The sequence below is a fragment of the Streptomyces sp. HUAS TT11 genome (assembly GCF_051553595.1).
Taxonomy (GTDB): Bacteria; Actinomycetota; Actinomycetes; order Streptomycetales; family Streptomycetaceae; genus Streptomyces.
Map to the genome: position 1 here is coordinate 8258891 of NZ_CP196184.1, position 56749 is coordinate 8315639.

Below are 56749 nucleotides of genomic sequence, written 5' to 3' on the forward strand. Positions count from 1 at the left end.
CGAATTGCAGCAGGGGGACGCGCGCCGTGACCTCCCAGCCGTCCGGTGGCTGCACGGCGGGGCCGCTCAGCACGACCCGCGCGCCGGGGCCGGTGAGTGCGGCCATGTCCGTCCAGTCGGCTTCATCCGGGCGGTCCGGCAGCGCCGTGAACGGTGACATGTCGACCGGGTAGCGCAGTGCGTTGCCGCGCCGCTGCGCGAAGTGGGCGTGCGGCCCGCTCAGCGCCGAGTGGATCGAATTGTCCAACGGATGCGAAGGCACTGCGGTGTCCTCACTTGTGGGATCAGGTACGGATCGCGCCCCGGCGGTCGTCCGTGCGTGCAGCCGACGGGACTGTGTGCCGACCGCCCTCAGCGACCGGCATCGGTGCCGCCGCCATGTTCGTCGGCCTGGCGCGTACTCGGGATCGCGATCGGTTCGAGAAGCCGTCGCGGCCCGCTGAGCATGGCGGACACGGGATCGAGCGTGGAGTTGCCCGCCTGGAACCCGGGTCCCGGTTCGATGCGGATCTCCGGGACCGGCGCGACCGCTCCGCATTCCTGGCAGCGTCCCTCGTGGTCGAGCAGGCCTTCGTCCCGGTCGTGGCGCAGGTCGCGCTTCGCCCCGGCCGGGGAGTAGAAGGCGTCCCCCCAGGCCATCATGGCGCGCACGATCGGCCACAGTGCGGTGCCCTTGTCGGTCAGCCGGTACTCGACGGTTCCCGCTCCGTCGTCGTCCCGGGTGAGTACGCCCTCCCGGACGAGGAGCTTCAGCCGGTTGGTCAGGACGGCGCGAGGGATCCCGAGCTGGGTGGCGAGGTCCCCGAACCGGCGGACCCCGTAGAACGCGTCACGGACGATGAGGAGTGTCCACCTCTCTCCGACGACCTCCAGTGTCCGCGCCAGCGAGCAGTTGCGGTCCGGATAGGTGCTGGGGAGGGTCATGCCCCGAGTCTACCTCTCGCGGTTCACTCACTGAACTCGCGGTGTTAGGCTGGAGCAGTTCACTGACTGAACTGTCTCGGCGACCGCGGGATCCACACGGACGCCGAGGCGTTCGGCACACACGCCAAACGGCTCCTGCCTCGCTGTGTTTCTCGCTGAATCACCGGCCGCACCCCGGGATCCGACGGGCTCGACATGCGGCTTCGACGTCCGTCGCGGAGCCGGGCACACAAGCACCGAATCGATCGACGAGGAGAACTCCCATGTCGTCCGTGCTCATCACCGGCGCGTCCAAAGGAATCGGCCGGGCCGTCGCCGTCGAACTGGCACATCGTGGCCATCGGGTGATCGCCACCGCTCGCAGGCCGGAAACCCTGGCCGACCTCCCCGTGGACCGGCGTCTGCGCCTCGACGTCACCGATCAGGGCAGTGTCGACCAGGCCATCAGGGACGCCGGCGAGATCGACGTGCTGATCAGCAACGCCGGTGCGACGGTGCGCGCACCGCTGGAGAGCGTTCCGCTCGCGGAGGTCGAACGGCTCTACCAGCTCAACACCTTGGGTGCGCTGCGCGTCGTGCAGAGGGTACTGCCGGCGATGCGGGAACGAGGATCCGGCCGCCTCGTTTTCGTCTCCAGCATCCAGGGACGGCTGGTGCTGCCGATGATCGGCCCGTACGGCGCCAGCAAGTGGGCGCTGGAGGCGATCGCCGAGACACTCGCCATCGAGACGGGCCACTTCGGCATCAAGGTGAGCATCGTGCAGCCGGGCGCGGTGTCCACGAACGGTGCCGCGCAGGCCGGGACGTTCGTCGAGGAGGACAGCCCCTACGCCCCGCTGTACCGGCAACTCGCCGCTCTGCGCGGCGAGGTCATCACCGCCGAGGAGGTGGCCGCGGTCGTGGCCGACACGATCGAACGGCCCGAGCCTCCCCTGCGTGTGCCCGCCGGTGTGCCTGCCGAGCGAGTCCTGAAGGCGCGCAAGGAGGCACCCGAAAGCGAGCCGTTCGTGTGGGCCGAGCTCGATTGGTAGCGGCCGGTCCGGGCCGGGTGCCTCCGGTTCGGGGGGACGTCTCACCGGGGGCCCGGCCGCACACCGGCACCGCCGCGGCCCTCGACGGGGGATCCGCGGTGGCGGGTACGGGACGACGTGGGAGGGGTTGTCCGCACGTGCGGTGCTCGCTAGAAGAGCCGCTTCCACGTGTTGCCGCGCGGTCATCGCCCGCCGGGCCGGCTCGGGGCGAGTGGACCGTCGGCTCACTCGAGCGGTGTGGCGCGGGCCGGTGTGCCGCTACCCGCGCTGCGGTGGTCGGTGTCCCATGCGGACAGCACCGTCAGGGCCTCGTCGGAGGGTGAGCCGGGGTCGGCGAGGAACGTGAGCAGGGTCAGGTCCGGGTCGCCGGGGAAGGCCAGTGTTTCGGTGCGGAGGGTGAGACGGCCCACCACCGGGTGGTGGAGGTGCTTGGTGTGATGGCTGAACTGCATCACCTTCTGTGCGGCCCACCAGCGGCGGAAGCGATCGCTCTTCATGGACAGCTCGCCCACCAACTCGGCGGTGCGGGTGTCGTCGGGATGGCGGGCCGCATCCATGCGCAGCGTCCCCACGAACTCGGAGGCGACCCGCTCCCAGTCGTCGGCGAAGAGTGATCGCGCCGCCTCGTCGAGGACCATCCAGCGTGCCGCGTTGCGGTTCCGGGCGGGCATCGCGTCGAAGTCGTGGAGCAGGGCACGGGCCATCCGGTTGGTCACCAGGATGTCGGTACGACGTCCCAGCACGAGGGCCGGGGTGCCCTCCAGCCGGGCCAGCAGCGCGTGGACCCCGGGGCGTACCTTCTGCACGGCACGGTGACCGCGGTGGCGCCCACCGGAACGAGGGCGCGCCACCGCGCTCAGATAACTGCGCTCCGCCGGGTCGAGTCGCAGGGCGTTCGCCAGGGCGTCGAGGACGGAGTCCGAGGGGGTGATGGGCCGGCCCTGCTCGAGGCGCGTGTAGTAGTCCACGCTGACGCCCGCCAGCGCGGCGAGTTCCTCCCGGCGCAGCCCGGGGACACGTCGCGGCGCAGCATCGTGCAGGCCGAGCTCCTCCGGATCCATCGCCGCGCGCCGAGCGCGCAGGAATTCGCCGAGCCCCTCGTTCCGCTCCATGTCCCCATGGTCCCTCCCGCCGAAGCACATGTGGTGGCGAAGGTGGCCCTCCGGATCCCAGGAAGGGGCGGGCCGGTTCCCTGGCCGACATGGGAGTCCCCCGGCGGTTTGCTGGGATGCGGGACGCACACCTCGTGCTCCCGCATTCCGCTTCGCCGTGCGCACCGCACGGCCTTCCACAGGGAGATCCCCACATGACTTCGACCTGGCTCATCACCGGTGCGACCTCGGGCTTCGGTCGCCTGGTCGCCGAGCGTGCGCTCGCCGCCGGAGCACACGTGATCGCCGTCGGCCGCCGCCGCGACCGGCTCGCCGAGTTGGCGGACCGTGCCTCCAAGGGGCACGTCACCGAGTTGCCGCTGGACATCACCGCGCCCGACGCGGAACAGGTCCTGGCCGACGCGGTGCGGGCAGCGGACGGGCTGGACGTCCTGGTGAACAACGCCGGCTACGGGTTGTTCGGCCCGGTCGAACAGATCGACGCGGACAGGGCGCGCGCGATCTTCGAGACCAACGTGCTGGCCAACCTCGCCGTCCTGCGCGCCACGCTCCCGGCGCTGCGCGCATCCCGCGGCCGGATCGTGCAGATCTCCTCGCTCAACGGCCAGTTCGCATGGGCCTCGTCAGGTCTGTACTCGGCGTCCAAGGCCGCCGTGGAACTCGCCGGCGAAGCACTCGCGCACGAACTCGCCCCCACGGGTGCGAAGGTGACCATCGTCGAACCCGGCGTCTTCGCCACCGAGTTTGCCACCCGCGTCGATGTCGTCGCCCCGCACGACGTGTACGCACCGACCGTGGGGAAGTTCCTCGCGGACTTCTCCGCGCTGCCCCCCTCGGCGTTCGGCAACGCCGAGACCGTGGCGGACGCGATCATGGGGGTCGTGGCGATGGAGGAGCCGCCTCTGCGGCTGGCCCTCGGCGCGGACGCCGTCGAGGGCATCCGGGAGTCGCTGCGCTCCCGCCTCGCCGAGCTGGACCGTTGGGAGTCCTTCCAGCCGGCCCCGCTCGGTCAGGCCGTCTGACTGCGGCCGACGCCGGGGTGCGGAGAAGTACGGCTCTCGACGCGGTGGGGGTGGGAGGTAGTCGCCGCTCGTGTTCCTTGTCGCGGTACCCGGGCGGCGGTGACCCGTGGCTGTAAACTGGTCGGTTTCCGATCGGGCGGTAGGGAGTTAGCCTCGGCGTATGACCACGGACCTGAAGCAGGGCTCCCGGGAGCGACTGCTGGAAGCGGCGGCCACGCTCGCCTATCTGCAGGGTGTCGGCGTCGGTGTCGAGGCCCTGTGCAAGGCGGCGGGCGTGTCCAAGCGCTCGATGTACCAGCTGTTCGAGAGCAAGGACGAGTTGCTGGCGGCGAGCCTGCGGGAGGGCGCTCCCGCCGTCATGGCGCCGCTCCTGCCCGGCGCCGACGACGAGCGTTCACCGGGCGAGCGGATCCGGTATGTCTTCGAGCGGGTGGAGGCGCAGGCCGCCCTGCCGGACTATCGCGGCTGCCCGTATCTGGCGGTCCAGGTCGAGCTCAAGGACCCGGACCATCCTGCCAGCCGCGTCGCGAGCCGGATCAAGCAGGAGCTGGCGGAGTTCTTCCGTGCCGAGGCCGAACAGGGTGGGGCCGCCGATCCCGAGCTGCTGGCCCGCCAGCTGGTGCTGGTGTTCGACGGGGCGAGCGCCCGTGCGGGGATCGGTGCCGACTCCCTGGCCGGTCTCGTCGGCCCGACGGTGGACACCCTCCTCGGCGCCGCGGGCGTGCGCTGAACCGTCGGCGGGCGGGTGCGGGGGCTGTGAGCGGGACCGGTGCGCCGCCGCCGCAGACCTTGGGTTGGAAAATCAAACTAAAAAGCAGGGCCGCATCTTGCCTGCGGGAAACCGATCGGTTTACGGTGACGTGAAACCGATCGGTTTCCTGTCTTGGAGGTAAGAAATGACTGCTCTCAAGGACGCGACCGTCCTCGTCACCGGCGGCAACAGGGGCATCGGCAAGTCCCTGGTCGAGGAGCTGTACGCGCGCGGCGCGGGCAAGGTCTACGCCACGGCGCGCGACCCCCGTACGGTGACGCATCCCGACGCCGTGCCGTTGGCGCTGGAGGTCACCGACCCTGCCTCCGTGGCGGCCGTGGCCGCACAGGCCGGGGACGTCACCGTCCTGATCAACAACGCCGGCGCCTCGAGTCACGCCTCGTACCTCGACTCGCCGCTCGATGACGTACGCCGCGACATGGAGATCAACTTCTATGGTCCGCTGCTGGTCACACGCGCCTTCGTGCCGATCATCGAGGGCAACGGCGGCGGTCACATCCTCAACTTCCACTCGGCCCTGTCCTGGCTGGCCGACGGCACGCCCTACAGCGCCTCCAAGTCCGCACTGTGGTCGCAGACCAACTCCCTGCGCCTGCACCTGAAGCCGCGGGGCATCACGGTCACCGGCCTGCACGTGGCGTATGTCGACACCGACATGGCGGCGCACGTCGACGCCCCCAAGTCCAGCCCCCGCGACGTCGCCGTGGCCGCGCTGGACGGCATCGAGGCGGGAGTCCACGAGGTGCTGGCCGACGATGCCACGCGCGGTCTCAAGTCGGCACTGGCCGGGGACCTGGAGTCGCTGTACGAGCAGCTCCGGTAGCCCTGGGGCGCGGCCTCAGGAAGGGCGCGGCCAGGTCATGGCGGGGCTGCGGCTCCGGTGAACAGACGGACGACCGGTTCCAGGTAGTCCACGTGCGGGCCGGCCAGCCGCGCCAGGCCGGCGGGGGACCGGACCAGGGCGAACCGGTCCAGTTCCGGTTCGCGGCCCAGCGACTCCTCCGAGGAGACGAGAGCCCGGAAGCGGTCGTGCAGCAGCGCCACAGGCCGGCGGGGTGCGGTGAAGAGGGCGCCGACGTTGCCGCCGGCGCCGAGGGTGACACGCCACAGGGTCAGCTCCTCGGCGGCTGTCTCGACCCCGGTCTCCTCCACCAGTTCCCGTGCCGCGTGTCCGCGGAGCGCGGCCAGATCGAGCGGTCTGTCGCCTTCCGGAGGCTCGAGGGAGCCACCCGGCAACTGCCAGCGGCCGGGTGCGGCCGTGGCCGATGACATCCTTCCCACCATCAGACGCCCGTCCTCCGTCGGCTGGAGCACGCTCACGAAGAGGGCCGGCAGACGGCGGGCGGTTCCCTTCACCCGCCGCAGGGCGTAGTGCCGGTACGTCGTCCGCGCCCAGGTGATGACCAGGCCGTGCGGATCCTCGCGCTCCAGTCCGGCGCAGGCCGCCACGGGGCCGTCGAAGAGGTTCGGGTTGGCCCGGACCGCGTCCTCCCAGACGCGGTCCAGGGCCGACCGCTCCTCCGAGGACAGCCACGGAGCGGCGGTCTCGACGAATCGGATGCTGCGCACGTCCAGGAGGTCGACACCGGAGGATCCCGGCGGCTGCTCGATCACTGCCTCATGCTGTCACACCGGGCCTGAGGCCGATCGTCGGTCAGCGTGCCGGGAGACGGCCGTCCGCGCGCGACCGTCCCGCGGCTCCCGGAGCCGGTTCCTCAGCCCGCCCTCCCGTACACCTCGTTCGTGTTCGGCCGCGGCGCGGGCCGGTGGCGGGCGGCGGGGCCCTCCGCGAAGGCGTGCAGAAGGTTCTCCGTCGTGCGGGTCACGAAGGCCCGGGTGCGGGCGTCCATGCCGTGGTCGCGACCGCCGTCGGGGGTGCCCGCCATGAGCGCCTCCACCCAGCGCATGGTGCCCGTGGCGAAGACGCCGGCACCGCCCGGGACCGTGTAGTAGGCGGAGTCGCTGTGGCTGCGCACGCCGTTGCACACCAGGGGCGAGTGGGCCGTTATCTCCAGCGGTTCGGGCACGGAGGCGCCGGGCGTCACCCGGTCGTACTCGACACCGACCAGGTGGTCGAAGCCGTCGCCGGGACGCACCCCGGTTCCCTCGTACAGCCAGTGGTCCGCGGCGTGAACCACGTACGGCGCGTCCGTCGGGTAGCCCTCGTAGAGCACGCCCGTGAGTGAGGACTCGGGGTCGGCCGCCGGGGCCCGGCGGAAGTCGGTGGTCGCGAGGGCGGGACGGGTCGCGTAGCAGGGGTCGGCCCGGACGGAGGACTTGTAGCAGACCACGGTGCGGTCCGGCAGCGTCTCGCCCTGTTCGATGCGGACCCGGCGGAAGCAGGTGTTGGCGCCGAGGAAGGCGACGTTGGTGCCGGCGTCGCGGGCCCGGGTGACGTACCGGCGCTGCTCCGGGGTCCAGTACTCGTCGTGGCCCAGGCCGATCACGGCCGCCGCGCCGTGCAGCACCTCCGGGTCGCGGTGCACGTCGGTGCCCGTGGTGTACGCCAGAGGTATGCCGAGCCGTTCGGCCAGCACCACCACCGCCCGTTCGTACACGAGGAACTTCTCCGCGCCGTCGGCGTCGTAGGGCCGGTCGAAGGTGACGGCGAGGGAGCGGGTGGCGTAACCGCCGGAGGCGCCGTCGTAGAGGCTGTAGCCGCCCCACCGGTTGTAGGCCTGCCAGGTGGCAGGGGCGTGCATGAGCACCGTCCGCCCCGCACCCCGGGTGGAACGCACGATCAGCGGGACATGGCGCTGATGGCCGTTGTCCGCGTCCAGACGCAGCAGATACGCGCCCTCGGGCCAGCCGGTCGTGCTGAACGTCAGCGTGCGCGGCCAGTCGGCGCGGACGGTGCGGGTCCCCGGCAGCAGCCGCGGCTCGGGCTGGACGCGGCCGGGTATGCGGGGCGAGCGCCAGACGAGACGGGCCCCGGCGCCGCCGTACCAGCCGACGCGGAAGGCCGAGACACGGAAGGAGGGCGCGGTGGTCGAGACGTACAGGCCGCACTCCTCGCCCGGCACCACGCTCACCCGGTCGGCGTAGCCGGCCACGGCCGTCGCCGGGCCCTCGCTGCTGATACGCCAGTCGGGTGATCCTCGAAGGTCCCGTTCCACCTCGGGGAGGTGGGAGGCGTCCGCCTTCGGGTGACCCCGCGCGGGCGGTGCGGGATCGCATGAGGCGGCCGTCGCCGAGGCGATCCCGACGGCGGCGCACGCACCGACGAAGCGCCTGCGTCCCAGTGGCCGTGGTCCGTCGCCCTCCGGCGTGCCTCGTTCCTCCGGGTCCACATCGCCTCCCGTGCCGTCGGCCGACGCGTCACCACCCCGAGGTCAGCGTGGCACGGCGCCGTGGGCCGCGCGCTCCGGGCCGCCGGACGCTACGAGGGCGCGGAGCGCAGCGCCTGTATCACCGCCCAGGCGACCGAGACGAACGGGACGGCCACGACGGCGCCGATCACGCCCGCCACGATGCCGCCCGCGATGACGGACACCGCGACGACGAGCGGGTGCAGGCGGACGGCCCAGCTCATCACCAGGGGATGCAGCAGATGCCCCTCGATCTGGCCGATGACCACGATCAGCAGCAGAACGGCCGCGGCCGTGAGAGGACCGCGTCCGGCGAGCGCTACGACGGTGGCCACACCGAGAGCGATGGGCGAACCGACCAGCGGCACGAACGCGGCGAAGAACTCCAGCAGGGTGAGGGGCAGCGCGAGCGGCACCCGGAGCGCGAACAGGGCGATCCCCACGAGTACGGCGTTGGTGGCGGCCACGATGATGATGCCCCGGGTGTACCCGGCGAACGTCCGCCAGGCCGCGTGTCCCGCCCGGTCCCACGTCGGGCGCGCGCCGACGGGCAGGAACGTGTCGCGTGCCCAGGACCACAGGCGTTCGCCCGAGTGGATGAAGAACACGGAGGAGAACAGCGCGAGGGCGGCCCCGGTGATCAGTTCGACGACCCTGCCCAGGCCGCTGACGGCTCTGCTGAGCAGGTCGGCGCGGTGGGTGGCGAGGTAGGAGGAGATCTGGTCCTGGAGGCCGGAGAGGGTGTCGCGGTTGACCCGGAACGGCGGCCGTTCGAGCCAGCGTTCGATCTGACGGATGCCGCCGCGGAACTCCCCGGTCAGCCCCGACCATTCGCCCGCCACCGCCTCGCCCACCAGGGCGAGCAGCGCCAGGACCAGGATCAGGCTGCCGACCAGGGAGATCGCCACGCACAGGGGCCGCGGAAGCCGGCGGTTCAGCCGGTCGGCGACGGGATGCAGGACCGAGGTGACGACCAGGGCGAGGAACAGGGACACGGCGACGAGGTGGAAGCGCCCCAGCACGATGAAGACGCCGTAGACGGCGACCCCGACCAGGACGAGGCGCCATGCGTAGGCGGCCGCGACACGCAGCCAGGGGACCGTGTGTTCGGCCGGGACGACTCGCGGGGCGGCCGAGGTGCGGCGGGCGGGACGAGCGGAGCGGGGCGGCCGGCTGCCGAGCACCACGGCGCCCTTCCTGCGTCCCCGCCCCGGGTCGCCCGCATCCGCCACCGCGTCTCCCGCGTCCTGACTGTCGGTCATCTCCACAGCACAGTAGGGGCAAAGCGGACACGGGGCCGCGCGCAACGCGCATGCGCACGTCGGGGGAGGTCCGGCGGGGGAGAGCTCCCGCAGGCGGGGCGGCCCGGCGGCCGGTCACTCAAGGTGAGCGATGGCCCTCGCTCCGGCCCGTCAGCCAGTATCGTAAGGGCCTGGAAGTTGCCGGTGATCCGCACCTTGTCTGAGTGATTCGGTCGGAGGAGAGCGATGAGCGCGGAAGGACGTGGCCCGGCCGAGCAGTATCTGCCCAAGCTGCGGCTGGACGAGCTGCTGGACGAGCTGCAGGCCCGCATCGATGCGGCGCGCGGCACGCAGGACCGGGTGCACCGCCTCCTGGAGGCCGTGCTGTCGGTCGGGCGGGAACTCGATCTGCCGCAGGCGCTGAGGAGCATCGTCGAGGCGGCGGTCGTGCTCGTCGACGCCGAGTACGGCGCCCTGGGCGTCATCGGTGAGGACCGCATGCTGTCCGAATTCCTCACCATCGGCGTCGGCGACGAGGAACGGGAGAAGATCGGGGCGCTGCCCAGCGGGCACGGCATCCTCGGTGAGCTGATCCGGCACCCGGAGCCGCTGCGCCTGGCGGAGCTCTCGGACCACCCGGCGTCCTACGGCTTCCCCGACCATCATCCGCCGATGCACTCCTTCCTCGGTGTGCCCATCCGGGTGCGCGACAAGGTCTTCGGAAACCTCTACCTCACGGAGAAGCGGGCCGCCGCCGAGTTCGACGCCGAGGACGAGGCCGTGCTCTCCACCCTGGCGGTGGCGGCCGGTGTCGCCATCGAGAACGCCCGGCTCTACGAGGAGACGCGGCTGCGTGAGCGCCTGCTGCGGGCGAGCTCCCAGGTCACCAGCGCGCTGCTGTCCGGCGCCCCCAGTGCGGACGTGCTGGAACTGATCGTGGAGCAGGCGCGGGGCATCGTCTCCGCCGATGTGGGGATGATCGCCGAGCGGGTCGCCGGGGAGGAGGTGCTGCGGCCGCTGTTCGCCGTCGGCGCCGAGGCGGAGCGGCGCAGGGGCCTCGTGATGTCGGGGCAGGACGGTTTCGTGGAAGCCGCGTTCAGTACGGCGGAGCCGGTGATCAGCCCCGATATCCAGCAGGACCCCCGGATCGACCAGGGTTCCGTCCTGTGGGCCGGGCTCGGGTCCGTGGTCGGCGTCCCGCTCGTGGCGAGCGGCAAGTCCATCGGGGTGCTGGTGCTGGGGCGCACCGCGGGGCGAACGCCGTTCACCGACACCGACGCGGGCCCCCTCCTCGGCTTCGCGGGGCAGGCCGCACTGGCGCTGGAACTGGCCGAGCGGCGCCGGGACGCCGAGCAGATCGCGCTGCTGCAGGACCGCGACCGGATCGCCCGCGATCTGCACGACCTGGCGATCCAGCGGCTGTTCGCGGCCGGGATGACCCTGCAGAGCACCCAGCGTTTCGTGGACCACCCGGAAGCCGCCGAGCGGCTGTCGCGGACCGTCGACGACCTGGACGAGACCATCAAGATCATCCGTTCGACGATCTTCGGGCTGCGCGCGCACGGCGGCGGCCCGGAGAAGGCCGGTCTGCGCAGACGTGTGTCGGAGGCGGTGCAGGCGTCGGCCGGCACGCTCGGTTTCACTCCCGCGCTGCGCATCGAGGGACTGGTGGACACCGATGTCCCCGGCGACGTGGCCGACCATGCGCTCGCCGTCCTCGGCGAGGCCCTGAGCAACGCGGCACGGCACTCCGGTGCGCATTGCGTGGACGTCCACCTGCGGTTCGCCGGCGGCGAGTTGACCCTGACGGTGGCCGACGACGGCTGTGGGGTACCGCAGGGCGTGGCACGCAGCGGGCTGCGGAACCTGGAGGAACGGGCCAACGCGCTGGGCGGCACTCTCACCGTGGGCGAACGTGCCGACGGTGGCGGAACGCGCCTGGTGTGGCGGGTTCCGGTGCGCTGAGCCCGGGGCACGGTCGCGCGGTGCCCCACGTGCCGCAGCCAGCGGTGAGGACCCCGTGGCCCCGGCCGGCCCGGGTCAGTGGGGGGAGCGGTCCCCGGGTACGGGCCCCTCCAGCTGCGAGGCGAGGACTGCGGCCTGGACCCGGCGCTGTACGCCGAGTTTGGCGAGCAGCCGCGAGATGTGGTTCTTGACGGTCTTCTCCGACAGATACAGCTTTTTGCCGATCTCCCGGTTCGTCAGACCGTCCCCGATGAGCGCGAGGATGTCCCGCTCGCGGGGCGACAGGCCCGCCAGCTCGGGCGCCACGGCAGGCTGCTCGGCCGGGTCGGCGCGGAGCGAGTGCATCAGCCGGGCGGTGGTCGCCGGGTCGAGCATGGACTGGCCGGAGGCGACGGTGCGGACCGCCGAGACCAGGTCGGCCCCCTTGATCTGCTTGAGCACGTAACCCGAGGCCCCCGCCATGATCGCGTCGAGCAGTGCGTCCTCGTCGTCGAACGAGGTCAGCATGAGGCAGGCCAGCTCCGGCATCCGGCTGCGCAGCTCGCGGCACACGCTGATGCCGTCGCCGTCCGGTAGGCGCACGTCCAGGACGGCCACGTGCGGCCGCACCGCCGGGCCGCGGGCGAGCGCGTGCTCGACCGTGTCGGCGTCACCGACGACGCAGATGTCGGGTTCCGTGTCCAGCAGATCGGCGAGGCCGCGTCGTACGACCTCGTGGTCGTCCAGCAGGAAGACCCGGATCGGGTGCTGCTCGCTGAAGGTGCGTGCCTCGGCCATGGGTACCTCACGTTTCCCGGTGGAGGGCGGACCGCGGACTGCCCGTGCCGACGATCGTCGTCGGGCGGACACGGTGAGCACTAGGGCCGACCGGCCCCAGGTACCACCATGCTCCCTCACCGGCCCCTCGAACCGGACCGCCGACTCATGCCGGTCGCGTCGCACGGCCGGTGCCCCGCGGGGCGCGCGCGACGGCCGACGTTCGCGCGGCGACCGCATCAGGCTGACGCCGGCGCGCCGGATGCCGTGCCGCGCCGCCTACGTCGGAGCGGTCCGAGATTCCGCGAGGTGGAACTGGACGTCCACGACGCCCTCGACGGCCCGGGCCAGACGCGCCGCCACCGGCACCAAAGAGGTGTCCCGGATCCGACCGCCGAGCTTCACCACCCCGTCCTCGACCTCGACCCGCACGGACGAGGCCGGGGGCCGGAAGAGATACGCCACCACCTCGCGCCGGATCTCCTCGGCGATCTCCTCGTCGTCCCGCAGGAAGACCTTCAGCAGGTCCGCGCGGCTGACGATGCCCTGGAGGTCGCCCAGCTCGTCGACGACGGGAAGCCGTTTCACCTTGTGGCGCGCCATGGTCCGCGCGGCCTGCGCGAGCGTCGCGTCGGCACGGGTGGTCAGCGCCGGCGCGGTCATGAGCTGCTCGGCCGTCACCGCGTCCGCCTTGGGCGGGTCCGCGGGCCCGTGCAACCGGGTGAACGGGGAACCTCCGGGCGGGCGGTGCGCCGAGGAGCCGTCGTCGCGGAACTCCTCCTTCGGCAGGAGGTCGGCCTCCGACACCACGCCGACGACGCGGCTCTTGCCCTCCAGGACGGGCAGGGCGCTGACCCTCCAGTCGTGCATCATCTGCACGATCTCCTTGAAGGGGGCGCGGCGGCCTATCGCGGCGACCGTCTGGGTCATCACATCGCTGACGATGTGGGGGGTGCCGTACATGGCGTCTCCTCCGGTCGGGGACGGCGGTCGCCGCAGGCTGCCCCGGAGAGCCGGGGGTGCTCCCGGGGTCGTGTTCCCGGCGGGAAGCGCACCCCGCGGGTCGTGCGGATCAGGCGCTCGCGGTGCCCGGTGGGCGGCCCGCGGAGCATGCTGGTTGTCGGAGGGTCGTTCACGACGGCCTCCAGCTGCGGGGACCGGACGACTCCAGCGTCTCTCCGGATCCGGGTGCGGGCCATGGGCCGCCCGGCCCCAGGCCCGGCTTTTCGGTACTGCAGAGGGACCTCGCCGCCGCGGATGACGGGCACGGTCCCGGTGTCCCGGATCAGACGCGGGACATCGCGCCCCGGGCACGGGCCGGACCCGCAGGAGGCTCGAGGGCAAGAGCGGAACATCTTGGACGCAGGAGGTGCGGACCATGGTTCGGCACGTCACCGCGGGAGTCGACGAGACCGACGAGAGCCTCGCGGCGGCCCACTGGGCGGCCCGGGAAGCGCTACGTCGAGGTGCCGCGCTCCGCCTCGTGCACGCCGGTGAGCGGCCGGCGTCTGCTGCGCCGTCAGCGGCCGTGGAATCCGGTCCGCGGGACCGGGCGGAGCAGACCCTGGAGCGGGCCGTCCGCAGTGTCCGTGCCGCGCATCCGGGACTGCCGGTGGCGTCCCTGCTGGTGCCCGACTCCCCGGTCACGGTACTGCTCGGGGAGGCCGAGGGCGCGGAGTTGCTCGTCCTGGGCTCCCGTGGCCTCGGCCGAGCCGCGGGCTTCGTGATGGGGTCGGTGTCCCAGCGCGTCGTCGCCAGGTCCCCGGGCCCGGTCGTGCTCGTCAGAGCCCTCGAGGCGTGCACCGACGAGCATCTGCCGGCCCTGGACGGTGTCTCTCCCGAGGAGATACCCGAGACCCCGTACCGCGACGTCGTCCTCGGGATGGACACCCGGCACCCCTGCGACGAACTGATCGCGTTCGCCTTCGACGCCGCCCGGCGCCGTGGGGCGTCGCTGCGTGTGGTCCACGCCCTCGGTGCGGCGCTGGACAACGCCGCCGAAGGACGCTCCGGCGCGGGGCACGACACGGAGCTGCTCTCCGACGAGGAGGACCTGATGGCCGCGATGCTGCACCCCTGGGTGGAGAAGTGCCCGGGCGTCACGTTGTCCGAGACCGTCACCGCGGGCCGGCCCGCAGCGGAGCTGGTGCGGGAGTCCGCCCATGCCTCCCTCGTGGTCGTGGGGCGCCGCACGCGGGACACCCGGCTCTGCACGCAGCTCGGTTCCGTGACCCACGCCCTGCTCCACCACGCCCGCTGTCCGGTCGCCGTCGTCCCGCACGCCTGAACTGCGCCCGATCCGCACGGACCGTGCGGTCGCCGGCCCCCGGCCCGTACGACCCGGCCACACACCGATCGTCCGGGTCCGCCGGCGCTGCCGGCAGCACCACCGTCGTACGTCCCTCCTTGCTCGGGGTGGCGCTTCATGGGCCGATCGGCCCCGGTTCGGGACCTGCGGCCCCTGCCCCGCCTTCCCCCGGTGCCATGACGCTGGAGTCGGACACCGGGACCGGGAACCACGACCAGGAGGTGGACGCCATGCCCCGCCCCGTCGTCGGCCTCGACGGAACGGCCGAGATCCGGGCCGCCGCCGTGGAGGCACCTCCCACGCCCCCGGGGCACCGGGGCCACCGCGGAGGTGCAGCTCGCGCCGGGCACCGGAACCGCCGCCCGGACGCGGTACCCATGCATCGGGCCGAGGCGGCCGAACCACTGGTCCTTGACACCCGGGCGACGAGCGGCGTCGAGGGCTTCCCGGCCGGCCGGCTCGCACACGCCGCCCTCGCGTACGCCGACGGTCCGGTGGCACCGGTACACGCCGCGAGGCAGGCGCCCGACGAGCACGAGCCGGACCCCCCGGGCCCTGCCGATGCCGCGGCGGCCCGCTCCCGGCGACCGGGCCCGGGCTCCACGGCCGCGGACCGGTCGCCGAGCATGTCCGCCGCAGAGGCGGCCCGGGTGGGCGCCACAAGCCTGCGCGTCGTGCGCTCCCGGCACCGGCCCCTCGTCCATGCGCACCGCCGTTCGGCGGACCACGATCCGTACGCGGGGCCCGGCGGCTCCCGGCCGGACCCGACGGTCGGCCGGGGTGTCCGCCGCACGCTCCCGGGCACCCGTACCCGTCCCGCCACCCATCTGCACCACACCGCCTGCCCGGTCGCCGTCGTTCCCCCAGGAGCGTGACCGGCGGTGTCCGCAACCATCCGCACCACCGCCCCGACGACCACCGTCGACGACCCGTGGAGTCCCCCATGCCCGAGGCCGCACAGCACCACGGCACCGCACCGACCGACGAGGAACTGCGCGCGCTGGACGCCCACTGGCGGGCCGCCAACTACCTCGCCGCGGGACAGATCTACCTCATGTCCAACCCGTTGCTGACCGAGCCCCTCGAGCCCGGGCACATCAAACCGCGGCTGCTCGGCCACTGGGGCACCTCGCCCGGGCTCAACCTCGTCCACACCCACCTCAACCGGGTCATCAAGGCGCGCGGCCTCGACGCGTTGTGCGTATGGGGGCCAGGACACGGCGGGCCCTCGGTACTCGCCAACTCCTGGCTGGAGGGCAGCTACAGCGAGACCTACCCGGACGTGACACGGGACGCCCAGGGCATGGAGAGGCTGTTCCGGCAGTTCTCGTTCCCGGGCGGAGTACCCAGTCACGTCGCACCGGAGGTACCCGGTTCGATCCACGAGGGCGGGGAACTCGGCTACTCCCTCGCGCATGCCTACGGCGCCGCCTTCGACCATCCGAACCTGCTGGTCGCCTGCGTGATCGGCGACGGCGAGGCGGAGACCGGGCCGCTGGCGGCGTCCTGGCACTCCAACAAGTTCCTCGACCCGGTGCACGACGGCGCGGTCCTGCCGATCCTTCATCTCAACGGCTACAAGATCGCGAACCCGACCGTGCTCTCCCGGCTCCCGGAGCCCGAACTCGACGAGCTGCTGCGGGGATACGGGCACGAGCCGATCACCGTCGCCGGTGACGACCCCGTCCAGGTCCATCGTGCTCTGGCGCAGGCCTTCGACGAGGCGCTCGACCGCATCGCCCTGCTGCAGCGCACGGCGCGCGAGGAGGACGTCACACAGCGCCCCCGCTGGCCGATGATCGTGCTGCGCACCCCGAAGGGATGGACCGGGCCGGCCGAGGTGGACGGCGTGCCGGTCGAAGGCACCTGGCGGGCGCACCAGGTCCCGCTGGCGGGCGTCCGCGAGAACCCCGAGCATCTGCGGCAGTTGGAGGCCTGGCTGCGGTCGTACCGGCCCGAGGAACTCTTCGACACCGACGGTCGGCCGTGTGCCGAGGTGCTCGCCTGCGTGCCCGACGGAGCGCGGCGGCTGGGCGCCACCCCGTACGCCAACGGCGGGCTGCTCGTGCGCGAACTCCCGATCGCCTCCCTGGACGACTTCGCGGTGCCCGTCGACAAGCCCGGCGCGACCCTGCACGAACCCACCCGCGTCCTGGGCGGCCTGCTCGAACAGATCATGAAGGACACCACGGCGCGCCGCGACTTCCGCCTGGTCGGGCCCGACGAGACGGCCTCCAACCGGCTGGAGGCCGTCTTCGGTGCCACCGGCAAGGCGTGGCAGGCCGAGGTGCTCCCGGTGGACGAGCACCTGGACCGGCACGGCCGGGTGATGGAGATCCTCTCCGAGCACCTGTGCCAGGGCTGGCTGGAGGGGTATCTGCTCACCGGACGGCACGGCCTGTTCTCCTGCTACGAGGCGTTCGTGCACATCGTCGACTCGATGGTGAACCAGCACATCAAGTGGCTGAAGACAGCGCGCGAGCTGAACTGGCGCGCGCCCGTCGCCTCCCTCAACTACCTGCTGACGTCCCATGTGTGGCGCCAGGACCACAACGGCTTCTCCCACCAGGATCCCGGGTTCGTCGACCACGTCCTCAACAAGAGCCCGCAGGTCGTCCGCGTCTACCTCCCGCCGGACGCCAACACCCTTCTGTCGGTGGCCGACCACGTGCTGCGCAGCCGCGACTACGTCAATGTCATCGTGGCGGGCAAGCAGCCGTGCTTCGACTGGCTCTCGATGGACCAGGCCCGTGTCCACTGCGCACGCGGCGCCGGCATCTGGGAGTGGGCGGGCACCGAGAACGGCTCCGAGCCGGACGTCGTCCTCGCCTGCGCGGGCGACGTACCGACCCAGGAGGTGCTGGCCGCGGCACAGTTGCTTCGCCGCCACCTGCCCCAGCTGGCCGTGCGCGTCGTCAACGTGGTCGACATGACCCGGCTGCTGCCGCAGGAGGAACACCCGCACGGCATGCCGGACTTCGAGTACAACGGCCTCTTCACCACCGACAAGCCCGTCATCTTCGCGTACCACGGCTATCCCTGGCTGGTCCACCGGCTCGCCTACCGCCGGCACGGACACGGCAACCTGCATGTGCGCGGGTACCGGGAGTCGGGGACCACGACCACGCCGTTCGACATGGTGGTCCGCAACGACCTGGACCGCTACCGACTGGTCATGGACGTCATCGACCGCGTACCAGGACTGGCCGTGCGGGCCGCAGGCGTACGGCAGCAGATGGCCGACGCCCGCGCCCGCCACCACGCATGGATCCGCGAACACGGAACGGACCTGCCGGAGGTCGCCGACTGGACCTGGGCGTCCTGACTCCCGTTGCGCGCCGGGGAGTTCGAGTTCGTTCCGACGACCGCACGCCCCGGCCCGGACGGACCGGGTCCCCGGGCGGGAACTTCCGGGTCCTCAAGAGTTCGAGACCGAACCACGTCGTTCTGCCCTCGTCCGTGGGACGCACGCCCCAGTCGGGGGCGAGGGCACGTACGAGCAGCGGTCCGCGGCCGTACTCGTCGTCGGCCGGGTGGCGCGGTCGGGGCAGGTTGCGGGCGGCGGTCGCTGGTCTCGACGGTGGGACCGGTGTCCGTGCGGCACACATGCACGCCGATCGGACCCTGCGCGGGCCGCACGACGCGGGTCCGGCGGGCAGGTCGGTCGAGGCCGTGGCCGGTGGCCCGCGGTGAGACCGGTCATCTCAATGCAACCTGCGCGGCTTCGCGGCGGTATGTCGCTCAGTGACCCCACAAGGCTCGAACGTGTCCGCGAGCGGCGGCCGGCGTGATCGCTCCCGGTCCGCGTCCGCCCGTTCGCAGCATGCCCGGACGGGCATCCCGCACATCGCGGAATCGCCGCAGCCACCGGAAGCCACTGCCCCGACGCCCGCGGCCCGAGCCGGCGAGCGCCCCGCCCGGAACGGTCCCGTCCGGCGCCTGATGAGGGCCGACCGGCCCAAGCGGATCCCCGAGGGGCCGGAACAAGCTGGATCTGCTGGGCGACACCGGCGCCGTGCCGGTCGCCCGCGCCGTTTCGGCTTCCGGACAGTCCCCGGGACAGCGACCCGGGGAGAGGAAGGAAGGATCGACATGAAGGGCTTCGTCTTCCACAGCCCGGGACGCTCCGCCTGGGAGGAGGTGCCGGACCCCGACATCAAGGAGTCGACCGATGCCATTGTCCGCGTCGACACCGCCACCGTCTGCGGCACGGACCTGCACATCCTCAGGGGCGACGTGCCCGAGGTGCGCCCCGGCACGGTCCTGGGCCACGAGGCGGTCGGCGAGATCGTCGAAACGGGCCGCGACGTGCACACCGTGCAGCCCGGGGACCGCGTCCTGGTCTCCTGCATCACCGCCTGCGGCCGGTGCGGCTACTGCTGGGAGAGGACGTACGGCCAGTGCCGCGGCGGCGGAGGCTGGATCCTCGGCCATGTGATCGACGGTACGCAGGCCGAATACGTGCGCGTCCCCTACGCCGACCTGTCGGTGCACGCGCTGCCCGGCACGGTGGACAGCAAGGACGCCGTACTGCTCGCGGACATCTTCCCCACCGCCTACGAGGTGGGTGTCCTGAACGGGCATGTACGGCCGGGCGCCACCGTCGCCGTCGTGGGGGCCGGTCCCGTCGGGCTCGCCGCGATCGCCACGGCCCGGCTGTTCGCACCCGAACGTGTGATCGCCGTGGACATCGCCGGCACCCGGCTGGAAGCGGCCAAGAGCCTGGGTGCCGACGCCGTGGCGGACCCCGGGGAGGCGCCCGAGCAACTGGTCGCCGACCTCACCGACGGTCTGGGCGCAGACGTGGCCATCGAAGCGGTCGGCGCACCGGAGAGCTTCGAGTTGTGCACCCGCATGGTGCGGCCCGGCGGACGCGTGGCCAACGTCGGTGTGCACGGCAAGCCCGTCACGTTGCACCTCGAGGATCTGTGGATCAAGAACGTGACGATCACCATGGGGGTGGTCGACACCTACTCCACGGCCACGCTGCTGAAGATGGCGGCCGCCGGCCGGCTGCCCACCTCGTCCCTGGTCACGCACACCTTCCCGCTGGACCGGATGGAGGAGGCGTACGACGTATTCGGCCGGGGCGCCGACACCGGTGCCCTCAAGGTCGTACTGGGCGGTCAGCAGCACGAGGTGGTCGCCGTCCGGGCGGCCCGAGAGAGGATGTGACGGGCCATGGCCGCACGGGGACCGTCGGGCGCGGTGGCGGGCCATCCCGCGGGGAACCTCGGACGCCGGATCGCTCTGCGACGCGAAGAACTCGGACTGTCCCTGGAGGAGACCGCCAACCGGGCGGGCATGGCACCCAGCTACCTCCAGTACCTGGAGTCGCAGCCGACCGCCGCGCCGGGGATGAGCAGCCTGCTCAGCCTGGCCGGCGCGCTCGAGACCACGGTGCTCGAGCTGACCGGCGGCGACGTCGATCTGCCGCCCGGTCTCGGGCAGGCGGGACGGCACCCGCAGTTCACCGAGCTGACCCCGGAGGAATGTCGTGACCTGCTCTCCACCCACGGTGTGGGGCGACTCGCGATCGACACGGCCACGGGTCCGGAGATCCTCCCCGTGAACTACGGGGTCGACGCAGGAGGCATCGTCTTCAGAACCGCCCCCGAACACGCCACGTCACGGGTGGCGGGCGCCCGGGTGGCCTTCGAGGTCGACCGGATCGACGCCGCGTTCAGCCAGGGCTGGAGCGTCCTGGTGCGCGGCCACGCCGACACCGTGACCGATCCCGAAGAGGTACGGCGCCTGGACGAGCAGGCGTACAGCGCCCCATGGGTGGGCGGAGAGCGTGACCTGTGGATCCGTATCGACCCCGACACCATCACCGGGCGGCGCATCACCGTGACCTGATGCCTCCGAGCAGCGCCGAGGACGAAGTCTCACGATCGCGCCGCCGCCCCAGGCGAAAGACGGACTGACTCATGTATCCGAACGACGGCTTCCGTGAACTGGACCGCCAGGAGTGCCTGCGTCTGCTGGCGATGGTCCCGGTCGGCCGTATCGTCCACACACGCCAGGCGCTGCCCGCGGTCCTTCCGCTCAACTTCAGCCTCGACGGCGACGGCGCGGTGCTGCTGCGCACATCGGCGGCCTCGGAGCTGGTCCGCGCGATCGACGGGTCGGTGGTCGCCTTCGAGGCCGACGAGGTCGACGCGGTCGCGCACTCGGGCTGGAGTGTCGTCGTGACCGGGCCGGCCGCGGTGGTCACCGATCCCGCGGAACGCGAGCGACTGACCCGGACGGGACCGCGCTCCTGGGTGACGTCGCCGGAGGAGGTCTTCGTACGCATCGAGCCCGAGCTGGTGACGGGTCGGGCACTGGTGGGCAGCCGCACTCTGCGCGGGCTCGACCCGTCCCGCTGAGCGGACGCGGCGGCCCTGCGGGTACGGATCCCGGGGCGCCCGGGCCACGGCGGACAGTGACGGAAGCGACGGGCCCGCGGGCCCGTCGCGACAGCAGTGGCGGGGCGGTGCGGTCGCGGACCCGCGAGATTTGTCGGCAGAGACGTGCGAACGACCCGTATGACCCCGCTGACCAGGTGTTTCGGGGCACGATACGCCGATCGAGAGCCGGTCGGGACAGGGTGCAGGGCCACTCGGCCCATGCAGAGAAGCGGCCGATGATCCACCCTGAAGGTGTCGTAACCCTGTCCCCGCCCAGCAAGACCGGAGGACACCATGCACGGCACTCCCCACCTCGTGAGCGATGTGATGACCCAGCGGGTCGTCGCGCTCGGCCGAACGGCCACCTTCAAGGACATCGTCAAGGCCATACGGCAGTGGAACGTCAGCGCGCTGCCGGTCGTGGGGGAGGAGAACCGGGTCGTGGGCGTCGTCTCGGAAGCCGATCTGCTGCGCAAGGAGGAGTTCCGCGGCGGCGATCCGGACCGCTACGACCGCCTCGACCGCCTGTCCGACCTGGTGAAGGCCGGCGCCGTGACCGCGGAGGAGCTGATGACCACGCCGGCCGTCACCGTCCGCGCCAACGAGACCCTCGGCCAGGCCGCCCGCACCATGGCCCGGGCCAAGGTCAAGCGGCTGCCCGTGGTGAGCGACGAGGGCACGCTGCTGGGCATCGTCAGCCGCTCCGATCTGCTCAAGGTGTTCCTTCGGGACGACGAGGACATCGCCGAGGAGATCCGGGACGAGGTCGTCGCCCATCTCTTCCCCGCTCCGCTGGAGCCGGTCCGGGTCGAGGTGCACGACGGCGTCGTACGGCTCACCGGCCGCGTCCGGGACACCACGCTCGTGCCCGTCGTGTCGCGGCTCATCCTGGGCATCGAGGGCGTGGTGGACGTGGACTGCGCGCTCGCGGGACCGCCTCGCGTACCGGACCTGGACCCCGACCTCCCCGAGGGCGACACCGCCCGATGGCCCTGGAGAGCCGGAAGCATCACGTGAACCGACGCGCACCGCAGGGGCGTCCCCCGCATCCGGGCGGGAGACGTCACGGTCCGCAGCCGCGGAAGAAGGTGACGACCCATGGCGAGGACACGTCGCAGTTGGAGGGTGAGGGCGAGGGCAAAGGCGAAGGACAAGGCAAGGGCGTGGACATGGCGGTGGCGGCGCAATCCGCTCCGCCGTCGCAGCGACCGCCTGGAAGCGTGGATCGTGCTCGCGACCTGGGTGTTCGTCCTGCTGGCCGGAGTGGTGGCGGGTCGGACGGCGGCCGGAGCGGCGGATCACGCGGTGGCCGTCCGCAACGCCCATGCGCACCCGGTGCAGGCCGTCCTCACCGAGGACGCGGCCAGGGCACCGCAGGGGGTCCCCGAGTACAGCGACGGCAGTGTGTGGGCCAAGGTGAGCTGGACCTCCGCCGGGGTCACGCGCACGGGTCTGACGAGGGTCGAGCCGGGGCAGCGTGCGGGCACCGCGGTCACCGTGTGGACGAGCCGTGGAGGCGAGCTGGTAGCCAAGCCGGTCGGTGACGATCAGGCCCGTGTGCAGGCCCGGCTCGTGGGCACGCTCGTCGGGGCCTGTGCCGCAGGCGGGATGCTGGTGTGCGGACTGTTCGCGCGCGGACGGCTGGATCGCCGGAGGATGGAGGAATGGGACCGGGAGTGGGAGTCCGTCGGCCCCAGGTGGCGCAGGACGATCGGCTGACCGGGCCGGTGCTCGGCGCCGGGACGGACCGGGCGCCCGTCCCGGCGCAGGTCATCCCGCCCCGGCCCCGGACAGATGGCAGTCCACGTCGACGACTCCCTCGACGGCGCGTGCCAGGCGGACGGCCACCGGGATCAGGGTGGCATCCGTGATCTTCCCGGTCAGGGTGACGACACCGTCGGTGACCATGACGTGGACGGGCTCGGCCGGAGCCGGGAAGAGGATGTCGACGACGTCGCGGCGGACCTCGTCGGCGATGTCGTTGTCGGGCCGCAGGAACACCTTCAGCAGATCCGCGCGACTGACGACGCCCTCGAGCATGCCCTCGCCGTCGACCACCGGGAGACGCTTGACCCCGAACCGGGCCATGATGCGGGCCGCCTGGGCCAGCGTGCTCCCCGGGCGCACCGTGACGGCCGGCGCGCTCATCAGCTCCTCGGCGGTCATCGCTCCGGCCTTGGCCAGGTCGGACAGGCGGCGCCGCTGCGTGTACCGGTCCGGATCGCTGTCCCGGAACTCCTCCTTGGGCAGCAGGTCCGCCTCGGAGACGACACCCACCACGCGGCCCTCGCCCTCCAGCACGGGCAGGGCACTGACCTGCCACTGCTCCATGAGCCGCACGATGTCCTTGAACGGGGCGGCACGGCCGACGGCGACGACGGAATGGGTCATCACATCGTCCACGAGGTGCGGGCTGCCGGTCACGGTCTCCTCCTCCGTACGTCGGGTGAGGTCGGGCGGCATCGGTCCTCAGCGGGTTCCGCTGCCGTAGGGGGCGTACAGATCGAGCAGCCTGGTACGGGCCGCATGCAGCCGGTGGGCGAGTACCCGGCCGACCCACACCGCGATGGCGCGGCCGAACTCGGCGTCCTCGTCGCACAACGTCCGGACGGTCGCCGCGTCGAACTCGTAGGCGCGCACCGGAGTCATCGCCTCGGCGCCCATCTGCCACACATGGGGGGTGAAGTGCCAGGACCACCCGACCAGTTCACCGCGGGCCAGCGACTCGATGACGGCGGATCGGCGGCCGGGCACATGCAGGTCGAGCGCCACGGTGCCGGTTCGGACGATCCAGAACCGGTCGGCGTGCCGCCCCTCCTCGAACAGCCGCGTCCCCTCCTCGAAGGAGACCTCGCGGGCGATCCGCATCAGCCGTTCCCGGTAGTGGGCCGGGAGGGCCGCGGTCATGGTGGTGGCAGAGGTCATCGCTCCGTGTCCTTTCGTTCCAGGCGCCGCAGCCGGTCGCCGGGGCCCTGCAGCGGACCGCCGTCGGGGCATCGCACGGCGGTCCTGCGCGGCCACGGGCTCCGGGCCGTCGGGCCCGGTCCGGTCCGGGACGGCGCTCGCAGGACGGCTCGCCATCGTGCCCTTCCGGAATGCCGTGGACTTCCTGTCTCCAGCGTGGGCGTCCCACGGCGTACGGCAACACGGGCCGCCCGGTCCCGATGGGGGGTCTTTCGGCCCCTCCTTCGGACAGCGTGCCGAACAGCCCGGCGGGGCGGGACGGACGGGCCCACCGGGCGGCTCGGAAGGTGGCGCGGGGCACCCGTCCACGGGGCACGGCCGAGCGTTGTACTGCCGTGTGCGGTCGAGGCCGCCGGTACCGCGACCGGAAGGGCCGGCGGTGCGGGCCGCGGCCGGGAACGGCGTCCCTGCCGAAGGGGCGTACCCGGGTGCTCGAAGATGCGGCGCCGGGGCGAGGCGGGAAGGACCCCATCCGGTTCTCCCGGATCCAGATTGCGCGGTGCGCGGCCGTCAGCCGCTTCTCCGCGCCGGTCGCCGGGTCCTTCCCGTCGTCTACAGGACACCACGTGTGCCAGGGAACCGCCAGGGCCGACCGGCCCCCGTGGCGCAGCGGGCGGCCCTGACGCCGTGCCCGCCGCCTCCCGACGGCCGCCGGGGCCGAACGTCCCCGCCCAGGGCCGAACCGCCCCTGCTGTTCATGGGGGCCGGATGGGACCGTGAAGAGGGAGGAGCCCTGTGCCCGTCTCGGCGGCCCGGCGAAAGGCGGTGGAGAGGATGGAGCTGCCCCTGGTCGTGGGCGTCGACGGATCGGACTTCAGCCTGACGGCCGTCGACTGGGCCGTGGACGAAGCGGTCCGGCGCGGTCTGCCGCTCCGGCTGGTGCACGCGGCCCTGCCGGAACCCCGGGACGGCGCGGCGTCGCCCGACGGCCAGGAGCGGCCTGCCGGGCAGATGATGGCGGAGAACATCATCGGCTCGGCCACGGAGCGTGCCCGCCGGCGCGACCCCCGGGTGAAGGTCTCCTCGGAGGTGCAGGCCGAGAGCGCGGTCCACGCCCTTCTGCGCGAGGGCTACCACGCCGTCGCGCTGGTGACCGGATCCCGTGGCCGCAGCGAGTTCAAGGGCCTGCTCCTCGGCTCCGTGAGCCGGGCCGTGGCCGCCCGGGCCCGCTGCCCGGTGATCGTGGTCCGCGGCGACAAGGCCGGGCTGACCGGCGTGCACGAGCGGATCCTGCTCGGGGCCGCGGATCCGGCCGCGATGGGCGAGGCCCTGTCCTTCGCCTTCCGTGAGGCCGAGGCACGCGGCTGCGTCCTGGACGTCGTTCGGGCCTGGCGGTTCCCGGCATACGACAGCACCGACCACCCCCGGCTCACCGAGGCTTTCGCACGCCGGTACGAGCAGCGGGCCTCCGCCCTCCTGGACGTCCTGCTCCAGGACGCTATCCGGGACCACCCGGACGTCACGGTGCGCCGGGACACGGTCGAGGGCCCGGCCCGCACGGTGCTGCTGAAGCGCTCGGCGGCCGCCGACCTCGTCGTCATCGGCGCACGGCGACGGCCGGTCCGCATCGGCCTCCGGCTCGGCAGGGTGGCCCAGACGCTGCTGCACCACGCGGACTGCCCGGTCGCGGTCGTGCCGCGACGGGTGTGACGGTCGAGACTGGTGCCGACGGCGTCGTACCCGACCTCGCAGCACCGCTCGCGGAAGGACCCCGCAGTGACCGGCTGGACCTGGAAGTACGAGGGTTATGACCCTGTGCACGAACGACTGCGGGAGTCCCTGTGCACACTGGGCAACGGCTACTTCGCCACGCGCGGGGCACTGCCCGAATGCGTCGCCGACGATGTGCACTACCCGGGAACCTATGTGGCCGGCTGCTACGACCGGCTCACCTCGGAAGTGGTGGGACGCCGGATCGCGAACGAGGACCTGGTCAACCTTCCCAACTGGCTTCCGCTGCGGTTCCGCCCGGCCGGGGAACAGTGGCTGACGCCGGACAGCGGAACCGTGCTGGGCCACGACCAGACCCTGCACCTGTCCTCGGGCCTGCTGGAGCGCCGGACCCGGTACGGCTACGGCGCGCCGGGCACGTTGTCGGTACGCCAGTGGCGAGTTGTGCACATGGCCGATCCCCATCTCGCCGCCCTGCGCACCGAGTTCACGGCCGAAGGTACCGCCGTCGAGCTGGAGGTCGAGGCCGCACTCGACGGGGGCGTCACCAATGCGGGCGTGCCGCGCTACCAGGACCTGGACGGCTGCCATCTGGTCCATGTGCACACCGGCACCGCGGCTCCGGACACGGCGTGGCTGCGCTGCCGCACCCGCACCTCCGACATCCGGATCGGTCTGGCGGCCCGCCTGGCCGTCGACGCGCCCGTCACCACGCGGCACCCCGCCGCGCGCGCGGTGCAGTCCGTCCGGCTGCACCTGCCACCCGGACGGACCGTCACCGTCGACAAGACCGTCGCCCTGCACACCTCGCGCGACGCGGCCATCAGCGACCCGCTGGACGCCGCGATCGACCGGGTGACCGCGGCCCCCGGTTTCGACGAACTGCTCGCCACCCATCTCACCGCCTGGAACCAGCTGTGGCGCCGTGCCGACCTGGACGTGCCAGGGGAGGCCGGGCGGGTGCTGCGACTGCACCTCTTCCACGTCCTGCAGACGCTCTCGCCGCACACCGCGGAACTGGACGTGGGCGTGCCCGCGCGGGGACTGCACGGTGAGGCGTATCGCGGGCACGTCTTCTGGGACGAGCTGTTCGTGCTCCCGTACCTCAACCTGCACTTTCCCGAGGTGTCCCGCGCCCTGCTGAGCTACCGCCACCGGCGTCTGGACCGGGCCCGTGCCGCGGCACGGGCCCTCGGCCGTCGTGGGGCGCTCTATCCGTGGCAGAGCGGCAGCGACGGACGCGAGGAGTCCCAGGAGGTCCACCTCAACCCGCGCTCGGGGCGCTGGCTGCCCGACCACACACGGCTGCAGCGGCACGTCGGCTCGGCCGTGGCGTACAACGTGTGGCAGTACTGCGAGGTGAGCGGCGACGCCGAGTTCCTGCACACCAAGGGTGCCGAGATGCTGCTCGAGATCGCCCGCTTCTGGGCCGACTCGGCGACCTACGACGAGAGCCTCGGCCGGCACCGCATCCGCGGCGTCGTCGGACCCGACGAGTACCACGACGCCTACCCGGACGCGCCCGCCCCTGGCCTCGACGACAACACGTACACCAACGTCACCGCCGCATGGGTGCTCACCCGCGCGCTGCAGGTACTGCGCGAGCTCCCCGAACCCCGCCGGCGGGAACTCGTCGAGCGAGCCCGACTGGACAGCGGCGAACCGGACCGATGGGAGGAGCTCTCCCGCACGCTCCATGTGCCGTTCCACGACGACGTCATCAGCCAGTTCCAGGGCTACGGGGATCTCGCGGAACTCGACTGGGACGGCTACCGCAAGCGGTACGGCGACATCCGCCGCCTGGACCGGATCCTGGAGGCGGAGGGCGACAGCGCCAACCGCTACCAGGCGTCCAAGCAGGCCGATGTGCTGATGCTCGGCTACCTGTTCGGACCTGCCGAGCTCCAGGAGCTGTTCGCCCGGCTGGGCCACCGGCTCGACGAGGACATCTGGCGGCGCACCGTCGACTACTACCTGGCCCGCACAAGTCACGGATCCACCCTCAGCGGCCTGGTCCACGGCTGGGTCCTCGCCCGGGCCCGGCGCGCCGACGCATGGTCGTGCTGCCAGGAGGCGCTGCTCGGCGACGTCGCCGATGTGCAGGGCGGAACCACGGGGGAGGGCATCCACCTCGGAGCCATGGCGGGCACCCTCGACCTCGTCCAGCGCGGACTCACCGGTCTCGAGTCCCGCGGCGGAGTACTTCTGCTCGACCCCGTGCCGCTGCCGGAGCTGTCGTCGTTCGGCTTCTCCGTGCGCTACCGCAGCCACTGGGGCGTGCGGATGCGGGTGGACTGCGGCGGGCTCGAGATCGCGGTGCCGCCGTCCGACCGCACCTCCATCGACATCGGGCTGCCCGGCCGGCCGCTGCGCGTCGAGCCGGGCGAGACCCGCCGGGTGCCGCTCCCGGACTGAAGGGCACGGGCTGTGCACGGCCCCCGCGGGCCCGCACGCCCCTTCGCGTCACCGTGCGCGCGCCGGGTCGATGCCCGGTACGCGGTCACGGCGTGACGTGGCCCGCCAGTTCCACGATGTCGTCGGAGGCGACGTCGTGCAGCCTGATGGCGAGATCCTCCAGCGCGCGGCTGGCGGCGAGTTCGTCGCCGATCTCCGGGATGGGCCGGTCGATCGGATTGCGCCTGGCGGCGCCCCGGCCCGTGACGATCGACGTGTCCTGGGTGCTGAGCACGGCACGCGCATGGGTGTCGTCGCCGTCCTCGGTGATGTAGATCTGCACGGTCCACTGCTTGGCTTCCATCGTGATCACTTCCGTGCGCAGAGGTGCGGCGCGGCCGGGAGACTCGAGGGCGCGCGCCGAGAGCCTTGACTGCGGGCCCTCCGAACCGGGTGACCCGCGTCGAGCGTCCCCCTTCTCAGCCTGCGCCTGCCGACGGGCGCCGGTCCAGTCGTCCGGGTGCCCACCGAACGGCGCACCGGGGCGGTCAGGCCGCCGACGGGCCCGGCGGCCTGACACCGTGACGCAGTCACCGCGCTCGGCGGCGGCCCGGCGCGAATCCATGGGGCACCGGCGCCGCCCGCCCCTCACTCGAACCGCGATGTGTCGCCCGCGCCCTTGCGCACGATCTCGGGTTCACCGCTGGAGAAGTCGACGACGGTGGTCGGCTCGGTGCCGCAGTCGCCGGAGTCGACGACCGCGTCCACGACGTGGTCGAGCTGCTCCTTGATCTCCCAGCCCTGCGTCATCGGCTCCTCCTCGCCCGGCAGGAGCAGTGTGCTGGACAGCAGCGGCTCGCCGAGTTCGGCCAGCAGCGCCTGTGCCACCACGTGATCGGGGATGCGGACGCCGACCGTCTTCTTCTTCGGGTGGAGCAGCTTGCGCGGCACCTCGCGCGTGGCAGGGAGGATGAACGTGTAACTGCCCGGTGTCGACGCCTTGATCACTCGGAACACGTCCTTGTCGACGTGCACGAACTGGCCCAGCTGCGCGAAGTCCCGGCACACGAGCGTGAAGTGGTGCCGGTCGTCGAGATGGCGGATGGCCCGGATACGGTCGATGCCGTCACGACTGCCCAGGCGGCAGCCCAGCGCGAAGCAGGAGTCCGTCGGATAGACCACGAGCGCGCCGTCACGGATGCTGTCGGCGACCTGGCCGATCGTGCGGGGCTGGGGGTTGTCGGGGTGAACGTCGAAGTACTTGGCCATCCGCCGAGTCTCGACGACCGGAGGGGGTGCTGTCCACGCGAGCACCCCTCGGGAGCGTGAAGACGCCGGGCGCCCGGCGTGTCGGATACTCCGCCCTGCGATCCTGCGTGCCCGGCCACCGCATGTGCCGGCCGGGTACGCAGGACCGTCATGACCGACGGTTCAGTCCTTGAGCCGGTCGATCTGCCGGATCTTGTTGGTCGCGTCCAGCGCGGCGACCTTGTACGACTCCGCGAGTGTCGGATAGTTGAAGACCGCGTCGACGAGATAGTCGACCGTACCGCCGCATCCCATCACGGCCTGGCCGATGTGAATCAGCTCGGTGGCCCCGGTGCCGAAGCAGTGGACCCCGAGCAGGGTCCGGTCCTCCGGGGACACCAGCAGCTTCAGCATGCCGTGCGAGTCACCGATGATCTGCCCGCGGGCCAGCTCCCGGTAGCGGGAGATGCCGACCTCGAAGGGCACGCAGTCCTCGGTCAGCTGGTCCTCGGTCCGGCCGATGAAACTGATCTCCGGGATGGTGTAGATGCCGATGGGCTGGAGGTCGAACATCCCGTGCACCGGCTCGCCGCAGGCGTGGTACGCCGCCATACGGCCCTGCTCCATGGAGGTGGCGGCCAGCGCCGGGAAGCCGATCACATCGCCGACGGCGTAGATGTGCGGCACTTCGGTGCGGTAGTGCTCGTCGACCTTGATGCGGCCACGCGCGTCGGCGGTGAGGCCCGCCTTGTCCAGGTCGAGTTCGTCGGTGAGCCCCTGCCGTCCCGCCGAGTACATCACGGCGTCGGCAGGTATCTTCTTGCCGCTTTCCAGGATGGTCAGGGTGCCCTTGGGGTGCCGCTCGACGGCCGCGACGGTCTCGCCGAAACGGAAGGTGACCGCCAGGTCCCGCAGGTGGTACTTCAGCGACTCGATCACCTCGACGTCGCAGAAGTCGAGCATTCCCGGCCGCTTCTCGACGACGGTGACCTTGCTGCCCAGGGCGGCGAACATGGAGGCGTACTCCATGCCGATCACCCCGGCCCCGACGATGACCATCGAACGGGGCACCCGTTCCAGGTCGAGAACATTGTCGGAGTCCATGATCGACTGACCGTCGAACTCGACGCTCGCCGGCCGGGCGGGCCGGGTTCCGGTGGCGATCACGATGTGCTCGGCACTCAACAGCTTCTCGTTGCCGTTCAGTTCGAGGAGGGAGACGGTGTGCGGGTCCGCGAACCGGCCGGTACCGGCGAACAGGGACACATGGTTGCGGGCGAGCTGGTTGCGGATGACGTCGACCTCGCGGCTCACCACATGACGGGTGCGCGTGATCAGGTCGGCGACGGTGATGTCCTCCTTGAGGCGGTAACTCTGTCCGTACATATCGCGCTGGGTCAGGCCGGTGAGGTAGAGGACGGCCTCGCGCAGGGTCTTGGAGGGAATGGTCCCCGTGTGGATGGAGACTCCGCCGACCATGTCGGGGCGGTCGACGACGGCGACCCGGCGGCCGAGCTTGGCCGCGGCTATCGCGGCCTTCTGGCCACCCGGGCCGGATCCAATGACGAGCATGTCGAAGTCGGGCACGCTCCGGAGTCTGACAGGCCCGACCCCCCGGCCGAAAGGCCCGAGTTGACGGCACCGGTGCTGCGAGTGCCCCTGCGCCGCGAGCGGTCCCAAGTGACGGAACGTCTCACGCCCGGCCCGTGGGCGGGGCCGCCGTACGCGACCAGCCGGGAGACCGTCAGACGGGTCGCGCCAGGCGTTCCGTCAGCACACGGGCCCGGGCCTGCTGGACCGCTCCGGCCTGGGAGAGGGAGAAACGCAGCAGACCCGGGGGCGTTTGCAGGCTCAGGGTGTCGGTGACGACGCTGCCCGGGCCATGGCGGTCGATGGCGAAGCGGTAGCCCATCCGGACCCGGCCGGGGCTGCGGACCTCACCGGAGATCTCCGCGGACTCCGGGAGACCTTCCGGAGCGGCGACCAGTGTGACGCCGATGACGTTGTCGTGCCGCAGGAGGCCCAGGAACCGGAAGCGTTCCACGGCCGTGTAGTGCACGGTGCCGTCGTCGCGGCGCACATCGCGGACGGCGACCAGGAGCGGCGACAGCCCGATGTAGTGCGACGGTTCGGCAAGATGCGCGAAGACTGCCGTTGGCGGCGCGGCGATGTGGAAGGTGTGCTTCAGCTCGGCGGACGGCACCTGGGACCCCTCCTCGGTTCGACAGGGCGATCCTTCCACCGCCGGGGCGGATGCGGCTGCGATCGGGCGGAAGTGCCCGGACTTCCGACCCTGGACCCTGCAGTCCGGGCGGCGGGAAGGGCTGCACCGACGTCGCCGTCGGGGACGGCGGGACGAGAGCCGTGTCCGGCCGGCGGGCGATCAGCGGCCCGAGGCGCGACGATGGACGAGGGACCGATACCCGGAGGTACGGATGGCGGGCAGCGGACGGGACCACCAGGGCGACGCGACCGTGTTCGGCGGCGATGCGGCGTGACGGCCGCGTCCGGCGTTCCCGGAAACCGGCGCCGACCCGGACTGGCCGACCAGACCGTCGTGGTGATCGGCGGCTCCGCGGGCATCGGCCTGGAGACCGCCCGTCAGGTGCGCGCGGACGGCGGCCGGGTGATCCTGGTCGGCCGTGACCCCGAGAAGCTGGAACGAGCCGCAGGCGAGCTGGAGCCCGTCGGTACGGCGGCGTTCGACGTCACCGACACCGACCGCCTGGAGCGGTTCTTCCAGGACCTGCCCGGGCCGATCGACCATGTGATGGTCACCGGCAGCGGCCCCACGTACATGCCCTTGGCGGAGATGGACCTCGCCGCCGCCCGCGGCGACTTCAGCCGGCGCCTCGCCATGACACTCGGGGTCGCCCTCTGCAGCCGTGACAAGGTCAGGGCCGGAGGAACGCTGGTGTTCATGGGCGGCACCGGCGCCCGGCGCCCCGCCGTCGGCATGGCGGTCGTGTCCGCCCTCACCGCTGCGCTGCCCGCCCTTGTCGCCGACCTGGCGCTGGAACTGGCGCCGATCCGGGTGAACCTCATAGCCGCCGGATTCGTCGACACTCCGCTGTCGGAGGCGCTCCTGGGCGATCGGCTCGAGGCCCGCCGCGAGGAGCTGCGCGCCACCCTGCCCATCCGACGGGTCGTCGGCCCGGCCGATGTTGCCGCACTCGCCGTACACATCATGTGCAACGACGCGCTGACCGGCGCGACGTACGACATCGACGGCGGCCAGCAACTCCTGCCCCACTGAGGCGAGGCGGCGCGCGGGGCGACGAGCAGAGGTCCACGATCTCGAGTCGACCGACTCGGCAAGCGTGAGTCGTGGGCAAGCGGCCGATCGTACGGCGCACGTCGGAGAAGTCGGCCGGGTCCGATGACCTGTCGCACTCGACTCACGAAGGGGACCGGCGACAGAGTGATGCAAGCGCAACGGCACGGTCGACCGGTTCTCGACCCGTCGGCCAAAGTTCCTTTCCCGGCCGGGGGTTGAGCGCGGGTCGCGCGGCGAGGCGCCGGTTCACGCACGGACGTGCCGGTGCTGCCGCCCGCGTGTCCTTGGTCGCGTCGGAGCAGGAGTCGCTCACCGTGCGCACCGGGGCGGCCATGGAACCGGGCATCGCCCGACCGCACATGTCGAGTCCGGTGACGGCTCGGCCGTAGTGCCAATGGGCCGGTGTCGTCAGCGCGTTGTCGAACTCCCAGCCGGCCGGGGAGCGGCCGAGGCAGTAACCGCTCTGCTTGTTCGTGATCCAGCTGCCGCCACCGGTGATCGGGGCGCCGGTGGTGGGGGAGTTCGGGGGCGGCGGCCAGGACGGTGAGCGGGGCCGCCGCCGGGGCGCAGCGGCGCAGCGGCGCAGGGTGCGTGGGCCTCGGCGGCCGCGGACGCCGAGGACGAAGGGCCTGGACCGGCCTCTCCGCTCGCGCTTCGCGCCGCCCCGGTCGTGGCTTCGGATCGGGAATCCCCGCCCGTCCCACTGGTGCACCCGGCCAGCAGCAGCGCCCCCGCCACCGCGGCCAGGACCGGTCTCCACTCGGCCATCCCAGCTCCCGCCCCGTGGCGCCGCGTATGGAAGGAAGTGTGGCGCACCATGTGACGCCGGAACACCAACTCGCCTTGTATGACGCAGACTTGAGCCCATGACATGACCTGGATGTCGGGGTGTCATCGAGTGGTCACGGGATGGTCGGGACTTGGTCCTAAGGATCAGGACGTCGAACGCTTCGGCTCGCGGAAATCCGACCGAGGGGCGCTTGGGAGATCGGTGCCCGTGGCCGTCCGCCATGACAAACCCGGGTATGTCCACGTCGGCACCGTGAAGGCCGCCGCCCACCCCATCCGGCTCGGCTCCTGATCGTTCGGTGGCGGGACCGCGGACCGTTCCCCGTCCTCAGTGCCGCACCAGGCAGAACGGATGCCCTGCCGGATCGGCACAGACACGCCAGCTCCGCCCGCCGGAACCGCCGTCCAGCACCGTCGCCCCCGAGGCCAGCGCTTGTTCCTGCGCTCGGTCCAGGTCCGCGACACCGAGATCCAGATGGAACTGCTGAGGACGGGTCGGGTCGGGCCACCGCGGCGGCACATAGTCGGCTACCCGCTGAAAGGCGAGGACGAGTCCGGACGGCGTGTGCAGGGTCGCCCAGCCGTCGCCCAGGGCCCATCGCCGATCCTCCTGGTTGACAGCCCCACCGAGCAGCGCCCGGTAGAACTCGGCGAGTTCCGTCGGTTCGGAACAGTCCAGCACCACACACTGCACGTCAGCGATCACGGGCTGATCCTAAGTGCCGGCCGACGGCCCCGACCCTCAATATCGAGGAGCGGCGCGAGGACCGGACTCGCCCGGATACTGAGGACATGGCATCCCTCGCCTTCATGACCTTGCCCGGGCTTGTCATCCTGCTGACCGTGCCGGCCTTCGTTGATCAGTTTCTGCTGCGTCTGGGCAGGGCCGGCCTTTTGCCGTGGCGGAACGGAGCACGGCAAGGCCAGATTTCGGCGACCGGGTTCGAGCAATTGCACGCGAGCCTTTCGCCGGGCAAGCAGACCGAGCTGAAGGAGCGCCAATCGGCACTCCTGATGCGCGACGACGAGGAGGACGGGGCGCCACCGAACCGAACGACGGTGGATCTGGACGGAGGGACCGCGGTTGTCCGTATGCCGCCGGCCGACAGCCAGTGACCGCATGACCCGCCGGATCGCACCTGACAACTCCGTCCGCGACGCAACCATCCCGGTCTCCCGACCTGAAAGCGATCAAGTACACGGTCCCGGCACGAACGTGATCGGCGCACGAACCCCGCTGTCGCGGGGCGGGACGGAGCAGCGCATTCACTCCGAAGAGGGCGCCTCACGGACCTGCCCGTCGGCCTGCGCACGCACCTTGCCGGCAGCGCGTGGATCGGTGGCGGATCACGTCGTGGTGGCGAATTCGACGAGGTGCCGGGCTGTGCCGGCGGGATCGACGATCTGATGCAGGTGTGCGCCGGGCAGGTGCGCCACGCGCCAGCCGCGTTCACGCGCTTCGGCGGCAGGGTCGTCATACGGAGGTCCGAACAGCAAGTAGGAGCACGGATGGTCGTCCCAGCCGTCGGGGACCGGGACGCGCTGCCGGTAGTAGGACAGTGGCAGGGTGGGCTGCTCCTCGATGACGGTCCGTCGCATCGTCGGATCGGAGAACATGGGTGCGACGTCGGCCTCGTCCCACCAGTCGGTCCAGCGTGGCAGCCTGCCGTCCACGGCCATCAGGTCGAGGAACTCCAGCACCTCGGGTGAGGCGACAGCGGTCGGTCCGATCCGGGCCGGCAGCGCGGCATCGACGAAGATCGAGGAGGACACCGGATGCTCCAGGCCCGAGCGGATCGCCGGGAGGAACAAGCCCGCATTGCTGTGTGCCACCAACGTGAGGGGGCTGTCGGCCGGGACCTGCCGGAGTTCGTCGCGGACCGCACTGACGACGCGGGGCCAGAACGGCGGAGCGCCGGCGCCGATGTGCAGCAGGGACGGCACCAGTACCCGGTGTCCCGCCGCCGTGAGGTGCTCGGCCACGGGGCGCCAGGTCGAGGGGCCCACGGACGGACTGTGCACGAGAACGAAGATCGGCTGCATATGACGATCCTGTCGCCCATGACAGCGGAGCCGCGACGGTGTTGGCCGACAGCAGAACGCCCGGCTTCGACCAGGTCACGAGCTGCTTACCGACAACTACGCTCATCAATGTGTACGGACCGGCTGCACCGGTACGCCGCCGCCTGATGCATGGGAGGCCTCCTCATCGGTCGGCCGCCCGGCCGGGCCGTTTCCGGCGCTGTTCGCGACCGCCGTGCCCCGCGTAGGCGTGCCCACCCGCTGAAGCGCACGGAAACCGGTAACGGACCTTTTCTGAGACATAACTGACGGCGACTGCAGCTCGTCGACTGCCCGTCGCCTGCGGACGGCGGCGACTGTCAGGTGGCTGTTCCGGCCCGTCCTGCGCATGGACGAAAGGCGGTGCCCGCGCCGTGCGGCGCGGGCACCGCCATAGCGGTGGGGCTCCCGAACTCGGTCGTTCTCGGGTGGGGCCGGCCCCACCCGAGAACGGCGTCAGACGAGGGCGGTGGCCGGCTCGGCCCACTCGGCCGACACCACCTCCCGCTCCCTCGCGGCGGCGTCCGCCGTGAGGGGGAGCGCACGGGGCAGCGGACGTGTCTCCCGCAGGCTCGGCGAAGGAGCCACGGGTACGAGCAGGGCGTGATCGCCGGATCGCGCCCGCTGCGAGAACCAGATGATTTTGCCCCCGGCATCGGTCGCGCAGCATCCCCAGCCGTTGCTCAGCGCCGCGATCTGCGCCAGGCAGCCGCTCGGCGCGTAGTGCGGCTGGATGTCCCGCTCGCTGTCCTGGACCGCGGTGATGAGGTGATGTCCGTTCCACCACATCTCGATGGTGGTGTTCTTGTCGGCCGCGTGCGCGTCGATGGTGCGCAACAGCGCGTCCGAGCACCGGCAGACGGGCTCGACGAGCATCTCCAGGTCCCAGTACCGGAGATGGGCGGCCAGGATGCGCCTGACCTGCCCGATCCGCTCGGGGCTGATCTCCACGTCGAGGTGGTAGTAGTAGGGTGCTGCGGTCTTCATCGTCGTTGGCTCCTCACCGGTGAAGCTCGCGCTTCTGCTCGTCCCTGCGGGCCGAGCCCCGAACACGAAGCGTGAGCATTCATCGCTCCTGAGTCAGTCCCAGAGTGCGAGCGCTACTCCATTCGTGCAACACGAAGCGCACCGGCCCAAAGTGGTTCAATTCCGAACAGGACGCTGCGTCGCCCACCGTGCACCATGGGTGAAGGTCTCGATCGCCGTAACGGACCAACCCCACTCCGTGCACGGCCTTCGCGCACCTTTCCGGACCGCGACCCCGCGAACCGTCCGGAACCGTGCTCGGGCGAAGAGGTTGGGAGGTGACCGGTGCCATGTTGCTGCCAGCCAGAGACGAGGTCGCCAGGCATCTCGAGCGGTACCGGGCGTGGGAACGCCTGATGCTCGCGTCCCCCGACAACCGGTCGGTACGTGGCAGCTTCGAGGACACGGGCTACACGCTGTGCGTGCTGATGGGCAAGCGCTGCGCGCGCGAGGCCGTCGACGCCGCCGAGCTGTATCTGAGCGCCCGTGAGCCCCGTGCGCGACCCGTACGAGATGTCTGGGCCGCACCGTCGGCGAACGCGTAGGGGGCCGCCGTACGCGGCGGAGGACCGAAGGCCGGAAGGCCGACTGCGACCCGAGGACCGGAGGGCCGGTGTCCACCGGGGCTCGATGACGGCGGAGGAGGCGAAGTCCATGGAAGGGCAGGCCGTGCGCCGTGGCGGTGTGCCTCCCGCCACCGGAGGCGCCGGACCCGTGCTCGGACGCATTCCGATCGTGGACGTCCGCCCCGCCGTGGACGGCGGGCGGCGCCCGGCCAAAGCGGTCGAGGGGGAGACCTTCCAGGTCACCGCCACGGTCTTCGCCGAGGGCCATGGTGCGATCGGAGCCAATGTCGTTTTGAGGGACCCGGAGGGCCGACCCGGACCGTGGACGCCGATGCGCGAACTCGAACCCGGCAGCGATCGCTGGGGCGCCGAGGTCACTCCCTCGTCGGTCGGCAACTGGACCTACGTCGTCGAGGCGTGGGGTGATCCGATCACCACCTGGCGGCAGCACGCACGGATCAAGGTGCCGTTGCGCATCGACACCGAACTGGTCCTGGAGGAAGGCGCGGAGTTGTACGAACGGGCCGCCGAAGGCGTTCCGGAGGGACCGCGGCGGGAGGTGGTCCGCGATGCCGTCCGCGCCCTGCGCGACGAGTCCCGCCCGCCCGTCGCCCGTCTTGCGGGTGCGTTGACGCCTGAGGTGGGTGGGGTGTTGGGGCGGTTTCCGGTGCGTGAGGGGGTGTCGTGTTCGGATGTGCGGGGGGTGGTGGTGGAGCGGGAGCGGGCGTTGTTCGGTTCCTGGTACGAGTTCTTTCCGCGGTCGGAGGGGACGGTGGAGCGGCCGCACGGGACGTTTCGTTCGGCGGCGCGGCGGTTGCCGGTAATCGCGGGGATGGGTTTCGACGTGGTGTATCTGCCGCCGGTGCATCCGATCGGGTCGACGTTTCGCAAGGGGCGGAACAACAGTGTGTCGGCGGGTGCGGGGGATGTGGGGGTGCCGTGGGCGATCGGGTCGCCGGAGGGCGGTCACGATGCGGTGCATCCGGATCTGGGGTCGGTCGAGGATTTTGTGTGGTTCGTGGGGCGGGCGCGGTCGTTGGGGTTGGAGGTGGCGCTGGATTTCGCGTTGCAGTGTTCGCCGGATCATCCGTGGGTGGGGAAGCATCCGGAGTGGTTCCGGCATCGGGCGGACGGGTCGATCGCGTATGCGGAGAATCCGCCGAAGAGGTATCAGGACATCTATCCGGTGTTCTTCGATGGGGACATGGAGGGGCTGGTGGCGGAGACGTTGCGGGTCCTTCGGTTCTGGATGGGGCATGGGGTGCGGATTTTCCGGGTGGACAATCCGCATACCAAGCCGGTGGTGTTCTGGGAGCGGGTGCTGGGGGAGGTCAATCGGCGGGATCCGGATGTGATCTTCCTGGCGGAGGCGTTCACGCGGCCGGCGATGATGCGGACGCTGGCGCAGGTGGGGTTCCAGCAGTCGTACACGTATTTCACGTGGCGGAACACGAAGGGGGAGCTGACGGAGTATCTGTCGGAGTTGTCGGGGGATTCGGCGTCGTACATGCGGCCGAACTTCTTTGTGAACACGCCGGACATCCTGCATGCGTATCTGCAGGGTGGGGGGCGTGCGGCGTTCGAGGTGCGGGCGGTGCTGGCGGCGACGCTGTCGCCGGCGTGGGGGGTGTACTCGGGTTACGAGCTGTGTGAGAACGTGCCGCTGCGGGAGGGCAGTGAGGAGTATCTGGACTCCGAGAAGTACCAGTTGCGGCCCCGGGACTGGGAGGCGGCCGAACGTGAGGGACGCACCATCGCGCCGTTGATCACGCGCCTGAATGCGATCCGCCGGGCCAGTCCGGCGCTGCGGCAGTTGCGGGACCTGCACTTCCATCACGCGGACAACGACGAGGTGATCGTCTACTCCAAGCGTTCGGGTTCGAACACGGTTGTGGTGGTGGCGAACCTCGATCCGCACCACACCCAGGAGGCGACGGTGTCGTTGGACATGCCGCGGCTCGGCCTGGACTGGCACGAGTCGGTGCCGGTGCGTGATGAGCTCACCGGTGTCACCTACCACTGGGGCAGGACCAATTATGTGCGTCTGTCGCCGGGCGAGGCTCCCGCGCACGTGCTGACCGTCCTGCGACCGTCCTCACCGCAGACCGGAGGGTCACCCACACGATGATCGTCAACGAGCCCGTCCCGGACACCTTCGAGGACGTCCCACAGGCCACCGGGGTGAACCTGTTCGTGAGCAGTTGAGACACCGCGCTGATCCGCCGGCCGCCAGGGAAAGGACGCGACGCCATGGCGAAGACCCAGACCGCAACGCTCCGCCCGGACGGCCTCGGTGGCGCCGCACTGCTGCCCTCGCTCTCCGGGCTGCTGCGTGAGTGGCTGCCGCGTCAGCGCTGGTTCGCGGGGAAGGGCCGGCCCGTCACGGATCTGGCATTGTTGTCGGTGACCGAGCTGCATCCGGACTGCCTGCACGTCCTGATCCGCGCCGATCACGCCGAGCCGCCCGCGATACGCGCGCCGGGCGCCGCCCCGGCCCACGACTGCTATCAACTCTTCCTGAACACGGGGGAGTCGCTGTCACCGCGGCCTTCCCAGGCCCTCCTCGGGCGTGCGACCGAGGGTCCCCTCGCGGGTCTGCCGCTGTACGACGCTCTCCAGGAACCACGCTCGGCATCCCTGCTCCTGGAGCGGCTGCGCTCGTCGGACACCACGGGCACGCTCCGCTTCGAGCGTGACTGGCGGGTGTCGATCCCCGCCGGACTGGCTCCGCGGCTCCTCGAAGCCGAGCAGTCCAACTCCTCACTGGTGTACGGGGACTCCTACATCCTGAAGATCTTCCGGCGGGTACGGCCGGGAATCAATCCGGACCTGGAAGTGCCCTGGGCGCTGGCCCGGCAGAAGTGCACCCGGGTGCCCGCCCCGGTGGCCTGGTTCCGTACGACGAGCCCGTGGAACGCGACGCTCGGTGTGCTCCAGCCGTTCCTGCGCGGCGGCGTCGACGGATGGACCCAGGCTCTCGAGGCACTCGCCTCGTCGCGTGAGTTCACCGAGGAGGCATTCGAGATGGGGCGGGCCACGGCCGAGGTGCATCTGGCGCTCGCCGCCGCGTTCCCCGTGAAGTCGCAGGGCCCGGCCGAGAGCAGACGACTTGCGTCCGGGATGGTGGAGCGCCTCCGGGACGCCATCCACGCCGTGCCGGACCTGCTGCCGTACGCCTCCGGACTGCGGTCCGCGTTCACCGAACTGGCGGCGCTGGATGTGCCACGGCCCGCCCAGCGCATCCACGGCGATCTGCACCTGGGCCAGGTACTGCGCGCGGAACAGAAGTGGCATGTCATCGACTTCGAGGGCGAGCCGGCCCGCCCCCTGCCCGAGCGGCGCCGCTCGCAGTCCCCGGTGCGCGATGTCGCGGGCATGCTCCGCTCCTTCGACTACGCTGCTCACGCCCGACGGCCGTGGGACCCCGAGTGGGCGCTGCGCTGCCGCGAGGCGTACTGCGCGGGCTACGCCGCCGAGGCGGGGTGGGACCCCCGGGCCGAACCGGGTTTGCTGCGCGCCTACGAGACGGACCGTGCGGTGTACGAGGTCGTGTACGAGGCCCGGCACCGCCCCGACTGGCTGCCGGTCCCGATGGCGGCGGTCGTGCGACTGGCCGACACCGCGGACGGAGGAGGCTGACCTCGTGACGCTCGAGACCGCTGCACAACCACCGCACACCTCCCGGCAGTTGGGCACCCCGATGGCCGCGCCCACGACGACCCCGGGCGACCGGGAGCGGCTGCTGGCGGGCACGCACCATGATCCGCACTCGGTACTCGGAGCCCACCCGGTGCCGGGCGGGGTCGCCTTCCGCGTACTGCGCCCGGACGCGCTCTCGGTCACCGTCGTGACGGCGGATTCCTGGGCGGAACTGCATGACGACGATGACGGCCTCTTCTCGGGGCTGCTGACGCTGCCCGAAGTTCCGCAGTACCGGCTCCTGGTGGCCTACGAGGGCACCGTGCTGGAGACGGACGACCCCTATCGTTTCCTGCCGGCCCTGGGCGAACTCGACCTGCACCTCATCGGTGAGGGGCGCCACGAGCAGCTTTGGAAGGCACTCGGTGCCCGGGTGATGACGCATGCCGGAGTCCGCGGCACACGATTCACGGTGTGGGCGCCGAACGCGCGCGGGGTCAGGGTCTGCGGGGACTTCTGCCACTGGGACGGCGCCGCCTTCCCGATGCGTTCGCTGGGCTCCAGCGGTGTGTGGGAGTTGTTCGTGCCCGGGGTCGGCGAGGGGGCGCTCTACAAGTACGACATCACCCGGCCCGACGGCACGCACACGGTGCGAGCGGACCCCATGGCCCGCTGTACGGAGATTCCGCCGAACACGTCCTCGATCGTGCACGCGTCGCACCACGAGTGGGGGGACGAGGAGTGGCTGGCGCATCGCGCGGACACCGCGGTGCACCGGGCGCCGTTCTCCGTGTACGAGGTGCATCTGCCGTCCTGGCGACCAGGTCTGACCTACCGTCAGCTCGCGGAGCAGTTGCCCGCGTATGTGAAGGAGCTGGGCTTCACGCATGTCGAGCTGATGCCGGTCGCCGAGCACCCCTTCGGCGGCTCCTGGGGCTACCAGGTCACCGGCTTCTACGCGCCCACCGCCCGGCTGGGCGGCCCCGACGACTTCAAGTACCTCGTCGACGCACTGCACCGGGCCGGTATCGGTGTGCTGATGGACTGGGTGCCCGCGCACTTCCCGCGCGACGACTGGGCGCTGGCCGAGTTCGACGGGCGTGCCCTGTACGAGCACCAGGACCCGCTGCGGGCCGCCCACCCGGACTGGGGCACCCTGGAGTTCGACTACGGCCGGCGTGAGGTGCGCAACTTCCTGGTCGCCAACGCCGTGTACTGGTGCGAGGAGTTCCACATCGACGGCCTGCGGGTGGACGCGGTCGCCTCGATGCTCTACCTGGACTACTCGCGCGAGCCCGGCCGGTGGAGCCCGAACGAGCACGGCGGCCGGGAGAACCTGGACGCGGTCGCCTTCCTGCAGGAGATGAACGCCACCGTCTACCGACGCTGCCCCGGCGTGGTCACCGTCGCCGAGGAGTCCACCGCCTGGGACGGCGTCACCCGCGCCACGCACCACAGGGGCCCGAGCGGCTTCGGCGGTCTGGGCTTCGGCCTGAAGTGGAACATGGGCTGGATGCACGACTCGCTGCAGTACATGAGTCACGAGCCGGTCCACCGCAGGTACCACCACCACGAGATGACGTTCTCGATGGTGTACGCGTACAGCGAGAACTATGTGCTGCCGATCTCCCACGACGAGGTCGTGCACGGGAAGCGCTCACTGGTGTCGAAGATGCCGGGCGACTGGTGGCAGCAACGCGCCAACCACCGCGCCTACCTCGGCTTCATGTGGGCCCACCCGGGCAAGCAACTCCTGTTCATGGGCCAGGAGTTCGCCCAGGGCGCGGAATGGTCCGAGGCCCACGGCCCCGACTGGTGGCTGCTGGACCCGGCCTACGGCGCGCAGGCCGACCACCGCGGCGTGCGCGACCTGGTACGCGACCTGAACGCCGTCTACCGGCGCACCCCCGCCCTGTGGCAGCGGGACACCGAACCCTCCGGATTCCGGTGGACGGTCGGGGACGCAGCCGAGGACAACGTGTTCGCGTTCCTGCGCTACGACGACGAGGACACACCCGTACTGGCCGTGTCCAACTTCTCCCCCGTCGTACGCCACGACTACCGCCTCGGCGTCCCCGACGACATCCCCGCCTGGCACGAACTGCTCAACACCGACCTGGCCAAGTACGGCGGCAGCGACATCCACAACCCGGACCCGATTCCTTCCGAACCCGGTCGCGGACACGGTGTACGCCTCACCCTCCCTCCCCTCGCCACTGTCTGGCTGCGCCCTGCCGTTCCCCATGCCGCAGGTGGCGCGGAGCCGCTCTCCGAACGGTGAATCCGCCATTCCTGGAGGAATTCATGGGCCGTTTTTCTTGAATTCCCTTCCCGATGTCACGTGCCGGAATCGAATGAATGCCGAGAGTCATCCGGTGGTGGAATTGTTTGCCGGAATGGAATTCGGGAATGGCCTTATCAAGTGCTTCGGACAGGAGGCACGTTCGTGGGAGTCGGCCCCACCGGGTCCCGGGTGTCCTTCCTGTCCGCGTGTGCGCGCCCTCCCACGGTGACTGTCCAGTCAGCCCCTTGAGGGAGTTGAAAAGCACCATGCGCATCACGGTCAAGACCAAGCAGCATCCGCACGACGACGCCCCCGATACGGCCGAGGCCTTCGCCCGGCTGCGGGGTCTGCCCGACGGCCCCGAGCGGCACGCACTGCGTGACGGGATCGTCCAGTCGTGGCTCCCCATGGCCGAGCGCATCGCACGCCGCTACCGAGGCCGGGGCGAGTCCATCGAGGACCTGTGCCAGGTCGCCGCGCTGGGCCTGGTCAAGGCGGTCGACCGCTACGACCCTGGTCGAGGGTACGCATTCGAGAGCTATGCCATCCCCACGATCACCGGGGAGATCAAGCGGCACTTCCGCGACCACATGTGGGTGCTGCATGTGCCTCGGCGCGTCCAGGACCTGCGCAATCGGGTGCGTGTCGCGGTCAAGGAGATCTCGCAGGAGACACCCGGGCACGGCCCGACCGTCGCCGAGATCGCCGAGCACGCCCACCTCGGTGAGGACGACGTCCGGGTGGGTCTGGAGGCGATGGACAGCTTCACCGCCCTGTCCCTGGACGCGGAGGTGGCGGGGAGTGACGACGGCTACGCGCTGGGCGACGCCCTGGGAGAGTCCGATTCCGGATACGACCTCATCGTGGACCGCGAGGCCGTGAAGCCGTGCCTGCAGTCCCTGCCCGAACGCGAGCGCACGATCCTCTATCTCCGCTACTTCCGTGGCATGACCCAGAGCCGGATAGCGAGCCAGCTCGGCATCTCCCAGATGCATGTCTCGCGTCTGCTCAGCGGGTGCTGCGCGCGAGTGCGTGAAGAAGCGCTCGCCGACAGAGCCTGATGCCGAAACCCACCCGCACCGCCACCTCACCGGGTCCGGCCTGCATCCGGCCGCCCGGCCGCTCATCGGCCGGACGGCCGTTTGCGGTGGGCTCACTGCCGAACCCTCCCGGGAACGGTTGGCCAGTGCGCCGACCCTTTCCGGACTATCCGCGAGGAGCTATTCGAAACACTCCTGCGTCGGACAGCGAGGGGAAATCCCTGAGCTGCCGCCGTCGGGGACTCCCGCCGAGGCGGTCGGCGTCAGTGGCTCGGCGGCTCCTCCGGAAGCTGCGTCGGTCCGTACCGGTCGAGTGTCTCCTCGAGGAGAACGCGGAGGTGCTCCGGCAGTTCTCCGTCGCGGCCCCAGATGAGTATCAACTCCGCGACGTTGCGCAGCTTGATGTTCGCGTGCTGGGAGACCTCCCTGAGGACCTCCCACCCCTGGTCGGGGCTGACATGCCCCAGAGCGACGAGCATGCCGATCGCCTGGTCCACGACCGCGTGGGAGGCCACGGCCTCCTTGAGCTGGTCGACCTCCTCCTCCAGCTGGAAGATCCGCTCCGACTCGGAAGCGGTGGTGTCCGGCTCCTCGTTCCCCGGACGGGGTGTCGTGGTCATCGTCCCCTCCGGGTGGCGAGGCTTCGGCGATGTCTGGCTCACTCTCCATCGTCGCCATTCGGCCAGGTGTGTGCGAGCCGGGGAAGGGTACCGGGGCGGGCACAGCGGGCCACGGAGGTGAGGCTGCCGTGAGCCGTCCCGACGACGACAGGGCCGGCGCGTACGACGCGACCCCGTTCCTGCCGCATGACGGCGGACTCGAGGCGTACCGGCGCGCTGCCGAAGGCTGCCGGGGATGCCCGCTGTACGAGAACGCCACGCGGACGGTGTTCGGCAAGGGCGACGCCGCGGCGCGGATCGTGCTGGTGGGAGAGCAGCCGGGGGATCAGGAGGACCGGAAGGGTGAACCCTTCGTCGGCCCGGCCGGACGTCTGCTGGACCGGGCGCTGGAGGAGGCGGGCATCGACCGGGGCGCCGCCTACGTCACCAACGCGGTCAAGCACTTCAAGTTCACCGTCGCCGGACGCGGCAAGCGGCGTATCCACAAGGCACCCAGCCTGCGGGAGGTGTCCGCCTGCCGGCCGTGGATGCACGCGGAACTGGACCTCGTCCGTCCCGAGGTCGTGGTGGCGCTGGGCGCGACCGCGGGCAAGGCGCTGCTGGGCAGCTCCTTCCGGGTGACCAGGGACCGGGGGAGCGTGATACCGATGCCCGGCTCCGACGACGAGCGGTGCGTCGTCGCGACCGTGCACCCCTCGGCGGTCCTGCGGGCCGACGACCGGGAATCCGCGTACGCCGGACTGGTCTGCGACCTGAAGGTGGTGGCAAGGGTGCTCGACGGGCGTGCCTAGACCCGCCCGGACCGGTCGGCGTCCGCCCGCCCCGAGGGGCGGCACCCGTACGGCCGGGGCCCATGGGAGGGGCCCCGGACGGCTCAGCACAACGAGCGTGACCGCTCGCTGCGCCGGTGCAATGGACGGGTGACCGCGCCTCCGGAGGACTGCCTCGCGCGCAACGAGTGGATCTGCGGCGAGTATGTGCGCAGTCGCCGACACATCCTGTTCGACGCGGTGCTGCAGCATGTGGAGCTGACCGGCGTCTCCGTGCTCATCGCCCTGGCCGTCGCCGTGCCCCTGGCCGTGCTGGCGCGCCGCTGGGGCTGGGCCGCCGCCCCCGTTCTCGCCGTCACCACGGTCCTCTACACGATCCCGTCGCTGGCGATGTTCTCGCTGCTCCTTCCGTTCTACGGGCTCTCGGCGGCGCTGGTGATCGCCGGTCTCGTCCTGTACTCGCTCACCCTGCTGGTGAGGAACATCCTCGCGGGGCTGCGTGCCGTACCCGAGGAGACCCGGCAGGCCGCCCGCGGCATGGGATACGGTCCGCTGCGGCTGCTGCTCACCGTCGAACTGCCGCTCGCTCTGCCCGCCGCCATGGCGGGGTTGCGCATCGCCACCGTCTCGGCCGTCTCGCTGGTCACGGTCGGGGCGATCGTCGGATTCGGCGGGCTCGGGAACCTGATCTACGCGGGCATGAACACGTATTTCAAGGCGCAGGTGCTGACCGCGTCCGTGCTGTGCGTGGTGATCGCGGTCGCTGCCGATCTGCTGCTGCTCGCGGTGCAGCGCCTGATCACCCCCTGGACCAGGACGAGACGGGGATGAAGACCCTCGACGACACCTGGAACTGGCTCGCCGACTCCGCGCACTGGGCGGGCGACGACGGCATCCGGCACCGGTTGGCGCAGCACCTCGTCCTGACCGTCGTGTGCCTGGTCGTCAGCTGCCTGATCGCGCTTCCGGTCGCGTTCGTCCTCGGGCATATCGGCAGAGGCGGCGTGCTCGCGGTCAACATCTCCAACGTCGGCCGCGCGGTCCCCACGTTCGCCGTGCTGGTGCTCCTGCTGCTCACACCGGTCGGTGCCTGGGGAGAGGGGCCCACCGTCGTCGCCCTCGTCCTGTTCGCCGTGCCGCCGCTGCTCACCAACGCCTACGTGGGCATGCGTGAGGTCGACCGGGATGTGGTGCGGGCCGCCCGGGGGATGGGGATGACGGGCCGCCAGACGCTGTTCCGCGTCGAACTGCCCCTGTCGCTGCCGTTGGTCCTCAACGGGGTGCGGATCGCCGCCGTGCAGCTCGTCGCGACCGCCACGATCGCCGCCCTTGCGGGCGGTGGCGGGCTCGGGCGCATCATCACCGCGGGGTTCAACCTGGCCAGTACGCCGCAGGTCGTCGCCGGGGCCCTACTGGTGGCCGGGTTCGCGCTGATCGTCGAAGGGGTCTTCGAGACCGTCGAGCGGCTGGCTCTGCGCCGGACCAGGGGCGCGCCGTGAGGTGGTGCGCCGCGGCCGTAGGAGCGCTGCTGATCGCGGGTTGCGCGACGGGACCCTCCCTGGAGACACGGGGCCGGGTCACCGCGCCGCCCGGGGACAGCCGGCATCTGACCGTCGGTTCGGCGGGATTCACCGAGAGCGACCTGCTCGCCCACATGTACGCAACTCTGCTGGACCACGCCGGCTACCGCACATCCGTTCTCACCGTCGCCAACCGCGAACTGTACGAGCCCGCACTGGAGTCGGGGCAGATCGACGTCGTACCGGAGTACGCGGCCACTTTCGCGGACTGGCTCAACACCAGGACCCATGGCGCCGACGCCCCGCCCGTCGGTTCGCCGGACCTCGCCGCCACCATGCGGTCCCTGCGGGAACTGGCCGCTCCGCGCGGACTCACCGTGCTCGATCCCGGGCGTGCCGTCGCCCGGAACGCCTTCGCGGTGACACGCGCATTCGCCCGCCGGCACCGGCTGAGAACCCTCGGCGATCTCGGCAGATCAGGACTGAAGGTACGGCTCGCGGCGGGCGACGAGTGCGTCCGGAGACCGTACTGCGCACCGGGCCTGAAGAAGACGTACGGCATCAACATCACGGCCGTGGACCCCAAGGGCGTGGGGACGGTCCAGGCCAAGCGGGCCGTGCAGAGCGGGCGGGACCAGATGGTGCTGACCACCACGACGGACGCGACCCTCGACGAGTTCGGACTCGTGCTGCTCGCCGACGACAGGCATCTGCAGAACGCGGACTACGTCGTCCCGGTCGTCAACCGTGCCCGCGCTGGCACGGCACGTGTCTCCAAGGCGCTCGGCGCCCTCGACCCCGTACTCACCACGGAGGACTTGGCGTCGATGAACCGGCAGGTGGACAGCTGGCGGCGGCTGCCCGAGGACGTGGCGCGCAACTATCTGCGGGACAAGGGCCTGCTGAAGTGATGGGCCGGTGCCGTTCGGTGGGTCGTGAGCAGGTCATGCGGAAGGAAAATCTGTTCCCGTCGTGCGAGGGGGCGGTGCGTGTGGCGCGGTAGAAAGGAGCCATGCCGGAGAGCGAGACCCGAGCGGGGGCCATGGACGATGTCGACGCGGTCACCCGTGCGGTCCTGACCGCGTCCCGCCTCCTGGTCTCGGTCTCGGCCCGCTCCCTGGCCGAGGTCGAGGAGCGGGTCACACTCCCGCAGTTCCGCATGCTGGTCGTGCTGGCCACGCGGGGTGCCACCAAACTGGTCGCGCTCGCCGACCTGCTCCAGGTGGCACCCTCGACGGCGATGCGTATGGTCGACCGACTCATCGCCGCCGGTCTGGCCGACCGGCAGACCAATCCCGACAACCGCCGCGAGACGTTGCTGCGGCTCACCGCGGAGGGGCGGAAGGCCGTCGAGGACGTCACCGCCAGGCGCCGTGCCGAGATCGCCGCGATCGTCGAACAGCTCGCGCCCGGGCAACGCGCGGCGCTCATCGAGGCCTTGACCGTCTTCAACGAGGCCGGGGGAGAGCCACCCGTTGCCGGCGCGGACGACCCGGAGCCGCATCCGCCCGGCCGGCCGGCGGGCCCGGCGCCCGCGCCAGGCGACTGATCCCGCTCGGACGCCTGGCGCGGGGCTCCTGGCTCAGCCGACCGTCGGGCTGGGAGCGGGACTGGGGGCGGCGGTGTTCACGTTCAGGTCGGGGCGGGGCGTGAGGACGACCATCGGCTCACCCGCCTGGGGCGGGGGCGGCGTCATCTGGTCCTTGGGCAGCTTGGGCGGGGTGGTCTCCTGGAAGAGGACCTGATCGAAGTTGATCACGCCGGTCTTCTCCATCATGGTGATGTGGTCGAGCACCGTGTCGTTGGCCAGGTCGGCGAGCTGACGCACGAGGGTGTTCTTCGTGGTCCCGCGGATCTTGGCGATGACCGGGAAGATCTGACCGTGGGTCACCCGCATGATGTTGGCGGCGGTGATGTCGAACTGCTTGCCGTTCTCCGCCGCCGAGGTCGCCACGAACTGCTGCTGTTGCGGGCTCGCCTGGTTCGGGAGCGTGATGCCCAGCTCGGGGGCGATCTTGCGGCACATCGCGTCGAGCCCGGCGTGCCCGACGATCAGATGCTTGCCCGCCTCCTTCATCTCCGGCGACGCGCCCTTCTTGAGCGCGATTTCGCCCAGGGGGTACTCCCACAGTCCCGCGGCACGCACCTTGACCACGAAGTCGCGGTCCGCCTCGGTGAGCGGTCCGTAACGGGTGTTGGCGATGACGCGGTCCGGGGAGCTGGACGTTGTCTGGACACCGAGCATGGCGGGGTAGGCGAGGGCAGTGAGGGTCAGGCCCAGCGCACCGGCCACGAAGACGGTTCCGGCCATGTTGCGGGATATGGGCATGCTGTCTCCAGGAGCGAGCGGCTGTAATGCCAGGGAGTACGTAGAGGCCGCTCCGATCCATCATTGCCCAGGGTAAAAATTGCACGTCGCCATGTGTCATGCGTCACATGGCGTGCCGCGGTGTCATGTTCCGGCCTCCGGCGGCCTCCGAAAGCCGACGGGACTTCCGGCACCGGACTCGGTGCGTCCAGGACGCGGCTGAGCGTGTCGTGGACGCGGAGTCCCACCGACAGTGCGGCGACACTCCGCGTCCCCGGCCGTTCCGATCGGCTCACGCGGTGGCGGGTGCACCGAACCACTTCGGCAGTCGGCCGTACAGCTCCTCGGGATCGTCGCCTGCCCAGACCACATGACCGTCCGGTCGCAGGAGCACGGCGGGTACGTCCAGTTCCTCGGCGGCGTCGACGACATGGTCGACCCGGTCCTCCCAGCCCGCCACCGAGAGCCGGCCGGTCTGGTCGAGCAGCAGCCCGCGGCCGGCGCGCATCCGCTCGTAGAGGCGCCCCTGCTTCAGCCCCATGTCCCGCAGTCGCCGGCCGAGCAGCTCATGGCCCTCGCCGACGTCGTAGCGGATCCCGATCGCGATGATCTTCTCCGTCAGGTACCGGTTCACCTCCTCGAAGGCCATCAGCTCGGTCACCAGTCTGCGCACCGCCCGTGCACCCGGCTCGAGGGACATCAGCTCCATCTGCGCGCGGGTGTTGTCCAGTACGTCGGCGGCCACGGGGCGCCGTTCGGTCTCGTAGGTGTCCAGCAGTCCCCGCGGCGCCCAGCCGTCGACCTCGGCGGCCAGCTTCCAACCGAGGTTGAACGCGTCCTGGATGCCGAGGTTGAGTCCCTGTCCACCGGTCGGCGGGTGGACGTGCGCGGCATCGCCGGCGAGCAGCACCCGGCCCACCCGGTAGCGCTCGGCCAGCCGGGTGCCGTCACCGAAGCGGGACAGCCAGCGCGGTGAGTGCACGCCGAAGTCGGTGCCGGCGACCAACCGGAGCTGCTGTCTGACCTCCTCGAGGGTAGGGGGCACCGAGCGGTCCTCGGCCACGCCCTCGGCGGGCACGACGAACCGGAACACCCCGTCCTCGAGGGGCATGAACCCGAACCGGAACTGCGTCTTGCGGACTTCGGCCATCACGGCGGCCAGTTCCTCGGGCGGTGCGGTCAGTTCGACCTCGCCCAGCAGCGTCTCGACCCGGCTGGGTTCGCCGGGGAAGCCGACGCCGAGCAGTTTCCGTACCGTGCTGCGGCCGCCGTCGCAGCCGACGAGGTAGCGCGAGTGCAGCCGGGTGCCGTCGGCCAGTTCGACGGTCACCCCGTCCTCGTCCTGGCTCAGCCCCACCAGTGCGCGGCCGCGGCGGATCTCGGCGCCGAGTTCCGTGGCGTGCTCGGCCAGCAGGCGGTCGGTGACGGTCTGCGGGATGCCGAGGACGTATCCGTGCGCGGTGTCCAACCGCTCCGGTGACGGCTTGCTGATACCGGCGAAGAAGCCGCCGACCGGATGCTGCTTGCCGAGCGCGAGGAACCGGTCGAGGATTCCGCGCTGATCCATCACCTCGATACTGCGCGCGTGCAGTCCGAGCGAGCGGACGACCCTCGTCGGCTCGGGATCCTTCTCCAGCACGACCGCGTGCACGCCGTGCAACCGCAACTCGCCGGCCAGCATCAGGCCCGTCGGTCCGCCGCCGGCGATGATCACGTCGATCACAGGAATCCCCCGTTCGATCCGGTGCATTCCCGCCGGGCCGCTGTCCGGAGCCCGGCGGTGCGCACGGCCGCAGCCGTGCGCGGCTGGAGATTCTGCAGTACGACCAGGGCCTTGCCGCAAGGCCCCCGGTGCGCTATATGTTGAGAAGGGTAAGGGGCAGCTGTCCTCTTGCCCTTTGTCGTCTCCGGACCGGAGACACTCCTCGCGGTTCGCTCGCCGCCCTGAGGGCCGATGCCGTTCAGCCGCGCAGCCTCGACGACGCGGTGCACCTGCATCAGCCGCGCGATCCAGGGGCGATCCACCTTCCGGGCATGCGGGGACGGCGGATGAAACAGGTCCCTGAGCCGTCGTAGCGCCTCGCCGTCGCCGGATGCCGATGCGGGGCCGGTCTCGATCGCATCGGCGAACGTGAGCCCTTGACCGGTCGGACTCAGGAACGCCTCCTGGCTTGTCGTGATGGTCGCGTCCGGGTGCTGGGCCGGTCCCGTGCAGCGCCTCGATGGTCCCGTCGTCGATCCGGGCGTGGAAGGGCGGCGGCCGCTTCCAGCTCGGAGTCGAGCTGGAAGATCCCACCGTCTTCGGTCCCCGGCGAGCAGGCGGTCGATCTGGTCGGGGGAAGCCCATCGGGTCTGCCCCTACTCCCATGCCACGCGCGGCACCATCGATGTGGCGCCGGTGGTGAACGGCACCCGGTTGTGACGCCGGTCCGCGGACCGGCACCCGGCTCGGGTGTGCCTTGAGTTCGGCCCGTGCCGACGGGCGGGTCCAGTCGGCGCGGGGGCAGTCATCCCCACCACGCGACGACCCCGGCACCAGGGCAGACGCGAGGTGTTCCGCACCCTCGGCCCTCGCGGACGTACTGCTCGAGCCGTCCCGGCACGGCGCCGACCATCAGGACATCTAGGCGTCCGCCACCGACTCGAACGGAACCTCCCCGCGCGGGACGCCCCGGGCATCCGCGTCCACCGAGCGGCGCAGCGCCTCATGGAGCTTGGCCGGGGTCAGCACACCGAGGAAGCGGGCTCCGTCCAGCACCGCCACCCACCCCGCGTCGTGCTGCAGCATCTCCCCGAAGGCCTGCTTGAGCGGGGCGCCGACCGGGACCCAGGCGTTCATCCGACGGGCGTGGTCGCGGACCAGGCCGCCCGTACCGAGTTCGCCGGCCCCGGCCCATCCGTGCAGATCGCCCGCGGAGTCGAGCACCACGGCCCACCGGGCGCCCTCGGCGCGCAGGCGGTGCGCGGCCCGTCCGGCGGGCTCGTCGAGCCGTGCGACCGGTGGCTGCGCCAGGTCGCTCGGTTCGATCCGGGTCACGGAGAGCCGCTTCAGGCTCCGGTCCGCGCCCACGAAGTCGGCGACATACGACGTCGCGGGCGTGCCCAGTACCGCCCCCGGCGTGTCGAACTGCTCGATGTTCCCCTGCCCGTACACCGCGATGCGGTCGCCGAGCCGGATCGCCTCCTCGATGTCGTGCGTGACCAGCAGGACCGTCTTGCGGACGGCCGCCTGCATCCGCAGGAACTCGTCCTGCAACTGCTCCCGGACCACCGGGTCCACCGCGCCGAACGGCTCGTCCATCAGCAGCACCGGAGGGTCCGCGGCCAGCGCCCTCGCCACGCCGACGCGCTGCCGCTGGCCGCCCGACAACTGGTCGGGGTAGCGCGGCCCGTACGTCGACGGATCCAGACCCACCAGGTCGAGCAGTTCGGCGGCCCGCGCCCGGGCCCGGGCCTTCTTCCAGCCGATCAGGGAGGGCACGGTCGCCGTGTTGTCGAGAACCGTCCGGTGCGGAAAGAGGCCCACCTGCTGGATCACATAACCGATCCGCCGCCGCAGACGCACCGGGTCGACGGCCGCGATGTCCTCGCCGTCCACGAAGATCCGCCCCGAGGTCGGCTCGATCAGCCTGTTGACCATCATCATCGTGGTCGTCTTGCCGCAACCGGACGGTCCGACGAGGGTGACGAGCTCGCCCTCGTCGACGGCGAAGGACAGGTCCTGCACGGCCGTGGTGCCGTCCGGATACCGCTTGGTGACCTCGTCGAACCGGATCATTCCCTCACGCTAACGGCGCCGGTCACTCCTCGCTCACCAGCACCACCTCCAGGGTGCGCGGACCGTGCACCCCCTCGACCCGGTCGAGCTCGATGTCGCTGGTGGCGGACGGCCCGGAGATCCAGGTGAGCGGGCGGGCCGGATCGAGACGCTCCAGGGCCTCGGGCACGGACGACACGACCTGCCCGGGGACACGCACGACGCAGATGTGGTGGTCGGGGACGAGCGTGATGCGGCGACGGCCCTGGTCCGGCGAGCCGTCCAGCACGATGGTGCCGGTCTCGGCGATGGCGACCGCGCAACCGGTGACCACGCTGTCCACGCGGTCCAGGTCGTGCGGGGTGCTCTCGGCCCGGTCGGGGACCTGCTCCACGCCCGAGAGCCAGCCGGACGGCAGACCCGGCGGCACGGCGACCCGGTGCGCGTCCCGGGCGGTCAGCAGCCGGGCGAGGACCGCCGGGAGGTGCTCCGCGTCGCTGCGGTGCACGATCGCGCGATAGTCCGTCAGGTTCTCCGCGAGGAGGTCCACGGTCTCCTCGACGGTGCGGTCGCCGTGCCGCCGCAGATACGCACGGGACATCGCCTGTTCGTACGGCGTGTCGTCCTTGTCCGTGTCCGCCAGTGCGCGCCGCACCCGGCCCAGGACGAGATCCCTGCTGCTCACTTTGCCTCCTGCCCTCCGTGCGTACGCTGCCACCAGTCGCGGAACGGTTCGGCCGGGACCGCGGGCAGATCCCGGCTCGCGCTCCACGCCCTGCCCGGCCCCGGAAGGGTCCGCGGCAGGAAGCGGCGCGAGCGTGACGCGAGACGCTGGCCCGAGCGCAGCGCGCCCGGGTGACCGAAGGCCCAGCGTGCGGCCCGCATCGCCGCCCTCTCGGCGGCATGGCCCTTCGCCGGCTTCAGCACGACCTTGTTGCCCGCTCGTGTCACGGTCCCGCCCTCCACGACCCGCTCCCGGAGATGCACCAGCACCTCGGGGATGTCGATGGCGACCGGGCACACCTCGTAGCAGGCCCCGCACAGCGAGGACGCGTACGGCAGCGAGGCGTCGATCTCGCTCTCGGTCCCCCTCAGCTGGGGGCTGAGGATGGCGCCGATGGGGCCCGGGTAGACCGACCCGTAGGCATGGCCGCCCGCCCGCTCGTACACCGGGCAGACATTGAGACACGCCGAGCAGCGGATGCAGCGCAGCGCCTGGCGTCCGACCTGGTCGGCCAGCGTGTCGGTGCGGCCGTTGTCCAGCAGGACGAGATGGAAGGCCCGGGGGCCGTCCGCCGTCCCGGCGTCCGTGGTACCCGTCCACATGCTGGTGTACGGGTTCATCCGCTCCGCGGTCGAGGAGCGGGGGAGTGTCTGCAGGAACACCTCGAGGTCCCGCCAGGTCGGCACGATCTTCTCGATGCCGACGACGGAGATCAGCGTCTCGGGCAGGGTGAGGCACATCCGCCCGTTTCCCTCCGACTCGACCACCACCAGCGTGCCGGTCTCGGCGACCATGAAGTTGGCACCGGAGATGCCCGCCTTGGCGCGCAGGAACTTCTCCCGCAGGTGCAGCCGGGCCGCCTCGGCCAGTTCGGCGGGAGTGTCGGTCAGCCCGTCGGGCGCCGGGCGGCCCCATTCGCCCATCTCGGAGCGGAAGATGTCACGGATCTCGCCGCGGTTGCGGTGGATCGCGGGGACCAGGATGTGGGAGGGCCGGTCCTTGCCCAACTGCACGATGAGCTCGGCGAGATCGGTCTCGTACGCCCGGATGCCCGCCGCCTCCAGCGCTTCGTTCAGGCCGATCTCCTGCGTGGCCATGGACTTGACCTTGACGACCTCGGACTCGCCGGTCGCCTTGACCAGTCCGGTGACGATCCTGTTGGCCTCGTCCGCGTCCGCCGCCCAGTGGACGGTGCCGCCCGCGGCGGTGACCGCCTCCTCCAACTGCACGAGGTAGCGGTCAAGATGACGGAGCGTGTGGTCTTTGATCTGCCGGCCCGCCTCCCGCAGCTCTGCCCAGTCGGACACCTCCGCGACCGCCTTGGCGCGCTTGGCCCGGATGGTGTGGGTGGCGTGCCGCAGATTCCCGCGCAGGGTCTTGTTGCCGACCGCCGCATGTGCGGCCTTGGGGAACGACGGCATCCCGACGAACGTCCCGCTCATGTGATGGGCCCCTTCACCCGGACGACGGTCCTCATACCAGCGGGTCCTCCTTCGTGCTCGCCAGGATCTCCGCGATGTGCACCGGGCGCATCCCCACACGCAGCCGGGCCATCGTCCCGCCGATGTGCATCAGGCAGGAGTTGTCGGCCGCGCACAGCGTCTCGGCGCCCGTGGACTCGGCGTTGCGCACCTTGTCGACGCCCATGGCCGCCGAGACGTCGGAGTTCTTGAGGGCGAAGGTGCCACCGAAACCGCAGCACTCCTCGGCACCCGGCAGCTCGACCAGGTCCAGTCCCTCGACCGCCCGCAGCAGCCGTACGGGACGGTCGCCGAGGCCGAGGCTCCGCAGCCCGTGACAGGTCGGGTGGTAGGTCACCCGGTGCGGGTAGTAGGCGCCCACATCCGTCACGCCCACCACGTCCACGAGGAACTCCGTGAGCTCGTAGGTCTTCGGGACCACGGGTGCCAGAGCGGTCGCCACCGACTCTCCGCGCCCCTCCGCCCGCGCTCGCTCACCCAACCGCGGGTACAGCTCCCGCACCATCGCCCCGCAGGACCCCGAGGGTGTCACGATGGCATCGTACTCACGGAAGACATCGGAGAACTTCAGCGCGAGCGGCTCCGCTTCATGGCGATAGCCCGTGTTGTAGTGCGCCTGCCCGCAACAGGTCTGCGCCATCGGGAAGTCGACCTCAACGCCCAGTCTGGACAGGAGTTTCACCACGGCGCGCCCGGTGTTCGGATAGAGCGTGTCGTTGACGCAGGTCAGGAACAGGGCGACACGCATCGCGGCTCCTTGTGGTCGATCATCGGATGAGTGCAGCGTAATCGGCATACGTGGTCTGGGCGAGACCCCGGTTCACGGCGTGGCGATCCGGGCCTGCGCATCGCGCCAGGGCGCCGTGTCACCCTGTGGCTCGTACCGCGTCAACCGCTGTGTGCGGGACACCAGTCGGCGCATCCCGGCACGGTCGCCGACCAGACCATGGGTCCGTGCCTGGACCAGCACATTGCCGAGAGCCGCCGCCTCCGTCGGGCCTGCCACCACCGGCAGACCGCAGGCGTCGGCGGTCAGCTGGCACAACAGGGCGTTGCGGGCACCCCCTCCGACCATGTGCACGACGTCGACCGGGTGGTCGGCGAGCCGCTGGGCGTCGGCGACGGCCCGACGGTGGGCGAGTGCGAGGGAGTCGAGGATGCAGCGGGTGATCCCGGCCGGAGAGTCCGGCACCGGCTGACCGGAGGCGCGGCACGCCTCGGCGACCCGTGCCGCCATCCGCCCGGGGGCGAGGAACGCCGCGTCCCCCGCGTCCACGACGGACCGCAGGGCGGGCTCGCCGGCGGCAGCGGACAGCAGTGCGGGCAGGTCCGGTTCGCCCCACTCCCGCAGGCACTCCTGGAGCAGCCACAGTCCCATGATGTTGCGCAGATAGCGGACGGTGCCGTCCAGCCCCAGCTCATTGGTGAAGTTGGCGGCGCGGCCGGCCTCGGTCAGCACCGGAGCCGCGAGCTCAAGTCCGGCCAGGGACCAGGTGCCGGTGCAGATGTAGGCGAACCGCTCACCGGCGGCCGGTACGGCGGTCACCGCGGACGCCGTGTCGTGCGATCCGACCGTCGTCACCGGGACGGGCCCGGCAAGACCGGTCTCCTCCAGTACCTCGGGCCGCAGCACCCCCGCCGGATCGCCCGGCCGCCGCAACGGGGCGAACAGGCTCAGATCGATACCGAGACGGCTCGCCACGTCGTACGACCAGTCCCGCGTCCGGGGGTCGATGAGCTGAGTGGTGGACGCATTGGTCAGCTCGGTGCCCTGTTCGC

Annotated in this window: 52 protein-coding genes (2 of these 52 cut by a window edge); 27 read left to right on the plus strand and 25 right to left on the minus strand. The window is 71.3% G+C overall.

The genetic code is table 11. From position 1 onward, the window contains the following. Both ACSHXN_RS37135 and ACSHXN_RS37140 read right to left on the minus strand, forming a co-directional pair. Window positions 1-262, minus strand: partial view of a GNAT family N-acetyltransferase gene (locus ACSHXN_RS37135; RefSeq protein WP_356295141.1) — the start only. Its footprint begins 425 nt before the window's first position; only the first 262 of its 687 coding nucleotides appear in the window; it begins with the start codon at window positions 260-262; its stop codon lies off the left edge, out of view. A gap of 89 nt (window positions 263-351) precedes the next feature. Beyond that, window positions 352-924 (minus strand): winged helix-turn-helix transcriptional regulator, encoded by a 573-nt coding sequence (locus ACSHXN_RS37140; RefSeq protein WP_438305361.1) that lies wholly within the window; start codon window positions 922-924, stop codon window positions 352-354. A gap of 263 nt (window positions 925-1187) precedes the next feature. On the opposite strand from ACSHXN_RS37140, the gene ACSHXN_RS37145 reads away from it, so the two are divergent. Next, entirely contained in the window at window positions 1188-1955 is a 768-nt protein-coding gene (locus ACSHXN_RS37145) for an SDR family oxidoreductase (RefSeq protein WP_356295144.1), read from the plus strand. A gap of 224 nt (window positions 1956-2179) precedes the next feature. On the opposite strand, the gene ACSHXN_RS37150 is transcribed toward ACSHXN_RS37145, so the two are convergent. Further along, window positions 2180-3067 (minus strand): helix-turn-helix transcriptional regulator, encoded by an 888-nt coding sequence (locus ACSHXN_RS37150; RefSeq protein WP_355139645.1) that lies wholly within the window; start codon window positions 3065-3067, stop codon window positions 2180-2182. A gap of 194 nt (window positions 3068-3261) precedes the next feature. Between ACSHXN_RS37150 and ACSHXN_RS37155 the strand changes: the two genes are divergently transcribed. From ACSHXN_RS37155 to ACSHXN_RS37165, 3 genes are all read left to right on the plus strand, one after another. After that, window positions 3262-4089: an SDR family oxidoreductase gene (locus ACSHXN_RS37155; protein ID WP_355139643.1), complete on the plus strand. Its 828-nt coding sequence runs from the start codon at window positions 3262-3264 to the stop codon at window positions 4087-4089. Window positions 4090-4249: 160 nt separating this feature from the next. Continuing rightward, entirely contained in the window at window positions 4250-4819 is a 570-nt protein-coding gene (locus ACSHXN_RS37160) for a TetR/AcrR family transcriptional regulator (protein ID WP_355139641.1), read from the plus strand. 166 nt (window positions 4820-4985) lie between these two features. Continuing rightward, window positions 4986-5684, plus strand: a complete 699-nt coding sequence (locus tag ACSHXN_RS37165; RefSeq protein WP_355801499.1) for an SDR family oxidoreductase — start codon at window positions 4986-4988, stop codon at window positions 5682-5684. 35 nt (window positions 5685-5719) lie between these two features. On the opposite strand, the gene ACSHXN_RS37170 is transcribed toward ACSHXN_RS37165, so the two are convergent. The 3 genes from ACSHXN_RS37170 to ACSHXN_RS37180 form a co-directional block, all read right to left on the minus strand. Then, window positions 5720-6475, minus strand: coding sequence for an NUDIX hydrolase (locus tag ACSHXN_RS37170; protein WP_438305364.1), 756 nt, complete (start codon window positions 6473-6475; stop codon window positions 5720-5722). Window positions 6476-6576: 101 nt separating this feature from the next. Next, entirely contained in the window at window positions 6577-8151 is a 1575-nt protein-coding gene (locus ACSHXN_RS37175) for a N,N-dimethylformamidase beta subunit family domain-containing protein (RefSeq protein WP_383358277.1), read from the minus strand. Window positions 8152-8240: 89 nt separating this feature from the next. Further along, entirely contained in the window at window positions 8241-9431 is a 1191-nt protein-coding gene (locus ACSHXN_RS37180; RefSeq protein ID WP_438305366.1) for an AI-2E family transporter, read from the minus strand. 225 nt (window positions 9432-9656) lie between these two features. Between ACSHXN_RS37180 and ACSHXN_RS37185 the strand changes: the two genes are divergently transcribed. Beyond that, window positions 9657-11375: a GAF domain-containing sensor histidine kinase gene (locus ACSHXN_RS37185; protein WP_355139631.1), complete on the plus strand. Its 1719-nt coding sequence runs from the start codon at window positions 9657-9659 to the stop codon at window positions 11373-11375. Between the two features lie 75 nt (window positions 11376-11450). On the opposite strand, the gene ACSHXN_RS37190 is transcribed toward ACSHXN_RS37185, so the two are convergent. Both ACSHXN_RS37190 and ACSHXN_RS37195 read right to left on the minus strand, forming a co-directional pair. After that, complete coding sequence (locus tag ACSHXN_RS37190) at window positions 11451-12152, minus strand: response regulator transcription factor (protein WP_355139629.1); 702 nt, start codon at window positions 12150-12152, stop codon at window positions 11451-11453. Window positions 12153-12410: 258 nt separating this feature from the next. Continuing rightward, window positions 12411-13094, minus strand: coding sequence for a CBS domain-containing protein (locus tag ACSHXN_RS37195; RefSeq protein ID WP_355139627.1), 684 nt, complete (start codon window positions 13092-13094; stop codon window positions 12411-12413). Window positions 13095-13509: 415 nt separating this feature from the next. On the opposite strand from ACSHXN_RS37195, the gene ACSHXN_RS37200 reads away from it, so the two are divergent. The 8 genes from ACSHXN_RS37200 to ACSHXN_RS37235 all read left to right on the plus strand — a co-directional run bounded on the left by ACSHXN_RS37200 (window position 13510) and on the right by ACSHXN_RS37235 (window position 22550). Beyond that, window positions 13510-14418 carry a universal stress protein gene (locus ACSHXN_RS37200; RefSeq protein ID WP_438305369.1) on the plus strand — a complete coding sequence of 303 codons (909 nt, stop codon included), beginning with the start codon at window positions 13510-13512 and terminating at the stop codon, window positions 14416-14418. A 197-nt stretch (window positions 14419-14615) separates the two neighbouring features. Beyond that, window positions 14616-15314, plus strand: coding sequence for a hypothetical protein (locus tag ACSHXN_RS37205; RefSeq protein WP_356114447.1), 699 nt, complete (start codon window positions 14616-14618; stop codon window positions 15312-15314). A gap of 68 nt (window positions 15315-15382) precedes the next feature. Beyond that, window positions 15383-17764 (plus strand): phosphoketolase family protein, encoded by a 2382-nt coding sequence (locus ACSHXN_RS37210; protein ID WP_355139622.1) that lies wholly within the window; start codon window positions 15383-15385, stop codon window positions 17762-17764. Window positions 17765-18531: 767 nt separating this feature from the next. Continuing rightward, the gene (locus tag ACSHXN_RS37215) at window positions 18532-19614 is read left to right on the plus strand and encodes a zinc-dependent alcohol dehydrogenase family protein (RefSeq protein ID WP_355139620.1); all 1083 of its coding nucleotides are present in this window, start codon (window positions 18532-18534) and stop codon (window positions 19612-19614) included. 6 nt (window positions 19615-19620) lie between these two features. Then, window positions 19621-20298, plus strand: a complete 678-nt coding sequence (locus ACSHXN_RS37220) for a helix-turn-helix domain-containing protein (protein WP_356114446.1) — start codon at window positions 19621-19623, stop codon at window positions 20296-20298. Between the two features lie 71 nt (window positions 20299-20369). Next, window positions 20370-20810: a pyridoxamine 5'-phosphate oxidase family protein gene (locus ACSHXN_RS37225; protein WP_356114445.1), complete on the plus strand. Its 441-nt coding sequence runs from the start codon at window positions 20370-20372 to the stop codon at window positions 20808-20810. A gap of 315 nt (window positions 20811-21125) precedes the next feature. Next, window positions 21126-21848, plus strand: coding sequence for a CBS domain-containing protein (locus ACSHXN_RS37230; protein WP_355801488.1), 723 nt, complete (start codon window positions 21126-21128; stop codon window positions 21846-21848). Between the two features lie 81 nt (window positions 21849-21929). Then, entirely contained in the window at window positions 21930-22550 is a 621-nt protein-coding gene (locus ACSHXN_RS37235) for an Rv1733c family protein (RefSeq protein WP_355139612.1), read from the plus strand. A gap of 51 nt (window positions 22551-22601) precedes the next feature. Here the strand turns inward: ACSHXN_RS37235 and ACSHXN_RS37240 are convergent, their stop codons facing one another. Together ACSHXN_RS37240 and ACSHXN_RS37245 are read right to left on the minus strand one after the other, a co-directional pair. Further along, the gene (locus ACSHXN_RS37240) at window positions 22602-23255 is read right to left on the minus strand and encodes a CBS domain-containing protein (protein WP_355139610.1); all 654 of its coding nucleotides are present in this window, start codon (window positions 23253-23255) and stop codon (window positions 22602-22604) included. Between the two features lie 45 nt (window positions 23256-23300). Continuing rightward, window positions 23301-23756 (minus strand): Crp/Fnr family transcriptional regulator, encoded by a 456-nt coding sequence (locus ACSHXN_RS37245; RefSeq protein ID WP_355139608.1) that lies wholly within the window; start codon window positions 23754-23756, stop codon window positions 23301-23303. A gap of 813 nt (window positions 23757-24569) precedes the next feature. Here ACSHXN_RS37245 and ACSHXN_RS37250 point away from each other — a divergent pair. Both ACSHXN_RS37250 and ACSHXN_RS37255 read left to right on the plus strand, forming a co-directional pair. Continuing rightward, a complete protein-coding gene (locus ACSHXN_RS37250) occupies window positions 24570-25445 on the plus strand; it encodes a universal stress protein (protein ID WP_355139606.1) in 876 nt (291 codons plus the stop codon). 66 nt (window positions 25446-25511) lie between these two features. After that, window positions 25512-27881: a glycoside hydrolase family 65 protein gene (locus tag ACSHXN_RS37255; RefSeq protein WP_438305376.1), complete on the plus strand. Its 2370-nt coding sequence runs from the start codon at window positions 25512-25514 to the stop codon at window positions 27879-27881. An 85-nt stretch (window positions 27882-27966) separates the two neighbouring features. On the opposite strand, the gene ACSHXN_RS37260 is transcribed toward ACSHXN_RS37255, so the two are convergent. The 4 genes from ACSHXN_RS37260 to ACSHXN_RS37275 all read right to left on the minus strand — a co-directional run bounded on the left by ACSHXN_RS37260 (window position 27967) and on the right by ACSHXN_RS37275 (window position 31311). Beyond that, window positions 27967-28224 carry a DUF1876 domain-containing protein gene (locus tag ACSHXN_RS37260; RefSeq protein ID WP_355139602.1) on the minus strand — a complete coding sequence of 86 codons (258 nt, stop codon included), beginning with the start codon at window positions 28222-28224 and terminating at the stop codon, window positions 27967-27969. A gap of 284 nt (window positions 28225-28508) precedes the next feature. Next, entirely contained in the window at window positions 28509-29129 is a 621-nt protein-coding gene (locus ACSHXN_RS37265) for an L-threonylcarbamoyladenylate synthase (protein WP_059131903.1), read from the minus strand. Between the two features lie 162 nt (window positions 29130-29291). Further along, window positions 29292-30695 carry a Si-specific NAD(P)(+) transhydrogenase gene (sthA, locus tag ACSHXN_RS37270; RefSeq protein ID WP_438305379.1) on the minus strand — a complete coding sequence of 468 codons (1404 nt, stop codon included), beginning with the start codon at window positions 30693-30695 and terminating at the stop codon, window positions 29292-29294. 157 nt (window positions 30696-30852) lie between these two features. Next, complete coding sequence (locus ACSHXN_RS37275; protein WP_438305381.1) at window positions 30853-31311, minus strand: SRPBCC family protein; 459 nt, start codon at window positions 31309-31311, stop codon at window positions 30853-30855. A gap of 291 nt (window positions 31312-31602) precedes the next feature. Here ACSHXN_RS37275 and ACSHXN_RS37280 point away from each other — a divergent pair, with 291 nt between their 5' ends. Next, window positions 31603-32364 (plus strand): SDR family oxidoreductase, encoded by a 762-nt coding sequence (locus ACSHXN_RS37280; RefSeq protein ID WP_355139596.1) that lies wholly within the window; start codon window positions 31603-31605, stop codon window positions 32362-32364. 1138 nt (window positions 32365-33502) lie between these two features. On the opposite strand, the gene ACSHXN_RS37285 is transcribed toward ACSHXN_RS37280, so the two are convergent. Then, the gene (locus ACSHXN_RS37285) at window positions 33503-33880 is read right to left on the minus strand and encodes a VOC family protein (RefSeq protein WP_355139594.1); all 378 of its coding nucleotides are present in this window, start codon (window positions 33878-33880) and stop codon (window positions 33503-33505) included. A gap of 86 nt (window positions 33881-33966) precedes the next feature. On the opposite strand from ACSHXN_RS37285, the gene ACSHXN_RS37290 reads away from it, so the two are divergent. Then, the gene (locus ACSHXN_RS37290) at window positions 33967-34290 is read left to right on the plus strand and encodes a DUF6191 domain-containing protein (RefSeq protein WP_356114441.1); all 324 of its coding nucleotides are present in this window, start codon (window positions 33967-33969) and stop codon (window positions 34288-34290) included. A gap of 231 nt (window positions 34291-34521) precedes the next feature. On the opposite strand, the gene ACSHXN_RS37295 is transcribed toward ACSHXN_RS37290, so the two are convergent. Continuing rightward, window positions 34522-35217, minus strand: a complete 696-nt coding sequence (locus ACSHXN_RS37295; RefSeq protein WP_438305384.1) for an alpha/beta hydrolase — start codon at window positions 35215-35217, stop codon at window positions 34522-34524. A 474-nt stretch (window positions 35218-35691) separates the two neighbouring features. After that, window positions 35692-36222, minus strand: a complete 531-nt coding sequence (locus tag ACSHXN_RS37300) for a pep a2 (protein ID WP_438305386.1) — start codon at window positions 36220-36222, stop codon at window positions 35692-35694. 329 nt (window positions 36223-36551) lie between these two features. On the opposite strand from ACSHXN_RS37300, the gene ACSHXN_RS37305 reads away from it, so the two are divergent. The 5 genes from ACSHXN_RS37305 to ACSHXN_RS37325 all read left to right on the plus strand — a co-directional run bounded on the left by ACSHXN_RS37305 (window position 36552) and on the right by ACSHXN_RS37325 (window position 43811). After that, a complete protein-coding gene (locus tag ACSHXN_RS37305) occupies window positions 36552-36806 on the plus strand; it encodes a DUF5133 domain-containing protein (protein WP_355142548.1) in 255 nt (84 codons plus the stop codon). Between the two features lie 109 nt (window positions 36807-36915). Beyond that, window positions 36916-38955, plus strand: a complete 2040-nt coding sequence (locus ACSHXN_RS37310; RefSeq protein ID WP_438306526.1) for a maltotransferase domain-containing protein — start codon at window positions 36916-36918, stop codon at window positions 38953-38955. A gap of 122 nt (window positions 38956-39077) precedes the next feature. Then, window positions 39078-40466, plus strand: coding sequence for a maltokinase N-terminal cap-like domain-containing protein (locus tag ACSHXN_RS37315; RefSeq protein WP_355142524.1), 1389 nt, complete (start codon window positions 39078-39080; stop codon window positions 40464-40466). Between the two features lie 61 nt (window positions 40467-40527). Then, window positions 40528-42747, plus strand: coding sequence for a 1,4-alpha-glucan branching enzyme (glgB, locus tag ACSHXN_RS37320; RefSeq protein WP_438306527.1), 2220 nt, complete (start codon window positions 40528-40530; stop codon window positions 42745-42747). A 269-nt stretch (window positions 42748-43016) separates the two neighbouring features. Beyond that, entirely contained in the window at window positions 43017-43811 is a 795-nt protein-coding gene (locus ACSHXN_RS37325) for a SigB/SigF/SigG family RNA polymerase sigma factor (RefSeq protein ID WP_355137389.1), read from the plus strand. 242 nt (window positions 43812-44053) lie between these two features. On the opposite strand, the gene ACSHXN_RS37330 is transcribed toward ACSHXN_RS37325, so the two are convergent. Then, on the minus strand, window positions 44054-44410 hold the full coding sequence (locus ACSHXN_RS37330) for an ANTAR domain-containing protein (RefSeq protein ID WP_355137391.1): 357 nt from the start codon (window positions 44408-44410) through the stop codon (window positions 44054-44056). Between the two features lie 128 nt (window positions 44411-44538). Here ACSHXN_RS37330 and ACSHXN_RS37335 point away from each other — a divergent pair, with 128 nt between their 5' ends. The 5 genes from ACSHXN_RS37335 to ACSHXN_RS37355 all read left to right on the plus strand — a co-directional run bounded on the left by ACSHXN_RS37335 (window position 44539) and on the right by ACSHXN_RS37355 (window position 48249). Next, the gene (locus ACSHXN_RS37335; protein ID WP_355137393.1) at window positions 44539-45201 is read left to right on the plus strand and encodes a UdgX family uracil-DNA binding protein; all 663 of its coding nucleotides are present in this window, start codon (window positions 44539-44541) and stop codon (window positions 45199-45201) included. 129 nt (window positions 45202-45330) lie between these two features. After that, window positions 45331-46011: an ABC transporter permease gene (locus ACSHXN_RS37340; RefSeq protein ID WP_355137395.1), complete on the plus strand. Its 681-nt coding sequence runs from the start codon at window positions 45331-45333 to the stop codon at window positions 46009-46011. Beyond that, the gene (locus ACSHXN_RS37345) at window positions 46008-46679 is read left to right on the plus strand and encodes an ABC transporter permease (protein WP_356294436.1); all 672 of its coding nucleotides are present in this window, start codon (window positions 46008-46010) and stop codon (window positions 46677-46679) included. The genes ACSHXN_RS37340 and ACSHXN_RS37345 overlap by 4 nt, the downstream gene beginning before the upstream one ends. Next, window positions 46676-47611 carry an ABC transporter substrate-binding protein gene (locus ACSHXN_RS37350; protein ID WP_355137399.1) on the plus strand — a complete coding sequence of 312 codons (936 nt, stop codon included), beginning with the start codon at window positions 46676-46678 and terminating at the stop codon, window positions 47609-47611. Before ACSHXN_RS37345 ends, ACSHXN_RS37350 begins: the two co-directional genes overlap by 4 nt. Before the next feature lie 101 nt (window positions 47612-47712). After that, window positions 47713-48249: a MarR family winged helix-turn-helix transcriptional regulator gene (locus ACSHXN_RS37355; RefSeq protein WP_355137401.1), complete on the plus strand. Its 537-nt coding sequence runs from the start codon at window positions 47713-47715 to the stop codon at window positions 48247-48249. A gap of 33 nt (window positions 48250-48282) precedes the next feature. Here ACSHXN_RS37355 and ACSHXN_RS37360 read toward each other — a convergent pair whose 3' ends face one another. The 7 genes from ACSHXN_RS37360 to ACSHXN_RS37390 form a co-directional block, all read right to left on the minus strand. Beyond that, the gene (locus tag ACSHXN_RS37360) at window positions 48283-49029 is read right to left on the minus strand and encodes a DUF4142 domain-containing protein (RefSeq protein WP_331268892.1); all 747 of its coding nucleotides are present in this window, start codon (window positions 49027-49029) and stop codon (window positions 48283-48285) included. A gap of 271 nt (window positions 49030-49300) precedes the next feature. Further along, on the minus strand, window positions 49301-50731 hold the full coding sequence (rox, locus tag ACSHXN_RS37365) for a rifampin monooxygenase (RefSeq protein ID WP_356114138.1): 1431 nt from the start codon (window positions 50729-50731) through the stop codon (window positions 49301-49303). A gap of 900 nt (window positions 50732-51631) precedes the next feature. Beyond that, window positions 51632-52786: an ABC transporter ATP-binding protein gene (locus ACSHXN_RS37370; protein ID WP_438305393.1), complete on the minus strand. Its 1155-nt coding sequence runs from the start codon at window positions 52784-52786 to the stop codon at window positions 51632-51634. A 22-nt stretch (window positions 52787-52808) separates the two neighbouring features. After that, window positions 52809-53450 carry a LutC/YkgG family protein gene (locus ACSHXN_RS37375; RefSeq protein WP_355137407.1) on the minus strand — a complete coding sequence of 214 codons (642 nt, stop codon included), beginning with the start codon at window positions 53448-53450 and terminating at the stop codon, window positions 52809-52811. Continuing rightward, window positions 53447-54931, minus strand: a complete 1485-nt coding sequence (locus ACSHXN_RS37380; protein ID WP_438305397.1) for a LutB/LldF family L-lactate oxidation iron-sulfur protein — start codon at window positions 54929-54931, stop codon at window positions 53447-53449. The genes ACSHXN_RS37375 and ACSHXN_RS37380 overlap by 4 nt, the downstream gene beginning before the upstream one ends. A gap of 31 nt (window positions 54932-54962) precedes the next feature. Beyond that, window positions 54963-55718, minus strand: coding sequence for a (Fe-S)-binding protein (locus tag ACSHXN_RS37385; RefSeq protein ID WP_355797364.1), 756 nt, complete (start codon window positions 55716-55718; stop codon window positions 54963-54965). 72 nt (window positions 55719-55790) lie between these two features. After that, window positions 55791-56749 carry the 3' portion of a rhamnulokinase gene (locus ACSHXN_RS37390; protein ID WP_383358226.1) on the minus strand. The gene runs 490 nt beyond the window's last position, so 959 of the gene's 1449 nt are visible here — the last part of the coding sequence; the start codon falls outside the window, past its right edge — the gene reads right to left on this strand; its stop codon occupies window positions 55791-55793.

Bases quoted from the DNA above. Each gene is read 5' to 3' on its own strand.
- ACSHXN_RS37260 (WP_355139602.1), bottom strand. From the start codon at position 28,224: ATGGAAGCCAAGCAGTGGACCGTGCAGATCTACATCACCGAGGACGGC.
- ACSHXN_RS37155 (WP_355139643.1), top strand. From the start codon at position 3,262: ATGACTTCGACCTGGCTCATCACCGGTGCGACCTCGGGCTTCGGTCGC.
- ACSHXN_RS37200 (WP_438305369.1), top strand. From the start codon at position 13,510: ATGGTTCGGCACGTCACCGCGGGAGTCGACGAGACCGACGAGAGCCTC.
- ACSHXN_RS37145 (WP_356295144.1), top strand. From the start codon at position 1,188: ATGTCGTCCGTGCTCATCACCGGCGCGTCCAAAGGAATCGGCCGGGCC.
- ACSHXN_RS37245 (WP_355139608.1), bottom strand. From the start codon at position 23,756: ATGACCTCTGCCACCACCATGACCGCGGCCCTCCCGGCCCACTACCGG.
- ACSHXN_RS37385 (WP_355797364.1), bottom strand. From the start codon at position 55,718: ATGCGTGTCGCCCTGTTCCTGACCTGCGTCAACGACACGCTCTATCCG.
- ACSHXN_RS37300 (WP_438305386.1), bottom strand. From the start codon at position 36,222: ATGAAGACCGCAGCACCCTACTACTACCACCTCGACGTGGAGATCAGC.
- ACSHXN_RS37215 (WP_355139620.1), top strand. From the start codon at position 18,532: ATGAAGGGCTTCGTCTTCCACAGCCCGGGACGCTCCGCCTGGGAGGAG.
- ACSHXN_RS37190 (WP_355139629.1), bottom strand. From the start codon at position 12,152: ATGGCCGAGGCACGCACCTTCAGCGAGCAGCACCCGATCCGGGTCTTC.
- ACSHXN_RS37360 (WP_331268892.1), bottom strand. From the start codon at position 49,029: ATGCCCATATCCCGCAACATGGCCGGAACCGTCTTCGTGGCCGGTGCG.
- ACSHXN_RS37295 (WP_438305384.1), bottom strand. From the start codon at position 35,217: ATGCAGCCGATCTTCGTTCTCGTGCACAGTCCGTCCGTGGGCCCCTCG.
- ACSHXN_RS37220 (WP_356114446.1), top strand. From the start codon at position 19,621: ATGGCCGCACGGGGACCGTCGGGCGCGGTGGCGGGCCATCCCGCGGGG.
- ACSHXN_RS37355 (WP_355137401.1), top strand. From the start codon at position 47,713: ATGCCGGAGAGCGAGACCCGAGCGGGGGCCATGGACGATGTCGACGCG.
- ACSHXN_RS37140 (WP_438305361.1), bottom strand. From the start codon at position 924: ATGACCCTCCCCAGCACCTATCCGGACCGCAACTGCTCGCTGGCGCGG.
- ACSHXN_RS37310 (WP_438306526.1), top strand. From the start codon at position 36,916: ATGGAAGGGCAGGCCGTGCGCCGTGGCGGTGTGCCTCCCGCCACCGGA.
- ACSHXN_RS37165 (WP_355801499.1), top strand. From the start codon at position 4,986: ATGACTGCTCTCAAGGACGCGACCGTCCTCGTCACCGGCGGCAACAGG.
- ACSHXN_RS37235 (WP_355139612.1), top strand. From the start codon at position 21,930: ATGGCGAGGACACGTCGCAGTTGGAGGGTGAGGGCGAGGGCAAAGGCG.
- ACSHXN_RS37325 (WP_355137389.1), top strand. From the start codon at position 43,017: ATGCGCATCACGGTCAAGACCAAGCAGCATCCGCACGACGACGCCCCC.
- ACSHXN_RS37290 (WP_356114441.1), top strand. From the start codon at position 33,967: ATGGCATCCCTCGCCTTCATGACCTTGCCCGGGCTTGTCATCCTGCTG.
- ACSHXN_RS37370 (WP_438305393.1), bottom strand. From the start codon at position 52,786: ATGATCCGGTTCGACGAGGTCACCAAGCGGTATCCGGACGGCACCACG.
- ACSHXN_RS37185 (WP_355139631.1), top strand. From the start codon at position 9,657: ATGAGCGCGGAAGGACGTGGCCCGGCCGAGCAGTATCTGCCCAAGCTG.
- ACSHXN_RS37180 (WP_438305366.1), bottom strand. From the start codon at position 9,431: ATGACCGACAGTCAGGACGCGGGAGACGCGGTGGCGGATGCGGGCGAC.
- ACSHXN_RS37225 (WP_356114445.1), top strand. From the start codon at position 20,370: ATGTATCCGAACGACGGCTTCCGTGAACTGGACCGCCAGGAGTGCCTG.
- ACSHXN_RS37315 (WP_355142524.1), top strand. From the start codon at position 39,078: ATGGCGAAGACCCAGACCGCAACGCTCCGCCCGGACGGCCTCGGTGGC.
- ACSHXN_RS37305 (WP_355142548.1), top strand. From the start codon at position 36,552: ATGTTGCTGCCAGCCAGAGACGAGGTCGCCAGGCATCTCGAGCGGTAC.
- ACSHXN_RS37265 (WP_059131903.1), bottom strand. From the start codon at position 29,129: ATGGCCAAGTACTTCGACGTTCACCCCGACAACCCCCAGCCCCGCACG.
- ACSHXN_RS37150 (WP_355139645.1), bottom strand. From the start codon at position 3,067: ATGGAGCGGAACGAGGGGCTCGGCGAATTCCTGCGCGCTCGGCGCGCG.
- ACSHXN_RS37250 (WP_355139606.1), top strand. From the start codon at position 24,570: ATGGAGCTGCCCCTGGTCGTGGGCGTCGACGGATCGGACTTCAGCCTG.
- ACSHXN_RS37160 (WP_355139641.1), top strand. From the start codon at position 4,250: ATGACCACGGACCTGAAGCAGGGCTCCCGGGAGCGACTGCTGGAAGCG.
- glgB (WP_438306527.1), top strand. From the start codon at position 40,528: ATGGCCGCGCCCACGACGACCCCGGGCGACCGGGAGCGGCTGCTGGCG.
- ACSHXN_RS37210 (WP_355139622.1), top strand. From the start codon at position 15,383: ATGCCCGAGGCCGCACAGCACCACGGCACCGCACCGACCGACGAGGAA.
- ACSHXN_RS37205 (WP_356114447.1), top strand. From the start codon at position 14,616: ATGACGCTGGAGTCGGACACCGGGACCGGGAACCACGACCAGGAGGTG.
- ACSHXN_RS37195 (WP_355139627.1), bottom strand. From the start codon at position 13,094: ATGTACGGCACCCCCCACATCGTCAGCGATGTGATGACCCAGACGGTC.
- ACSHXN_RS37380 (WP_438305397.1), bottom strand. From the start codon at position 54,931: ATGAGCGGGACGTTCGTCGGGATGCCGTCGTTCCCCAAGGCCGCACAT.
- ACSHXN_RS37330 (WP_355137391.1), bottom strand. From the start codon at position 44,410: ATGACCACGACACCCCGTCCGGGGAACGAGGAGCCGGACACCACCGCT.
- ACSHXN_RS37345 (WP_356294436.1), top strand. From the start codon at position 46,008: ATGAAGACCCTCGACGACACCTGGAACTGGCTCGCCGACTCCGCGCAC.
- ACSHXN_RS37230 (WP_355801488.1), top strand. From the start codon at position 21,126: ATGCACGGCACTCCCCACCTCGTGAGCGATGTGATGACCCAGCGGGTC.